The sequence below is a fragment of the Streptomyces sp. I05A-00742 genome, assembly GCF_013055795.1.
Classification (GTDB): Bacteria; Actinomycetota; Actinomycetes; order Streptomycetales; family Streptomycetaceae; genus Streptomyces.
On the sequence record NZ_JABETO010000003.1, the window covers coordinates 85,143 to 140,915 of the forward strand.

Annotated in this window: 52 protein-coding genes and 1 pseudogene (1 of these 53 cut by a window edge); 28 read left to right on the top strand and 25 right to left on the bottom strand. The window is 72.5% G+C overall.

Annotation, left to right across the window (positions count from 1 at the left end; translation table 11 throughout):
* The first annotated feature begins 162 nt into the window (after positions 1–162).
* Positions 163–468: a hypothetical protein gene (locus tag HN013_RS03795; protein ID WP_171162936.1), complete on the top strand. Its 306-nt coding sequence runs from the start codon at positions 163–165 to the stop codon at positions 466–468.
* A gap of 1,694 nt (positions 469–2,162) precedes the next feature.
* The gene (locus HN013_RS03805) at positions 2,163–2,789 is read left to right on the top strand and encodes an RICIN domain-containing protein (RefSeq protein WP_171162940.1); all 627 of its coding nucleotides are present in this window, start codon (positions 2,163–2,165) and stop codon (positions 2,787–2,789) included.
* Positions 2,790–2,819: 30 nt separating this feature from the next.
* On the opposite strand, the gene HN013_RS03810 is transcribed toward HN013_RS03805, so the two are convergent.
* Positions 2,820–3,209, bottom strand: coding sequence for a MerR family transcriptional regulator (locus HN013_RS03810; RefSeq protein WP_171162942.1), 390 nt, complete (start codon positions 3,207–3,209; stop codon positions 2,820–2,822).
* An 80-nt stretch (positions 3,210–3,289) separates the two neighbouring features.
* On the opposite strand from HN013_RS03810, the gene HN013_RS03815 reads away from it, so the two are divergent.
* The gene (locus HN013_RS03815) at positions 3,290–4,480 is read left to right on the top strand and encodes an MFS transporter (protein WP_212763930.1); all 1,191 of its coding nucleotides are present in this window, start codon (positions 3,290–3,292) and stop codon (positions 4,478–4,480) included.
* Between the two features lie 59 nt (positions 4,481–4,539).
* On the top strand, positions 4,540–5,418 hold the full coding sequence (locus HN013_RS03820; RefSeq protein WP_171162943.1) for an NADP-dependent oxidoreductase: 879 nt from the start codon (positions 4,540–4,542) through the stop codon (positions 5,416–5,418).
* Between the two features lie 76 nt (positions 5,419–5,494).
* Here HN013_RS03820 and HN013_RS03825 read toward each other — a convergent pair whose 3' ends face one another.
* Both HN013_RS03825 and HN013_RS03830 read right to left on the bottom strand, forming a co-directional pair.
* A complete protein-coding gene (locus tag HN013_RS03825; RefSeq protein WP_171162945.1) occupies positions 5,495–6,058 on the bottom strand; it encodes a 2'-5' RNA ligase family protein in 564 nt (187 codons plus the stop codon).
* Positions 6,059–6,154: 96 nt separating this feature from the next.
* Entirely contained in the window at positions 6,155–6,904 is a 750-nt protein-coding gene (locus HN013_RS03830; protein ID WP_171162947.1) for a hypothetical protein, read from the bottom strand.
* 211 nt (positions 6,905–7,115) lie between these two features.
* Here HN013_RS03830 and HN013_RS03835 point away from each other — a divergent pair, with 211 nt between their 5' ends.
* From HN013_RS03835 to HN013_RS03845, 3 genes are all read left to right on the top strand, one after another.
* A complete protein-coding gene (locus tag HN013_RS03835; protein WP_171162949.1) occupies positions 7,116–7,580 on the top strand; it encodes a hypothetical protein in 465 nt (154 codons plus the stop codon).
* 78 nt (positions 7,581–7,658) lie between these two features.
* Positions 7,659–8,255 carry a dihydrofolate reductase family protein gene (locus tag HN013_RS03840; RefSeq protein WP_171162951.1) on the top strand — a complete coding sequence of 199 codons (597 nt, stop codon included), beginning with the start codon at positions 7,659–7,661 and terminating at the stop codon, positions 8,253–8,255.
* Between the two features lie 234 nt (positions 8,256–8,489).
* On the top strand, positions 8,490–9,191 hold the full coding sequence (locus tag HN013_RS03845) for an HAD family hydrolase (RefSeq protein WP_171162953.1): 702 nt from the start codon (positions 8,490–8,492) through the stop codon (positions 9,189–9,191).
* On the opposite strand, the gene HN013_RS03850 is transcribed toward HN013_RS03845, so the two are convergent.
* Complete coding sequence (locus HN013_RS03850) at positions 9,173–9,742, bottom strand: glycoside hydrolase family 25 protein (protein WP_171162955.1); 570 nt, start codon at positions 9,740–9,742, stop codon at positions 9,173–9,175. The genes HN013_RS03845 and HN013_RS03850 overlap by 19 nt on opposite strands.
* 156 nt (positions 9,743–9,898) lie before the next feature.
* Between HN013_RS03850 and HN013_RS03855 the strand changes: the two genes are divergently transcribed.
* Together HN013_RS03855 and HN013_RS03860 are read left to right on the top strand one after the other, a co-directional pair.
* The gene (locus HN013_RS03855) at positions 9,899–10,405 is read left to right on the top strand and encodes a MarR family winged helix-turn-helix transcriptional regulator (protein WP_171162957.1); all 507 of its coding nucleotides are present in this window, start codon (positions 9,899–9,901) and stop codon (positions 10,403–10,405) included.
* A complete protein-coding gene (locus HN013_RS03860; protein WP_171162959.1) occupies positions 10,396–11,658 on the top strand; it encodes an MFS transporter in 1,263 nt (420 codons plus the stop codon). Before HN013_RS03855 ends, HN013_RS03860 begins: the two co-directional genes overlap by 10 nt.
* Here HN013_RS03860 and HN013_RS03865 read toward each other — a convergent pair.
* On the bottom strand, positions 11,540–11,905 hold the full coding sequence (locus HN013_RS03865; protein WP_171162961.1) for a WYL domain-containing protein: 366 nt from the start codon (positions 11,903–11,905) through the stop codon (positions 11,540–11,542). The two genes, HN013_RS03860 and HN013_RS03865, sit on opposite strands and share 119 nt — an antisense overlap.
* Here HN013_RS03865 and HN013_RS03870 point away from each other — a divergent pair.
* Together HN013_RS03870 and HN013_RS03875 are read left to right on the top strand one after the other, a co-directional pair.
* Positions 11,904–12,740, top strand: coding sequence for an alpha/beta fold hydrolase (locus HN013_RS03870; RefSeq protein WP_171162963.1), 837 nt, complete (start codon positions 11,904–11,906; stop codon positions 12,738–12,740). The two genes, HN013_RS03865 and HN013_RS03870, sit on opposite strands and share 2 nt — an antisense overlap.
* Positions 12,733–13,287 carry a TetR/AcrR family transcriptional regulator gene (locus tag HN013_RS03875; protein ID WP_171162966.1) on the top strand — a complete coding sequence of 185 codons (555 nt, stop codon included), beginning with the start codon at positions 12,733–12,735 and terminating at the stop codon, positions 13,285–13,287. Before HN013_RS03870 ends, HN013_RS03875 begins: the two co-directional genes overlap by 8 nt.
* A gap of 27 nt (positions 13,288–13,314) precedes the next feature.
* Here the strand turns inward: HN013_RS03875 and HN013_RS03880 are convergent, their stop codons facing one another.
* The 4 genes from HN013_RS03880 to mutA are packed head-to-tail and all read right to left on the bottom strand — an operon-like array spanning position 13,315 to position 19,527.
* Complete coding sequence (locus tag HN013_RS03880; RefSeq protein WP_171162968.1) at positions 13,315–14,415, bottom strand: M20 family metallopeptidase; 1,101 nt, start codon at positions 14,413–14,415, stop codon at positions 13,315–13,317.
* A 42-nt stretch (positions 14,416–14,457) separates the two neighbouring features.
* Positions 14,458–15,444, bottom strand: coding sequence for a methylmalonyl Co-A mutase-associated GTPase MeaB (gene meaB / locus HN013_RS03885; RefSeq protein WP_171162970.1), 987 nt, complete (start codon positions 15,442–15,444; stop codon positions 14,458–14,460).
* Positions 15,445–15,457: 13 nt separating this feature from the next.
* The gene (scpA, locus tag HN013_RS03890) at positions 15,458–17,650 is read right to left on the bottom strand and encodes a methylmalonyl-CoA mutase (protein ID WP_171162972.1); all 2,193 of its coding nucleotides are present in this window, start codon (positions 17,648–17,650) and stop codon (positions 15,458–15,460) included.
* Positions 17,650–19,527 (bottom strand): methylmalonyl-CoA mutase small subunit, encoded by a 1,878-nt coding sequence (gene mutA, locus HN013_RS03895; protein WP_171162974.1) that lies wholly within the window; start codon positions 19,525–19,527, stop codon positions 17,650–17,652. Before mutA ends, scpA begins: the two co-directional genes overlap by 1 nt.
* 309 nt (positions 19,528–19,836) lie before the next feature.
* Between mutA and HN013_RS03900 the strand changes: the two genes are divergently transcribed.
* On the top strand, positions 19,837–20,199 hold the full coding sequence (locus tag HN013_RS03900; protein ID WP_171162976.1) for a peptidase inhibitor family I36 protein: 363 nt from the start codon (positions 19,837–19,839) through the stop codon (positions 20,197–20,199).
* Between the two features lie 87 nt (positions 20,200–20,286).
* Here HN013_RS03900 and HN013_RS03905 read toward each other — a convergent pair whose 3' ends face one another.
* Positions 20,287–22,395, bottom strand: a complete 2,109-nt coding sequence (locus HN013_RS03905) for a SpoIIE family protein phosphatase (protein ID WP_171162977.1) — start codon at positions 22,393–22,395, stop codon at positions 20,287–20,289.
* Between the two features lie 144 nt (positions 22,396–22,539).
* On the opposite strand from HN013_RS03905, the gene HN013_RS03910 reads away from it, so the two are divergent.
* Together HN013_RS03910 and HN013_RS03915 are read left to right on the top strand one after the other, a co-directional pair.
* Positions 22,540–23,970, top strand: coding sequence for a lipase maturation factor family protein (locus HN013_RS03910; RefSeq protein ID WP_171162979.1), 1,431 nt, complete (start codon positions 22,540–22,542; stop codon positions 23,968–23,970).
* 18 nt (positions 23,971–23,988) lie between these two features.
* Complete coding sequence (locus HN013_RS03915; protein WP_171162982.1) at positions 23,989–24,999, top strand: PHP domain-containing protein; 1,011 nt, start codon at positions 23,989–23,991, stop codon at positions 24,997–24,999.
* 239 nt (positions 25,000–25,238) lie between these two features.
* Here the strand turns inward: HN013_RS03915 and ligD are convergent, their stop codons facing one another.
* The 3 genes from ligD to HN013_RS03930 all read right to left on the bottom strand — a co-directional run bounded on the left by ligD (position 25,239) and on the right by HN013_RS03930 (position 30,003).
* Entirely contained in the window at positions 25,239–26,144 is a 906-nt protein-coding gene (ligD, locus tag HN013_RS03920) for a non-homologous end-joining DNA ligase (protein WP_171162984.1), read from the bottom strand.
* Between the two features lie 14 nt (positions 26,145–26,158).
* Positions 26,159–27,196, bottom strand: a complete 1,038-nt coding sequence (locus HN013_RS03925) for a Ku protein (RefSeq protein WP_171162986.1) — start codon at positions 27,194–27,196, stop codon at positions 26,159–26,161.
* Between the two features lie 107 nt (positions 27,197–27,303).
* A complete protein-coding gene (locus tag HN013_RS03930; protein ID WP_171162988.1) occupies positions 27,304–30,003 on the bottom strand; it encodes an AAA family ATPase in 2,700 nt (899 codons plus the stop codon).
* A gap of 456 nt (positions 30,004–30,459) precedes the next feature.
* Here HN013_RS03930 and HN013_RS03935 point away from each other — a divergent pair, with 456 nt between their 5' ends.
* From HN013_RS03935 to HN013_RS03955, 5 genes are read left to right on the top strand one after another with little or no spacing between them, the layout of a single operon-like run.
* A complete protein-coding gene (locus HN013_RS03935; protein ID WP_171162990.1) occupies positions 30,460–31,941 on the top strand; it encodes a sensor histidine kinase KdpD in 1,482 nt (493 codons plus the stop codon).
* A 4-nt stretch (positions 31,942–31,945) separates the two neighbouring features.
* Positions 31,946–32,353: a roadblock/LC7 domain-containing protein gene (locus tag HN013_RS03940; RefSeq protein WP_171162992.1), complete on the top strand. Its 408-nt coding sequence runs from the start codon at positions 31,946–31,948 to the stop codon at positions 32,351–32,353.
* Entirely contained in the window at positions 32,350–32,712 is a 363-nt protein-coding gene (locus HN013_RS03945) for a DUF742 domain-containing protein (RefSeq protein ID WP_171162994.1), read from the top strand. The genes HN013_RS03940 and HN013_RS03945 overlap by 4 nt, the downstream gene beginning before the upstream one ends.
* Positions 32,693–33,316 carry an ATP/GTP-binding protein gene (locus HN013_RS03950; RefSeq protein ID WP_171162997.1) on the top strand — a complete coding sequence of 208 codons (624 nt, stop codon included), beginning with the start codon at positions 32,693–32,695 and terminating at the stop codon, positions 33,314–33,316. Before HN013_RS03945 ends, HN013_RS03950 begins: the two co-directional genes overlap by 20 nt.
* Entirely contained in the window at positions 33,313–34,782 is a 1,470-nt protein-coding gene (locus HN013_RS03955) for a cytochrome P450 (protein ID WP_171162998.1), read from the top strand. Before HN013_RS03950 ends, HN013_RS03955 begins: the two co-directional genes overlap by 4 nt.
* A 281-nt stretch (positions 34,783–35,063) precedes the next feature.
* Here HN013_RS03955 and HN013_RS32640 read toward each other — a convergent pair.
* Both HN013_RS32640 and HN013_RS03965 read right to left on the bottom strand, forming a co-directional pair.
* Positions 35,064–35,894, bottom strand: a pseudogene (locus tag HN013_RS32640) (terpene synthase family protein); the annotation flags it as partial.
* A 2-nt stretch (positions 35,895–35,896) separates the two neighbouring features.
* Entirely contained in the window at positions 35,897–36,805 is a 909-nt protein-coding gene (locus HN013_RS03965; RefSeq protein ID WP_171163000.1) for a class I SAM-dependent methyltransferase, read from the bottom strand.
* A gap of 562 nt (positions 36,806–37,367) precedes the next feature.
* Here HN013_RS03965 and lnt point away from each other — a divergent pair.
* The gene (gene lnt, locus HN013_RS03970; RefSeq protein ID WP_171163002.1) at positions 37,368–38,936 is read left to right on the top strand and encodes an apolipoprotein N-acyltransferase; all 1,569 of its coding nucleotides are present in this window, start codon (positions 37,368–37,370) and stop codon (positions 38,934–38,936) included.
* On the opposite strand, the gene HN013_RS03975 is transcribed toward lnt, so the two are convergent.
* The gene (locus HN013_RS03975; RefSeq protein WP_171163003.1) at positions 38,908–39,813 is read right to left on the bottom strand and encodes a Gfo/Idh/MocA family oxidoreductase; all 906 of its coding nucleotides are present in this window, start codon (positions 39,811–39,813) and stop codon (positions 38,908–38,910) included. The two genes, lnt and HN013_RS03975, sit on opposite strands and share 29 nt — an antisense overlap.
* A 120-nt stretch (positions 39,814–39,933) precedes the next feature.
* On the opposite strand from HN013_RS03975, the gene HN013_RS03980 reads away from it, so the two are divergent.
* Together HN013_RS03980 and HN013_RS03985 are read left to right on the top strand one after the other, a co-directional pair.
* Positions 39,934–40,449 (top strand): DinB family protein, encoded by a 516-nt coding sequence (locus HN013_RS03980; protein ID WP_171163005.1) that lies wholly within the window; start codon positions 39,934–39,936, stop codon positions 40,447–40,449.
* A gap of 91 nt (positions 40,450–40,540) precedes the next feature.
* Positions 40,541–41,239, top strand: a complete 699-nt coding sequence (locus HN013_RS03985; RefSeq protein WP_171163007.1) for a hypothetical protein — start codon at positions 40,541–40,543, stop codon at positions 41,237–41,239.
* A gap of 11 nt (positions 41,240–41,250) precedes the next feature.
* Here HN013_RS03985 and HN013_RS03990 read toward each other — a convergent pair whose 3' ends face one another.
* Positions 41,251–42,219 carry a YafY family protein gene (locus HN013_RS03990; protein ID WP_171163009.1) on the bottom strand — a complete coding sequence of 323 codons (969 nt, stop codon included), beginning with the start codon at positions 42,217–42,219 and terminating at the stop codon, positions 41,251–41,253.
* A gap of 113 nt (positions 42,220–42,332) precedes the next feature.
* On the opposite strand from HN013_RS03990, the gene HN013_RS03995 reads away from it, so the two are divergent.
* Positions 42,333–42,740: a DUF3224 domain-containing protein gene (locus HN013_RS03995; protein ID WP_171163011.1), complete on the top strand. Its 408-nt coding sequence runs from the start codon at positions 42,333–42,335 to the stop codon at positions 42,738–42,740.
* A gap of 51 nt (positions 42,741–42,791) precedes the next feature.
* On the opposite strand, the gene HN013_RS04000 is transcribed toward HN013_RS03995, so the two are convergent.
* From HN013_RS04000 to HN013_RS04020, 5 genes are all read right to left on the bottom strand, one after another.
* Positions 42,792–43,478 (bottom strand): uracil-DNA glycosylase, encoded by a 687-nt coding sequence (locus HN013_RS04000; RefSeq protein ID WP_171163013.1) that lies wholly within the window; start codon positions 43,476–43,478, stop codon positions 42,792–42,794.
* 132 nt (positions 43,479–43,610) lie between these two features.
* Positions 43,611–44,363: an SDR family oxidoreductase gene (locus HN013_RS04005; RefSeq protein ID WP_171163015.1), complete on the bottom strand. Its 753-nt coding sequence runs from the start codon at positions 44,361–44,363 to the stop codon at positions 43,611–43,613.
* Between the two features lie 17 nt (positions 44,364–44,380).
* A complete protein-coding gene (gene fabG / locus HN013_RS04010; RefSeq protein WP_171163016.1) occupies positions 44,381–45,142 on the bottom strand; it encodes a 3-oxoacyl-ACP reductase FabG in 762 nt (253 codons plus the stop codon).
* A gap of 155 nt (positions 45,143–45,297) precedes the next feature.
* Positions 45,298–45,702, bottom strand: coding sequence for a DUF3037 domain-containing protein (locus HN013_RS04015; protein WP_171163018.1), 405 nt, complete (start codon positions 45,700–45,702; stop codon positions 45,298–45,300).
* Positions 45,699–46,523, bottom strand: coding sequence for a HipA family kinase (locus tag HN013_RS04020; RefSeq protein ID WP_171163020.1), 825 nt, complete (start codon positions 46,521–46,523; stop codon positions 45,699–45,701). Before HN013_RS04020 ends, HN013_RS04015 begins: the two co-directional genes overlap by 4 nt.
* A gap of 547 nt (positions 46,524–47,070) precedes the next feature.
* Here HN013_RS04020 and HN013_RS04025 point away from each other — a divergent pair.
* A complete protein-coding gene (locus HN013_RS04025) occupies positions 47,071–47,427 on the top strand; it encodes a DoxX family protein (protein ID WP_171163023.1) in 357 nt (118 codons plus the stop codon).
* 52 nt (positions 47,428–47,479) lie between these two features.
* Here HN013_RS04025 and HN013_RS04030 read toward each other — a convergent pair whose 3' ends face one another.
* The gene (locus HN013_RS04030; protein WP_171163025.1) at positions 47,480–49,078 is read right to left on the bottom strand and encodes an AMP-binding protein; all 1,599 of its coding nucleotides are present in this window, start codon (positions 49,076–49,078) and stop codon (positions 47,480–47,482) included.
* A 52-nt stretch (positions 49,079–49,130) separates the two neighbouring features.
* On the bottom strand, positions 49,131–50,216 hold the full coding sequence (locus tag HN013_RS04035) for a polyprenyl synthetase family protein (RefSeq protein ID WP_171163027.1): 1,086 nt from the start codon (positions 50,214–50,216) through the stop codon (positions 49,131–49,133).
* A gap of 541 nt (positions 50,217–50,757) precedes the next feature.
* On the opposite strand from HN013_RS04035, the gene HN013_RS04040 reads away from it, so the two are divergent.
* The 4 genes from HN013_RS04040 (at position 50,758) to HN013_RS04055 (ending at position 54,824) form a co-directional block, all read left to right on the top strand.
* On the top strand, positions 50,758–51,306 hold the full coding sequence (locus tag HN013_RS04040; RefSeq protein ID WP_171163029.1) for a cupin domain-containing protein: 549 nt from the start codon (positions 50,758–50,760) through the stop codon (positions 51,304–51,306).
* 46 nt (positions 51,307–51,352) lie between these two features.
* Positions 51,353–52,504, top strand: a complete 1,152-nt coding sequence (locus HN013_RS04045; protein WP_171163030.1) for a DegT/DnrJ/EryC1/StrS aminotransferase family protein — start codon at positions 51,353–51,355, stop codon at positions 52,502–52,504.
* Positions 52,505–52,674: 170 nt separating this feature from the next.
* Complete coding sequence (locus tag HN013_RS04050; protein ID WP_171163032.1) at positions 52,675–53,799, top strand: type III polyketide synthase; 1,125 nt, start codon at positions 52,675–52,677, stop codon at positions 53,797–53,799.
* Positions 53,796–54,824, top strand: a complete 1,029-nt coding sequence (locus HN013_RS04055; RefSeq protein WP_171163034.1) for a class I SAM-dependent methyltransferase — start codon at positions 53,796–53,798, stop codon at positions 54,822–54,824. Before HN013_RS04050 ends, HN013_RS04055 begins: the two co-directional genes overlap by 4 nt.
* 90 nt (positions 54,825–54,914) lie before the next feature.
* Here HN013_RS04055 and HN013_RS04060 read toward each other — a convergent pair whose 3' ends face one another.
* Positions 54,915–55,773, bottom strand: partial view of an AfsR/SARP family transcriptional regulator gene (locus HN013_RS04060; protein ID WP_249374706.1) — the 3' portion only. It continues 200 nt past the right edge of the window; the window shows 859 of its 1,059 coding nt (coding positions 201–1,059); its start codon lies beyond the right edge, outside the window; it ends in the stop codon at positions 54,915–54,917.

Sequence of the window (55,773 nt, forward strand, 5' to 3'; positions counted from 1 at the left end):
CGACGCAACGCGATCACCCTGCCACCCTGGCTGCGGCAGGTCCGGCAAGTACTGTCCGGGCCCGGTCCCGATGTCCAGGTCCGCTTCGACGAATTCGACCACTGGAACCCGCGCGCGGATCACACCGAGGGCGACGACGACGGCGTCATCAACCTGTGGTACATGGACAGATTCTTGGGCTATCTACAAGATGAGGAACACAACCTGCTGAGGAATGGAGCCGAGTGCTACCCGATCCTGGGCTCCGAAACCGGCGTAAACTACCTGCTGGCCGCCAACTTGGGCACTCCTGACGATGCAAACATCTTCGACCTGTGCGACGAAGACATCATGGACGCGTGCCACGCGGGCACGTCGGGCACCGGTTATGTCTTCCCGGCATTCACGTCATACGCGAGCATGCTCTCGCATATCGTCGAGTGTCTCACGGAGGACGGTACGGTAATCCGGGCCCGCGGCCTTTCCTGATCCTGCTTGGCACCCCCGCACGGATCAGGTGACACGTGGACGTGGTCCGAGCCGGGGCACCTCGGGCGAGCGCCGATACGGAGGCATCCACGGACGTGCGCCGGCGGGCGGGCTGACCGGCCCTCGGCGGGTCCGGTGGACCGATGGCGAACGGGGGGCAGCGGCCGTTGCGGATCGTCCGGCGAGGTGAGGAATTGTCAAGAACTGTTAATCCCGGCTCGACTTCACGGCACTCGCGGCTTTAGTGCGAAAACCGATTCGCGAGGATTCCGCCGGTCCGTGACCGACGTCAACCGGGTGCCGCAGTAGTGAAGTACAGTCGTCGGCAACTCCAACGACCCAGCCAGGTAGGTCCACCGTGCCCAACCACCCGAACGCCGACTCACACGACACATCCAACGGCATTCTGTCCATAACGTACGACACTTTCGACTACGCGGCCCACCGCGTCACGGGATCGGCAGACGAGGCCATCGACTGGGTGAACCACTCATCGCTGCCGGAGGAGGAAAAAGCCGCGCTGCGCGTGTTCGTGGAACGATTTCCCGGAATCACCTTCTACCGCGACGACGAAGTGCTGCTCGACCATGTGGANCGACGCAACGCGATCACCCTGCCACCCTGGCTGCGGCAGGTCCGGCAAGTACTGTCCGGGCCCGGTCCCGATGTCCAGGTCCGCTTCGACGAATTCGACGAGTGGAACCCGCGTTCGGATCGCACCGACGGCGACGAAGACGGCATCATCAACCTCTGGTACATGGACAACTTCTTTGGCTATCTGCAAGACGAGGAACGCGAAATTCTGGGAATCGGGGCCGAGTGCTACCCGATCCTGGGCGCCGAAACCGGCGTAAATTACCTGCTGGCCGCCGACTTGGGCACCCCTGACGATGTCCAGATCTTCGACCTGTGCGACGAAGACGCCATGGACGCGTACAACGAGGGCACGTCGGGCACTGGTTCACTTTCCGAGGCATTCACGTCATACGCGAGCATGCTCTCGCACATCGTCGAGTGTCTTATGGAGGACGGTACGGTAATCCGGGCCCGCGGCCTTTCCTGACCTGCGTTCATGCAGCGTGGCCGTCCGCACCCGGCGAAGAGGTGAGCCCGATGACCGCGCTCATGACCCGCCCCGTCCGGGCACTCCGGCCCGCTGTGTCTGTCCGACCGGGCCCGGGAGTGTCCGCCTGCCGAGCGCATGTTCCTCCGGAACTCGAGGCCCGGAGGCTGATGTCCGGCAGAGGCGCGACGGCGGTCGGCCGCCGGCGCGGGATCTCCGTTTGGCGTGTTCCGGAGCGTTCGACGGGGGCCTCCGTCCCCGAGGATGGACTATCTGTACTGGCACTCCTGGAACGCCAGGTACGTCACCGGTGCCGACATCTGGCAGGGCAACCGCTACGGGTGGTCCTTCATCCGCCGGACACCTCTGCCGTCCTGAGGCGTGTCCGGTCCGAGGGCANGATGGACTATCTGTACTGGCACTCCTGGAACGCCAGGTACGTCACCGGTGCCGACATCTGGCAGGGCAACCGCTACGGGTGGTCCTTCATCCGCCGGACACCTCTGCCGTCCTGAGGCGTGTCCGGTCCGAGGGCAGGTGGCCGGTTCGGCGTATGGACGGCCACCGCCGCACCGACTAGGCATGGCCCCGACATGTTGCGCGCTCCTCGGAGATCCAGGAAGGATCGTCCATGCCCCGCAGACACGTCGTCATCGGTCTCGCGCTGACAACCGCGCTGCTCACCGGAGCAGGGCTTGCCGCGGCCACGGCCACCGCCACCACCCCTGCCACGCCCCGAACCCCTGAACCGGCGCACGGCGGCACCATCACCGTGACCCCGCCCCGCGCGAACCCCGACGGCGCCCGCACCCTCGGACAGGGAGTCCGGGCCGGGGTCGTCAGGATCACCAGCCTCTACGGGCCGACTCCCGGGCAGTGCCTCGACGCGGACGCCAACGCGGGCGGCAACGGCACCAAGGTGCAGGTGTGGAAGTGCAACCTCAGCGCCCAACAGGCGTGGATCTCCTGGGAGAACGGGGCGCTGGAGAGCTCCCGCTTCCGGGGCATGTGCCTCGACGCCGACACCAACGGCGGTGGCCACAACGGCACCAGGGTGCAGCTGTGGCAGTGCAACGGGTCCGCCCAGCAGCGGTGGTTCACGCTCTCGGGTGATCTCGCGATCTACAACAACCTGTACTACAGCGGCGGCGACACCGTCCTTGACCGGGACAACAACGTGCCCGGTGACGGCGCGCGGGCGCAGCTGTGGGGCAAGAACTACCAGTCCCAGCAGTGGTGGCGGGTTGATGCCGTGTGACGGACAATGCGGCGCCCGTGCGGCGGCCGGCTACGCGCCGCGCGCCGTCAGCGCCCGGCGGGTGACATCGGCCGGGGCCGCGGCGATGACGTCGTCGAGCGCGTCCATGGACGTCTGGAGGTCGGTGATGGCCAGAGCGATGCGGTCGCGCTCCTGGTAGAGGTCTCCGAGCAGGTCCGGGCAGGTGGGGACGAGACGGTCGCCGGTGTCCCGCAGGCACGGCAGGACCGTGGTGATCGTCGAGGTGTTCAGGCCGGCGGCCAGCAGGCTGCGGATGCGGCGGACGACGGCGACGTCCTCCTCCGCGTACTCCCGGTATCCGCTGGGGCGCCGCTGCGGATGGAGCAGGCCCTGCTCCTCGTAGTAGCGCAGCAGGTACACGGCAACGCCGGTCCGCCGGGACAGCTCTCCGATGCGCACAAGGACCTCCACAGTGGTCGCGCGGGCACGGTCCGCCCGGCTTGACTCTCATATCGATATGAGACTTTAGCGTCTGCGGCATGACCGTGAACAAGGGTTTCGCGACGCTTGCGGCGTTGTGCGCGAGCGTCTTCGTCGTGGGTACCTCGGAGTACCTGATCGCCGGGCTGCTCCCCCAGGTCGGAGCCGACCTGGACGTCTCCGTGGGAACGGCCGGCCAAGCGGTCACCGCGTACGCGCTCGGCGTGGTGGCCGGAGGGCCGGTCATGGCCCTGCTGACCGCGCGGCTGCCGCGCAAGGGGCTCGCCATCGGGCTGATGCTGCTGTTCGCCGCGGGCAGCGCGATCAGCGCCGCGGCGCCTTCGTTCGGCCTGCTCCTGGTGGGCCGCGTGGTGTCCTCGCTCAGCCATGCCGCCTTCCTGGCCCTGGCGCTGGTGACGGCGACCCGGGTGGTCCCGGCGGAACGGACGGGCTCGGCCATCGCCACCGTCGCCTCCGGCTTCACCGTGGCCACCCTCCTCGGGGTGCCCCTGGGCGCGCTGCTCGGGCAGGGTGCCGGATGGCGGGCTCCGTTCGCCGTGCTGACCGCTCTCGCCCTGGCGGGCACCGTGCTTCTGGCCGCGGTGCTGCCCCGGCGGGAGGCGCCGTCCACGCGGCTGCGGGACGAGATACGTGTGGTCACGCGCCGGCCGGTCGTGCTCGCCATCGCCACCACCGCGGTGGGCTTCTCCGGGGTCGCCACCGTGTTCACCTACATCGCCCCGCTGCTGACCCGCGTCTCCGGCTTCTCCGCCGCGGCGGTCTCCGGCCTGCTGCTCGCCTACGGCGCGGGCAGTTTCGCCGGCAACCTCACCGCCGGAAAGCTGACCGACAGGTCGGTGGGCGCGACCGTACGCGGGGTCTTCGGCGGGCTGACGGGGACGCTCCTCCTCATCCCGTTCGCCGTGGTGTGGCAGCCCACCGCCGTCGCCGCGGTCCTGGTGCTCGGCCTGCTCGCCACCGCGACCATCGCCCCGCTCCAGGGGCTGATCCTGCGCCACGCGGGCACCGCTCCGACCCTGGCCGTCTCCGTCAACGTGGGCGCCTTCAACCTCGGCGCCGCGGCCGGCTCGCTCATCGGCGGAGCCCTCGTCGCCGCCGGGGCCCTGCGCTGGACCGGCCTGGCGGGCGCGGTGCTGAGCCTGATCGGTCTGGCCCTCGCCCGTCTCGTCCTGCCCCGTACGCGGACGTCGGCGCCGGGCGCCGCGTCCGACGTCCCCACGGCTGCCTAATCCCCCGCCCCCTCGCCCGCACCCGATTCCCCATCCACTCACCCATAGAGGAGGTCGCGATGTACGCGATCCGGATCGCTCGCCACGGTGGGCCCGAAGCCCTGTCCGTCCAGGAGGTTCCCCCGCCCGTTCCGGGCGCCGACGAGGTGCTGATCCGCACCGTCGCCAGCAGCCTGAACCCGGTGGACTGGAAGACCCGCGCGTGGGAGGTCGGGCCCGAGCTGCCCGCCACCCTGGGGTGGGATCTGGCCGGCGTCGTCACCGCCTCCCACCACCCCGGCTACCGCCCCGGGGACCGGGTGATCGCGATGTCCGCGCAGATCGCCACCGGCCTCGGTACCTGGGCCGAACAGGTCGCCCTGCCCGCCCGGCTGCTGGCCACCGCCCCCACGACCGTTCCGCTGGCGGACGCCGCGGCACTGCCGCTGGCCGGAGTGACGGCGCTGCAGGCCCTGAACCGGGCGGCGGTCACCAGCGGGGACCACGTCCTGATCACCGGCGCGGCCGGTGCCGTGGGCGGCATCGCCGTCCAGCTCGCCCGCCACGCCGGGGCAACCGTCGACGCCCTGGTCTCGCGCCCCGGGCACCTCCAGGCGGCCCGGGACCTCGGCGCCGACCGCGCCTGGCACCGCACGGCCGACCTCCCCCGCCACACCTACACGGCGGTACTGGACACCGCGGGAACCGCCGCGGGCCCCGCCCTCGCCCCCGGCGGACGGTACGTCTCCATCGCCGACCACCCCCTGCCCGACATTCCCGGGGCCGCCATGAGCTACGTCCAGGAGAACCGGGACCACCTCGCCCACCTCGCCGCCCTCGTGGACGAGGGCGCGCTCCGGCTGCGCATCGCGCACCGCTACCCGTTCCACGAGGTCCGCGGCGCCCACGAGCGGTTCGAGGCAGGCGGCGTACTCGGCAAGATCCTGCTCACCTTCTGAACCGACCGTGCCGCGTGGTACCGCGCGGTGCCCCGGACCGGTGCCCAGTCGGCCTCGGCCCGGTCCGGGCGTCGGCTCAGGCGAGTTCCCTGCGTACGAGGATCCTGAAGTCGGTCACCGACAGCTCCTGCTGCAGGTTCAGGCCGGGGGCGACCTCCCCGGCCGACGGCAGGTCCATGGCCTTCACCTCGCCGACGGGGAGGTCCTCCCGTGCCAGGCCGAGAGTGACGTGCGGCCAGAACCCGTCCTCCGCGATCCCCAGCGGCTCTGTGATCCCGGCGTAGATCTCGCCGAGCTCGGGCGTGTGCTCGACGCCGAGCCGGATCTGTTCCTGCTTCTGGACAAGCTCGTCGTCGTAGCGGTACGACGGGTTCTTCCGCAGCTGCCAGCTTCCGTGCCGCACCTCACCGGTCAGCCGGACGACCGGGGCGGGCCACGTACGCCCGCTCACCAGCGCGGCCGCGTCGGCCAGCCGTGCCGCATCGGCGTCATGGACGAAGCCCAGCGTGATGTGGATGTGCTCGCGCTGCTGCGGTTCGACGCGCTCCTGGTGGCTTGTCTGCAGGTCGGCCAGGGCGTCGAGAAGTCCGGACGGGACATCGAGGCTGAAGAAGACGTTGACTGTCCGGTCTGCCGCCATGTGGCTTCCTCCAACAGGCTCTTGTGAGGCTCACCTCAGAGTCTCGGGCACTGAGCCGCTGTCGGCCACCGGACCTGTACTCGGAGAGCCACCTGCTCACCCCATGGAGCCGTCGATACCGGGAACGGGCCAGGACGAGAACACGGGCCGGACGCCCTTCGCCGCCTCCGCCATCGGCGAGCCCGACACCTTCGCGGTGCGCTCGACCGACTCGTACGCCCACCCCGCCAGGGACACGGCCAGGACCCTCACCCCGTTCCACCCTTGCGCCGCGGCCACCTCGTCCACCGTCGACAGCGCCTCCTCCGGGACGTCGTGCTCCGCGCCGTCGGTGAGCCTGGTCATCAGCTGGACGACCTGGCGCGCCGCGTACGGTTCCAGGGCGGCCAGCTGCAACCGGTCATGGACCCAGGCACGCTGCCGGGCCCGCTCGTCCTGCTCGGCCTCCTGCTCGTTCTCCTGCTCGTCGCCGTCGGCTTCGTCCGCGGAAGTCTGCTGTGCCGCATCCTGTGGGCCATGGTCTGCCATGACCGCCATGAGCTCGGTCTGGTAGAAGTCGACGAGTTCCTGCGCGGTGTGCCCGCTGACGCGGGCGAAGTCGTGGGCCATGCCGGTGAGCAGGTTCGCCAGCGACAAGGCCAGGGCGCGCAGGCCGTCCCCGCCGCGCTCGGCCTCGAACCCCATGATCGTGCCCAGGTTGAGCACCGGCACCACTCCGGGTTCCTCCAACTCCAGTCCGGCGCGCAGCAATTCGATCATCACGCTCATGGACTCCGGCTTGAGCGGCCGCAACCGCTTCTGCTCGGCCCGCACCATGCGCACCTGTTCCACACGGCCTTCGCTCATGACGACAGTTCCTCCTGCTTGTCGGACTCCGGTCGCACGCTACGGTCCGGGCGCGGGCCCGCGGGACGAGTTGCGGGTTTTGGTCTTCGCCCGCGGATCCGCGCGTCGGGGCATTCGCCGTTCTGTTCGCGGAACACGGGAAACAGCGGTCCGGATCACCGGAGCCGGAGCCGCCGTCGCCGCCCCCGCCGCGGTCGGTATCGTGGCCGTCATGCAGATACGCAGGGGCCGGCGGGCGCGATCCGACGACACGGTCGGGGTCACTCCCGTCGTCCCGGACAAGGAACAGAACTTCCGGGCGTGGCTGGCCGGCGACATCCCGGAGCACGTGCACGGCTACGACCGTCTGGTGGCCGGCCCCGGCCTGCTCGTCGCGACCCCCGATCCGGCCGGCCGCGTCGCCCGCTGGCCCGTGCCGCGCACGCTCGCCGTGGAGCGCGTCCGGCTGCCGCACCGGACGGATCCGCAGCTGCCCACCGGCTTCAAGGGGATGCCGGCCGACGCCCTCGTGGCGGACTGCCGCGACGGCGAGCAGCGGGTGACCATCGTCGTCGACCGGCAGCACATGCCGTGGGTCCTCGGCGCCCTGCTCCCGGCAGCGGAATCCGAACCGTCCGACGCGGGGGCCGCGGAGGAGGACCACGCGGCGGGGGCCCGGGATTCCTTGCCGGAGTGATCTTGATGGTGGATGATCACGCCTCCGAGGCGAGTGCCCCGACCGGGCGGGGCGCGACGAAAGAGGCGAGTAGGACCCATGCGCATCGTCATCAGTGAGTTCATGAGCCTGGACGGAGTCGTCCAGGCGCCGGGCGGACCCGACGAGGACACCGACGGCGGCTTCGCGCACGGCGGCTGGTCCCACCCGTTCTTCGACCCCGAGGTGGTGGGCGGCGCCTTCGACGATGCCACCGCGCGGGCCGAGGCGCTGCTCTTCGGACGCCGCACCTGGCGGACCATGGCGGCGGCCTGGCCCGGACGCGCCGGTGACCCGTTCGCCGACCGGATGAACGCCCTCCCCAAGTACGTCGTGTCCCGAACACTGCGCGACGCCGACCTGACCTGGGCCAACACCACGCGCATCCCCGGGGACGAGGCCGTCGCCCGGGTACGGGAGCTGCGGGAGGCCGAGGGCGGTGACCTGCTGGTCATGGGGAGCGCCACGCTCGCCCGGACCCTCCTGGGCGAAGGCCTGGCCGACGAGCTCCGGCTCATGGTCATGCCGGTGCTCCTCGGCGGCGGGAAGTCCCTCTTCCCCGACGACGGCGTCCTGCGCACGCTGGAGCTCGTCTCGACGGTCACCAGCACCACGGGAGTCAACGTCTGCACCTACCGCCCGGCCGCCGGGCGGTAGGCGGACGGCAGGCGGGGCAGCAACGGGCGGAGGCCGTCACCTGCCGTGACCGGCAGCGCCGCACCGCTCGCGGGCGGCGGCCACCGCCGCGCACCGGAGAGATCTGCGGGCCCGCGCTCTCCGGCCCGGTGCGCGAGGAACCGAACCCGAAGTACGACAACGTCCCTACGGTGCAGCGGGATTGGACAGCCAACCCGGCACCCCACCGCCCGGCCGCCTGGCAGACTGGCGCCCATGACAGTCAAGGGCGTGCTCTTCGACTTCTCCGGAACCCTCTTCCGCATCGAGTCCCCGACATCCTGGCTGCGCCACGCGTTCGACCGCTGCGGCCTGCGCCCGGGCGACGGCGAACTCCCGCGCCTCGCCGCCGCGTTGGCCACCGAAGGCGCTCAGCCCGGCGGGCCGTCGCCCCGCAGCGTGCCCCCGCGGCTCGCCGCGGTATGGGCCCGGCGCGACAGCAGCGCCGCGGACCACCGCGCCGCGTACGTCGGGGTGGCGCACGAAGTGCCGCTCCCCGCAATGGAGTTGTACGACGCGCTGTACGAGCGGCACATGGAGCCCGGCGCCTGGCAGCCGTACCCCGACGCCGTCGATGTCCTCACCGGGCTCCGGCGCCGGGGTATACCCACCGCCGTGGTGAGCAACATCGGCTGGGACCTGCGGCCGGTCTTCCGGGCGCACGGGCTGCACGGCCTCGTGGACGCGTACGTGCTCTCGTACGAGCACGGAGTGCAGAAACCGGACGCCCGGCTCTTCCTGACCGCGTGCCGCGCGATAGGGCGGGCACCCGAGGACGTTCTGATGGTCGGGGACAACCCCCACGCGGACGGGGGCGCCGCGGCCGTCGGCTGTACGGTGCGTCTCGTGGAACCGCGCCCGGTGGCCGAACGCCCGGACGGGCTGGTGCCGGTGCTGGCTCAGGCGGGGGCCGCCTGAGCCTCGCGGCGCGCCCAGGAGCGCAGCTCCGCACGGCTGGCGAAACGGCCGACGTTGCGGTCCAGGCCGCCGGAGATGGCGTACTGATGGAAGACCCAGGGGTGTCGCACCCCGGGCCGGCCCGCGGCGTGGTCGGGGTCGGCGATCCAGAGGCCGTCGCCGGCTCTGCTCGTCGTGTCGCGGTGGAACCAGAAGTCCCGGTTGCAGTAGAGGACGACGCGGTGGCCGGGTGCCTTCGCCCGGACGTGGTCGAGCCAGCGGTCCTCGTCCACGCAGGAGACACCGGTGTGCTCCCAGTCGAGCGCGAGGACATCGCCGGCCCGTAGCGCGATTTTTCCGAGGAAACGACTCCCCTGAGCGGACATCGAGCCCGGGGTGACGTAGTGGTAGTACCCGACCACCAGCCCGGCCCCCCGGGCCCGGTCGCGCTGCGCGACCCACTTGGGGTTGGTGTAGGACATGCCCTCGGTGACCTTGACGAAGGCGAAGTCCTGTCCGGCGACGGGGTAGTTCTCGCTCTGGTAGCTGCTGACGTCGACACCATGGATCATGATGGCTCCTTGCGTGACACGTACACGTCAGCCCCATTCCCGCTGGAGCGCGGTGTCGACCGTACGGGCGGCCACGAACCGATACCGATTCCGGGACCGCATGAGCAGACCACCGACTCTTACAAGCACTGTTATAAGCGCTGTTACAGTTGGCCCATGCCTGAACCCGACGAACAGCCGCTCGATCCCACACACCACAGCGCGTGGCGGCCCCTGCGCCGCCTCCAGGAGCGGATGGACGCCGACATCGCCCGGGTCTACGCGGAGCAGCAGATCAAGGGGCTCAAGCCGAGCTTCGTGCTGGAACTGCTCCGGCTCCACGCCCTCGGCCCGATGACCATCACCGAGCTCGCCGAGTCCGTCGGACGCACCCATTCGGCACTCAGCCAGAAGGTGGCCGCCATGCGCGCCGCCGGCTTCGTACGGACGACCGCGGGTGACGACTCCCGCAGCAAGAAGGTGACCCTCACACCCAAGGCCCGGCGCATCGCCCGTCGGCTGGCGGCGGAATGGCGGGCCACCGAGGCGGCGGTCGCCGAGATCGAGGCCGAGATCCCCTACCCCCTCAGCCGGGCCGTCGCCGACATCGAGGAAGCCCTGCGGCGCAGGAGCTTCCACGACCGCATCACCGACAGGCTCGCGCAGGACCCCCAGTGGGAGTGAGGCGCGCCCTGCTGGACGTCCGTCCGCTGCGGACGTCCCCGCCGTTCCGCAGGCTGTGGATCGGGCGGACCCTGTCCGGCTTCGGCGGCCAAATGACTCTCGTGGCTGTGATGTTCCAGGTGTGGCAAGAGACGCGGAGTACGGCCTGGACCGGCGCCGTGGGCCTGTCCCAGGCCGTTCCTGTGATCCTGCTGGGCCTCTTCGCCGGCTCCCTGGCCGACCGTGTGGACCGGCGGAAGCTCTACCTGTGCGCCACCTCCGGCCAATTCGTGTGCTCGCTGCTCCTGGCCGTGCAGGCCTTCGTCGGGCACGCCCCGATCGCGGTGGTCCTGGTGATCGTCGCCCTGGAGTCCTGCTTCGTCGCGGGCGGCGGCCCTGCGGCACGTACGTTCGTCCCGCGCCTCCTGCCCCCCGACCAGCTCGCCGCCGGGCTCGCCCTCAACCGGGTGTCCTTCCAGGGCGCCATGCTCGTGGGACCCGCGCTCGGCGGGCTGGCCCTGGGCACGACGGGCGTCGCCGGGTGCTACCTCGTCGACGCGCTCACCTTCCTCGCCGCGCTCTGCGGTGCCTTCGGCCTGCCGCCCATGCTCCCCGGGGACGCGCCCGCACGGCCGGGGGCGCGGGGGGTGCTGGACGGTCTGGCCTTTCTGGCCCGCACCCCGGTGGTCCGCGGCGCGCTCCTGGTGGATCTGGCCGCGACCGTCCTGTCGATGCCACTGAGCCTGTTCCCCCTGATCAACGCCGAGCGGTTCGGCGACGACCCCCGTACGCTGGGGCTGTTCATGACGGCCTTGGCCGCCGGAGGCGTCACGGCGTCCCTCTTCTCGGGAACGTTCACCGGACTCCCGAGGCCGGGCCTCACCATGCTCGCCGGATCGGCCACCTGGGGAGCGGCGCTCGCCCTGTTCGGCCTGTCGGCCGAGCCATGGCTCGGGCTGCTCTTCCTGACGGTCGCCGGCGCGGCCGACACCGTGTCCGTGGTGACGCGGAGCACCATCGTCCAATCGCACACGCCGAACGAACTGCTGGGCCGCGCCGGTTCGGTGGAACAGGTCATCGGCCAGGCCGGGCCCGACGTCGGCAATATGCGGGGCGGCCTCGTCGCCGATGCCACGTCAGGGGTGACGTCCCTGGTCAGTGGTGGTCTGCTGTGCGTCGCCGCCGTCGCGGCCGTCGCCACGACCACACCGGGGCTGTGGAGGTCTCCCCGGCCGACGGCCGGCTCGTGCTCGGCGAAGGCGGCCGGGGCATGAGGCGGTCGACGCGGAAGGCGGGCCGGGCGTCGCGGCCGCGGTCCCAGGCGATCAGGTACGAGTGGCGGCTGAAGCAGACCACGCCGTGCGGCTCGGCCTCGCGGCGGGACGCGCCGCCCCGGGAGCAAGGTGCGGTCCGGACGCGGCCGGAGCGGCAGGAAGGGCACGCCCGACGGCCTTGACGAACTCTGGCTAATGACATTAGCTTTTCGGCTATAAATATTAGCTGCTGCTTCGGAGACGCCATGCCCGAGTACCTGACCGTCCCCGGCGGACGGATCGCCTACGAGACCGCCGGCGAGGGCCCGCTGATCGTCCTCGCCCACGGCATGGGCGACAACAGGGACGCGTACCGCGGCCTGGCGGACCGGCTCGTGGCGGCCGGTTTCCGGGTCGTCCGTACGGATCTGCGGGGGCACGGCGGGTCGGACACCGGCTGGACGTCCTGGTCCCGTACCGACGTGGCGGGCGATCTGCTGGCCCTGGTGCGGCACTTGGGCGGGCCGGCCGTCGTCGTGGGGCACTCGTTCGCGGGAGGGGCCGCCGTGATCGCGGCGGCGGAGGAGCCCGGGCTCGTCAACGCCGTCGTCGGGATCTGCCCGTTCACCCGGGCGCAGAAGATCGACGCGGGCGCCCTGTTCTCCAACTCCCGCTACCGCAAGGGCCTGGCGCTGCTCCTGGGCGCCGGGCTCCTGCGCAGCGTCGGGCTGTGGAAGCGCTACCTCCACCACGCGTACCCCGGCGCGAGGCCCGCCGGGTTCGCCGCCCACGTCGCCGCCGTGGAGGCCGACCTGCGCAGGCCGGGCCGGATGGCCGTCGTCGGGAGGATGGGTATGTCGGCGCCGACCGACGCGGGCGCGCGGCTCGCCGCCGTCCGGTGCCGGGTGCTGATCGTGCAGGGCACGCTCGACCCGGACTGGGCCGACCCCCGGGCCGAGGGCGAGGGCATCGTGGCGGAACTGCCCGACGGGATCGGGCGGTTGGAGATGGTCGAGGGCGCGGGTCACTACCCGCACGTCCAGTACCCCGAGCGCGTCGCCGGGGCCGTGCTGGCCTTCCTCGGGGAGGCCGCCCGTGCCTAGGGCCGCGCTGTCCCCGGACGCCGTCGTCGACATCGCGCTGCGGCTCGTCGACGAGGACTCCCCCACCGCCCTCACTCTGTCCGCCGTGGCCGGCCGGGCCGGGGTCGCCACCCCGTCGCTCTACAAGCACGTGCGCAACCTCGCCGAGCTCCGCGACCTGATGTCCGCCCGGATCATGAACGACATCGCCGACCGCGTCGGCCGGGCCGTCCTCGGCCGCTCCGCGGACGAGGCGATCCGCGCCCTCATGCTCGCCTGGCGCGCCTACGCCCAGGACCACCCCCACCGCTACGCCGTGCTCGTCCACCGCCCCGCCCCCCGGACGGCTGCCGCCGGACAGCGGCTCCTCGACATCGTGTCCGCCACGCTCCGCGCCTACGGCATGGAGGACTCCGCGGCCGTCCACGCGACCCGCTGCCTCCGCGCGGCCCTCCACGGCTTCGCCGTGCTGGAGGCGGAGGGGGCCTTCGGGCTTCCGGAGAAGCTGGAGGAGAGCTACGAGCTGCTGATCCACATGGTCATCGCCGGTCTGCGGAGCCCTCGTTGAGCACTCTCGCCTCGTTGAGCGCTCCGCCTACGCCTCCCGGATCGCGTTCACCAGTCCGGTGACCAGCCGCGCCCGCTCCTCCATGGCGTCGATCAGCACGTACTCGTGGTCGGCGTGGGCCCCTCCCCCGACCGCCCCGAGGCCGTCCAGGGTCGGGACGCCCAGTGCGGCGGTGAAGTTGCCGTCGCTGCCGCCGCCGACCTCCGTGCCGTCGAGGCCGGGGAGCAACTGCCGGGCCAGGGCGAAGAGCTCGGCCGATGCCGACTCGGGCATCGGCGGACGGCCGACAGCCCCCTGGACCGTGATCAGCGCACCCTCGACGTGGGGGGTGAGGGCGGCGAAGGCGGATTCGACGCGTTCCTTCTCGTCGGCCGTCCCGACGCGGACGTCGACGACGACGGTCGCCTCCGCGGGGACGACGTTGTCGAGGGTTCCGGCGGAGGCGACGGTCGGGGTGACGGTGGTGCCGGACTCGGGGCGGTCGAGTGCGGCGATGTGCAGGACTTGGTGGGCGGCTTCGACGAGGGCGTTGACGCCGGCCGCCGGTTCGAGGCCGGCGTGCGAGGCCCGGCCGGTGATGGAGACCCGGAAGGTGCCGCAGCCCTTGCGGCCGGTCTTCAGGGCTCCGCCCTCGGCGGCGCCTTCGAGGACGAGGACGGCGCCGCAGGCGAGGGCGCGTTCCTCGATGAGGGCGCGGGAGGAGCGGGAGCCGACCTCTTCGTCGGCGGTCACCAGGATCTCGACGCCCGACAGGTCGTCGAGTGCCGCCAGGCCGTGGACGGCCTGGACCAGGCCGCCCAGCATGTCGAAGACTCCGGGGCCGGTGGCGTGCCCGCCCTCGACAGTGAACGGACGGCGGGCGAGGGTGCCGAGCGGGAACACCGTGTCGTGGTGGCCGAGGATCAGCACGCGGGGAGTGCCGCCGCCCGACCAGTGGACGTGCGGCCCGGCGTCGCTGTCGACGAGGACGGCCCGGCCGCCGAGGCGGCTCCCGATCACGGCGGCGACGGTCCTGGCCGATGCCGTCAGGGCGTCGACGTCGCGCGAGGGGGACTCGACGTCGACCAGCGTTCTGAGGTCGTCGAGCATCGCGTCGACGTTCACGGGGGCGGCCTTGCGCATCGTCATTCCGCCAGGGTAATCGGCACTCCCCCGCGGCCGGGCCCGCGCTCACCGCCCCCGGAACGTCCCCAGGATCCGCTCCGCCGCCAGCGTCGCCGTCAATGTGCCGTCGCGCAGGGCCCGTTCGACGTTCGGGGTCACCGCACGGACTCCCTCGTGGGCCCGCAGTTCGCCCAGGAGCTGGTCGCGGACCATGGACCAGGCCCACTCGACCTGCTGGTCGCTGCGCCGCCGGGCGAGTTCGCCGGTGGCGTCGAGGACCTTGCGGTGCTGCTCCAGCCGCTCCCAGAGGACGTCCAGGCCGGTGTTCTCGCGGGCGCTGCACGTCAGTACCGGCGGGTTCCAGGCGGCGTCCGGGGACCGGAGGAGGCGGAGGGCGCCGGCGAGTTCGCGGGCGGCGGACTTGGCGTCGCGTTCGTGGGGGCCGTCGGCCTTGTTGACGGCGACGAGGTCGGCGAGTTCGAGGACGCCCTTCTTGATGCCCTGGAGCTGGTCGCCGGTGCGGGCGAGGGTGAGCATCAGGAAGGTGTCGACCATGCCGGCGACGGCGGTCTCGGACTGGCCGACGCCGACGGTCTCCACGAGCACCACGTCGTAACCTGCGGCCTCCATCACCACGATGGTCTCGCGGGTCGCCCTGGCGACGCCGCCGAGCGTGCCGGCCGTGGGCGAGGGCCGGACGAAGGCGGCGGGATCGACGGCCAGGCGTTCCATGCGCGTCTTGTCGCCGAGGATGCTGCCGCCCGTGCGGGTGGAGGACGGGTCGACGGCGAGCACGGCGACCCGGTGGCCGAGGCCGGTGAGCATGGTGCCGAGGGCGTCGATGAAGGTGGACTTGCCGACGCCGGGGACGCCCGTGACGCCGATCCGCCGGCCTGCGCCCGCGTGCGGCAGCAGCTGGACCAGCATCCGCTGGGCGAGGTCCCGGTGGTCGGCGCGGGTGGACTCGACGAGGGTGATGGCGCGGGCGACCGCGGCCCGCTTCCCGTCGAGCACGCCCTTGACGACGGCGTCCAGGTCGATCGCGCGCGCCATCAGCGGACCCGGCTCACAGCTCGTGGCCGAGGACCCCGGCGAGGGTCTTCAGCAGGTCGCGGGCGGCGTCGGGGATCACCGTGCCGGGCGGGAAGACGGCGGTGGCGCCCATCTCCAGCAGCGTCGGGACGTCCTGGGGCGGGATCACTCCGCCGACGACGATCATGATGTCCTCCCGTCCCTCCTCGGCCAGTTGCTCGCGCAGCGCGGGCACGAGCGTGAGGTGGCCGGCGGCCAGCGAGGAGACGCCGACGACGTGCACGTCGGCCTCCACCGCCTGCCGGGCGACCTCGGCGGGGGTCTGGAAGAGCGGGCCGACGTCCACGTCGAAGCCCAGGTCGGCGAAGGCGGTCGCGATCACCTTCTGGCCGCGGTCGTGCCCGTCCTGGCCCATCTTGGCGACCAGGATGCGGGGGCGACGGCCCTCCTCCCGCTCGAACGCCTCGACCAGCGCGCGGGTGCGCTCCACGCCGGACGACGATCCGGCCTCCTGCCTGTACACACCGGAAATGGTACGGATGCGGCCGGCGTGCCGTCCGTACACCTTCTCCAGGGCGTCCGAGATCTCCCCGACGGTGGCCTTGGCTCGGGCGGCGTTCACCGCCAGCTCCAGCAGGTTGCCGTCGCCGCCGGCGGCCCGGGTGAGCGCGTCCAGCGCGTCCTGGCAGGCGGTCTCGTCGCGTTCGGCGCGCAGCCGTCGCAGCTTCTCGATCTGCTGGGTGCGGACGGAGGAGTTGTCGACCTTGAGGACCTCGATCTGCTCGTCGCTGTCCACCCGGTACTTGTTGACGCCGATGACCGGCTGCCGGCCCGAGTCGATACGGGCCTGCGTGCGGGCCGCGGCCTCCTCGACGCGGAGCTTGGGGATGCCCGCGTCGATGGCCTTGGCCATGCCGCCGGCCGCCTCGACCTCCTCGATGTGCCGCCAGGCGCGCCGGGCGAGGTCGTGGGTGAGCCGCTCGACGTACGCGCTGCCGCCCCACGGGTCGATCACCCGGCAGGTGCCCGACTCCTGCTGGAGCAGCAGCTGGGTGTTGCGGGCGATGCGGGCGGAGAAGTCCGTCGGCAGGGCGAGGGCCTCGTCGAGGGCGTTGGTGTGCAGCGACTGGGTGTGGCCCTGGGTGGCGGCCATGGCCTCGACGCAGGTGCGCGTGACGTTGTTGAAGACGTCCTGCGCGGTCAGCGACCAGCCGGAGGTCTGCGAATGGGTGCGCAGCGACAGCGACTTGGGGCTCTTCGGGTCGAACTGCTTGACCAGCCGGGCCCACAGCAGGCGGGCCGCCCGCATCTTGGCGATCTCCATGAAGAAGTTCATGCCGATCGCCCAGAAGAACGAGAGCCGGGGCGCGAACGCGTCGACGTCCAGCCCCGCACCGAGCCCGGCCCGCAGGTATTCGACGCCGTCGGCGAGGGTGTAGGCGAGCTCCAGGTCGGCGGTGGCGCCGGCCTCCTGGATGTGGTAGCCGGAGATGGAGATGGAGTTGTAGCGCGGCATCCGCTGCGACGTGTACGCGAAGATGTCGGAGATGATCCGCATCGAGGGCGTCGGCGGATAGATGTAGGTGTTGCGGACCATGAACTCCTTGAGGATGTCGTTCTGGATGGTCCCGGCCAGCTTCTCGGGCGGTACGCCCTGTTCCTCGGCGGCGACGATGTAGAGCGCGAGGACGGGCAGCACGGCGCCGTTCATCGTCATCGACACGCTCATCCGGTCCAGCGGGATGCCGTCGAAGAGCTGCCGCATGTCGTAGATCGAGTCGATGGCGACGCCCGCCATGCCGACGTCGCCGGTGACGCGCGGGTGGTCGCTGTCGTAGCCGCGGTGGGTGGGCAGGTCGAAGGCGACGGAGAGGCCCTTCTGGCCGGCCGCGAGGTTGCGGCGGTAGAAGGCGTTGGACTCCTCGGCGGTGGAGAAGCCGGCGTACTGCCGGATGGTCCACGGCTGGTTGACGTACATCGTCGGGTAGGGGCCGCGCAGATAGGGCGCGATGCCGGGGTACGTCCCGAGGAAGTCCAGGCCGTGCAGGTCCTCGGCGGTGTACAGGGGTTTGACGCCGATCCCTTCCGGGGTCTCCCACAGCAGGTCGTCGGCGCTCCGGCCGGTGTTCTCCTTCAGGGCCGCCCGCCACTGCCCGGCGTCGGCGGAGAGCGGCGTCCGCGGGTCCGCCGGTCCCAGGTCGATGTCGGAGAAGTCGGGGATGCGCATCACGCCACTCCCAGCTGGTCGAGGACGGAGGAGAGGAGGGCGACCGCGTCGTCGCCCGCGGCCACGAAGGCGTCGACCCCCGCCCGCCGCCAGTCGTCCCGCCGGTCCCCCGGGCGGCCCGCGAGGAACACCCGCCGCGCACCGGCGGACTTGAGGGCGGCGGCGACGGCCCCGGCCTGCTCGGCGTAGACCGCGTCGCTGGAGCAGAGGCAGGCGACGGCCGCGCCGCTGCGGCGGAACGCCTCGGCGGCATCGGACGCGTCGACGGTGACCGGGTCGTGGACGGGTTCGATGCCGCCCGCCCGGAAGAGGTTGGCCGCGAACCCGGCCCGCGCGGTGTGGGCGGCGGCGGGGCCGAGGGCGGCGAGGAAGACGCGGGGGCGGGTGCCGGTGGTGGCCGCGTGGGCGTCGGAGCGGGCGCGCAGCGCCTCGAACGCCTCGTCGCGGCGGACGCGCGGGAGGCCGCCGGCGGGCGGGACGGGCGCGGGGTCCCGTTCCACGGGCTGCTCGGCGAGGTTCGGGAACTCGCTGACGCCGGTGATGGGTTCGCGCCGGGTGGCGAGGCGCCGGGACCGGGTCTCCCAGGTGACGGCGAGGCGTTCGGCGATCAGGCCGGAGCGCAGCGCGGCCTCCTGGCCGCCAGCCCGTTCGATCTCCTGGAACCAGGCCCAGGCCGCGTGGGCGAGCTCGTCGGTGAGCCGCTCGACGTACCAGGAGCCGCCCGCCGGGTCGATGACCCGGGCGAGGTGCGACTCCTCCAGCAGGATCGACGAGGTGTTGCGGGCGATCCGGCGGGCGAAGCCGTCCGGCAGGCCGATGGCGCTGTCGAACGGCAGGACGGTGACGGCGTCCGCGCCGCCGACGCCCGCGCCGAGGCAGGCGACGGTGGTGCGCAGCATGTTCACCCAGGGGTCGCGACGGGTCATCATCACCGGTGAGGTGACGGCGTGCTGGCGCTGGGCCCGGGCGGCCGGGGACGCGCCGCTGACCTCGGTGACGCGGGCCCACAGGCGGCGGGCGGCGCGCAGGGTGGCGATGGTGAGGAACTGGTCGGCGGTGGCCGCCAGGCGGAACTCCAGCTGGCCGCAGGCCGCGTCGATGTCCAGTCCCGCGGCGGTGAGGGCGCGGAGGTAGGCGACGCCGGTGGCGAGGGAGCAGCCGAGTTCCTGGGCGGCGGACGCGCCCGCCTCGTGGTGAGGCAGGGCGTCGACGACGAGGGCGCGCAGGCCGGGGAAGTCACGGGCGCAGCGGACCGCCAGGTCGGTGCCGGGGTCGGCGGGGGCGGTGCCGGTGCGGGCCAGGGTGCCCAGGGGGTCGGCGCCGAGGTTGCCGGGCGACAGGGGTGCCGTGCCGGGCCGGACGCCGCGCTCCTCGTACACGCGCAGCAGGGCCCGGCCGGCGGCCTCGGACTCGGGTCCCGCGTGGAGGACGACGGGGGCGAGGTCGAGGTAGACGCCGTCCAGGGCGGTGCCGAGTCCGTCGGCCGGGATGCCGGAGGGGCCGACGGTGAGCCAGAGGGAGGTGACGCCGTTCTCCAGGTCGGCCAGGACGGCCTCGTTGGCGCGGCGGGGGTCGGGGTCGGCGTACGCCTGGCGTACGTCCCAGCCGGTGACCGCGGTTCCCTCGGGCCGGCCGCCGCGGACGAACGGCGGGAAGCCGGGCAGGCCGGGATCCGTTGTGGTGTCGTCGGACGTGTAGAGGGGGCGGGTGCGCAGCCCGTCCTGGAGGGCGGTGGCGAGCGCGTCCTCCGCCGCCGTCCCGGCGGCTTCCGTACCCGTCTTGCGCAGTACGCCCTCGACGAGGCGCTGCCACTGCTCGCGGGTCGCGTCCGGGAATTCGGCGGCCAGGGAGAAGCCTTCTTCGGGCAGGACCGTCATGGGGGGAAGGCTAGGGGGTCGGGCGCGCCCGGCAGCAGAGGATGCGGCTGTGACCTTGGCCTCTTCGCGGCATATGGGTGCCGGGCGGCCTCCGGTCGTACGCGGGCGCGTGGGGACGGAAGCGGAGGGGCGGTAACCAGCGGGTTCCGTGGGCAGGATGGGGCCGGAGTGACCAGTGATCACTCCATACGGTTCAATGAGTGTGGACATGTCAGTCGGGGGACGGCTTGTTCCGCTTGTGTCGTGCCTGTTCGTGAAAGCGACGTCAAGGCGTCAGCCGTCGCCCCTTTCCGAACAAGGAGAAGCACCATGCGTCGCAGTGTTCTCAAGGCCCGGATAACCCGCTCCGCGGGCGTCGCCCTCGCGGCCGGCGTCATCGGCATGGGCGTCATGACGACCCCCGCCCAGGCCGCGGCCGGCAGTTGTTACCGGGACTCCATCTGCGTCTGGTCGAAGGAGAACTTCAAGGGCCGGTACGGCCGCGTCGAGGCGCAGGCCCGCCACTGCACCAGCAGCCGCTCGGTGGGCGCCCGTTCGATCAACAACAACACCCGGTTCATGCTGAACATGTACTCCAAGACCAACTGCAAGGGCCGGGTCTTCTCGCTCAACTGGGGCACGAAGATGAAGGACGGCTTCCCCTTCCCCGTCAAGAGCTTCAAGACCATGTGACGACGTGACACCCCTTCATGGGCTGCCGGCCCCCACGCGGTAGCCCCGTCACGGACCCCCGCGGTCCCGTCCGGCGCGGCCCTCCCGTCACCGGGGGCCGCGCCGCGGCGCCCCCGGCTGCGGCGGGGACTCGGGCGCCGGGCCGAGGCCGAACTCGCACCAGACGGATTTGCCGCTGCCCCGGGACTCCACCCCCCAGGCGTCCGCCAGCCGGTCCACCAGTAGCAGCCCCCGGCCGGAGACGCCCGACTCGCCCGGTTCGCGCCGGCGCGGCAGGGCGCTGGACTTGTCCTCGACCTCCACACGCAGCCGGCGCTCCCGCGCGGGAACCATCCGGATGGTCACCACGGCCGCGCCGTCGGTGTGGAGCAGCGCGTTGGTCGCCAGCTCGTCGGCCACCAGCTCGATGTCGTCGGCCCGTTCGCGCACGCCCCAGGCCCGGACCGCGGTACGGATCATATGGCGGGCGGCGGACAGCGCCTCGGGGTCCGAGGGGGCGATGTGCTGCTGGAGGCGTCCGCCCGGGCGGGACGGGGCGCCCTGCCGGCGCAGCAGGAGGATGGCCATGTCGTCCTCGCCCACACGTCCCTCGACCACGTCGCACAGCCGGTCCGCGAGGTCGTGCAGATCGTCGGGCCCCTCCTCGACCAGCCCGCAGAGCAGCCGGATGCCCTCGTCGAGGTCCGAACCGGGCTGTTCCACCAGGCCGTCGGTGAACATCATCAGCGTCTCGCCCGGTTCGAGCTGCACCGTGGTCACCGGGTGGTCGAGCCGCCCGAACTCCGCGGAGAGGCCCAGCGGCAGCCCGCCGGCGACGGGCAGCCGGCGGCAGGTGCCGTCCGCGTGCCGGAGCAGCGGGTCGATGTGCCCGGCGCGGACCATGTGCACCGCCCCGGTGGTCAGGTCGGCCTCGGCGTAGGAGCAGGTGGCGAAGCGGTCGGTGTCCAGTTCGTGGAGGAACGCCGAGGCCCGGGCCATGACGGTGGCCGGGGAATGCCCCTCGGCCGCGTAGGCGCGCAGGACGATGCGCAGTTGGCCCATGACGGCCGAGGCGTGGGTGTCGTGCCCCTGGACGTCGCCGATGACCGCCCCGACCCGGCCGCCGGGCAGCGGGATCACGTCGTACCAGTCGCCGCCGATGTCCCGGCCCATACGGGCGGACCGGTAGCGGACGGCGATCTGGGCGCCGGGCACGTCGGGAATGCGCCGGGGCAGCATGGCCTGCTGCAGTCCCTCGGCCAGGTCGTGCTCCTGGTCGAAGAGCATGGCGCGGGCGATGCTCTGGGCGAGGCTGCTGCTCAGCGCGATGAAGAGGTTGCGCTCCTGCTGGGTGAAGCCGCGCGCGTCCCGGTAGAGGAGGCCGAGCGCGCCGATGGGCTTGGCCTGGGCGATCAGCGGCAGATAGGCGGCCGAGGCGATGCCGATGCCCTTGATGCGCTCCCACAGCCAGGGGTAGCAGCGGGCCCACTCCTCGCGGGACTCGATGAAGCGGGGGGTCAGCGTGCGGATGACCTCGCTCATCGGGAAGTTGTCGTCGATCCGGGTGTAGCGGGTGCCCGGGATGAAGTGCTCGGACGGGCCCTCGGCGACCAGGTGGACCCGGCCGGAGTCGATCAGGCCGAGGACCAGGAGGTCGGAGCCGAGGTGCTCCACGGCCCGGGCGTCCTTGAAGAAGTCGATGACGTCCTGGACGGTCCTGGCGTGGGCGAGGGCCGCGGTGATGGTCTCCACGACGGTGGTCTGGTGGCGGCGGTCGCCGTTCGGCTCGCCCGGCCGTTCGGCCTGCCGGAGCTCCCGGGTGGCGTCCCGGAGGATGCCGATGATCCGGCGGGGCCGGCCGTCGGCGTCCCGTTCGATGTGCCCCTGGGCGTACGTCCAGCGCAGCCCCTCGGGGCACCGCACCCGGTGGTACGCGCCGTAGCCCTCGCTGCCGTCCTTCAGGGCCCGCGCCACCAGCGCGTCGAGCCGGGCGGCGTCGGACCGGGGCACCCGGCCCGCGAGGTCGCTGATCTTCCCGTGGAAGTCGTCCGGCGGCATGCCGAAGAGCTCCAGGGCGATCGGGTCGAGGTGGAGCCGCCCGCTGACGAGATCCCAGTCGAAGGTGCCGACGCGGTTGAGGGCGAGGCTCAGCTCCGGGCGGGCGGGCCAGTCGTCCGGCAGCGCTCCGGAGGCAGGCGTCGCTCCCCGATCAACCATAGATTCACTCTGCCACCTTTTGCCCGTTTCTTCGATGTGACTGCACGGTCGGGAGGGGTGTGCGAGGTCCCCTTGCCGGGGGTGCATGAACCGCGGGGAAAGGGGGACACGTCGGTCCGCGGGGATCCGAGGAGTGCGACGGCCATGGAGTGGTTCACGGCATCCGGGTACTGGCTGAGCCGGCTGGTCCTCCAGCGCTCGCTCGCCGCTCTCTACCTGGTCGCCTTCGCCTCCGCCGCCCTCCAGTTCCGGGCCCTCATCGGGGAGCGCGGCATGCTGCCCGTCCCCCGCTTCCTGGCGTACGTCCCGGCGCGCGGGGCCCCCAGCCTGTTCCGGCTCCACTACTCCGACCGCTTCTTCGCCGCCTGCGCCTGGGGCGGGGCGCTGCTGTCCGCCGCGGTGGTGGCCGGTGCGGCCGACCTGGTGCCGCTGTGGGCCGCGATGCTGATGTGGGCGGCGCTGTGGGGGCTCTATCTGTCGATCGTCAACGTCGGCCAGACGTGGTACGGCTTCGGCTGGGAGTCCCTGCTGCTGGAGGCCGGGTTCCTGGCGGTGTTCCTGGGCAACGCGCGGACGGACCCCCCGGTCCTGGTGCTGTTCCTGTTCCGCTGGCTGCTCTTCCGGGTCGAGTTCGGCGCCGGGCTGATCAAGATGCGCGGCGACCGCTGCTGGCGCGACCTGACCTGCCTGTACTACCACCACGAGACCCAGCCCATGCCGGGCCCGCTGAGCTGGTTCTTCCACCGGCTCCCCCGGCCGCTGCACCGGGTGGAGACCGCCGCCAACCACGTCGCCCAGCTCGTGGTGCCCTTCGGGCTCTTCGCCCCGCAGCCGGTGGCGAGCGTCGCCGCGGGGCTGGTCATCGTCACCCAGCTCTGGCTGGTCGCCTCGGGCAACTTCGCCTGGCTCAACTGGGTGACCATCGTCCTCGCCTTCGCCGCCGTCGACGGCGACGCCATGGCCGAGCTGTTCTCCCTGCCCCGCCACTCCCCCGCCCCCGCGGCCCCCGTCTGGTACGAGGTCCTGGTCCTCGCGGTGACCGTCCTCGTCGCCGTGCTCAGCTGGTGGCCGGTGCGCAACCTGCTCTCCCGGAGCCAGCGCATGAACATGTCCTTCAACCCCTTCCACCTGGTCAACACCTACGGCGCCTTCGGCAGCGTCAACCGGAGCCGCTACGAGGTGGTCGTCGAGGGCACCTCGGACACCACGCTCGGCCCGGGGACCGAGTGGAAGGAGTACGGCTTCAAGGGCAAGCCGGGCGACCCACGCCGCCTCCCCCGGCAGTTCGCCCCCTGGCATCTGCGGCTCGACTGGCTGATGTGGTTCGCCGGGATCTCCCCCGCCTACGCCAGTGACTGGTTCGGACCGTTCGTCGAACGCCTGCTCCTCGGCGACCGCGACACCCTGCGGCTGCTGCGCCACAACCCCTTCCCCCACGCCCCGCCCGCCCACGTCCGCGCCCGGCTCTACCTCTACCGCTTCACCACCTGGCGCGAACTGCGCGACTCCGGGGCCTGGTGGCACCGGACGCTCGTCCGCGAATACCTGCCGCCGGCCGCCCTGCGACGGATCTGAACCCCGGAGGGACACGTCATGGACCCCGTGGAGGCCCTGGAACGCATCGCCTTCCTCCTCGAACGCGACCGCGCCCCCACCTACCGCGTCCAGGCCTTCCGCACGGCCGCCGACGTGATCTCCGCGATGCCCGCGGACGAGGTGCGCCGCCGCTCCGAGTCCGGAACGCTCACCGACCGCAAGGGCATCGGCCCGAAGACGGCCGGCGTCGTCGCCGAGGCCCTGCGCGGCGAGCTGCCCGGCTACCTCGCCCGGCTGGAGGAGGAGGCAGGCCGGCCCCTCACCTCGGGCGGCGAAACCCTGCGGGCCGCCCTGCGCGGCGACTGCCACCTGCACTCCGACTGGTCCGACGGCGGCAGCCCCATCGACGTCATGGCCCGCGCGGCACGCGACCTCGGCCACGAGTGGGCCGTCCTCACCGACCACTCCCCCCGGCTCACCATCGCCCGCGGGCTCTCCCCCGAGCGGCTGCGGCAGCAGCTCGACGTCGTCGCCGAGGTCAACGACCGGCTCGGCGACGGCTTCCGGCTCCTCACCGGCATCGAGTGCGACATCCTCCCCGACGGCTCCCTCGACCAGGAGGACGAGCTGCTCGACCGGCTCGACGTCGTCGTGGCCTCCGTCCACTCCAAGCTGCGGATGGACGCCGACAGCATGACCCGGCGGCTCGTCGCCGCGGTGGCCAATCCGCTGGTCGACGTCCTCGGCCACTGCACCGGGCGGCTCGTCGGCGGCAAGCGGCCCGAGTCCGTCTTCGACGCGGAGCTCGTCTTCACCGCCTGCGCGCGCTTCGGCACCGCCGTCGAGATCAACAGCCGGCCGGACCGGCTGGATCCGCCTCGGCGGCTCGTCCGGCTGGCGCTGGAGACGGGGGTGCTGTTCTCCATCGACAGCGATGCGCATGCGCCGGGGCAGTTGGACTGGCAGGTGCTGGGGTGTGCTCGGGCGGAGGAGTGCGGGGTGCCGGTGGAGCGGGTGATCACTGCGTGGGGGCTTGATGAGTTGCTGGGGTGGGTGCGGGGGAAGTGAGCCCCGGGCCCTCCCCCAGAGGGGGCACCCCCATTTCACCGTTTCTGCAGGGGCTGCGCCCCCGCACCCTCCTGAGCGCGCCTGCGGCGCGCGGCCTCAATCGCCGGCCGGGCTGGATTTCGCGCCCGGGCGCACACTTCAGCCCGTCCGGCGTTTGAGGACAACCGCGCGCAGCGCGGTTTCAGGGGGCTGGGGGCTTGCCCCCAGGAATCGGCGAAGGGGAGGGACCGGGGCACCCCTCACAACACCCTCCCCCGCACCCCCTCCCGCACCAACGCCCCCAACAAATCCCCCAACTCCCCCACCCTCCCCACCACATCCTCCGGCGTGAACGCCAAATCCCCCGGCTCCCTGCAAGCCCCCACCTCATCCCACGTCACAGGAGCGGCCACCCCGGGCCGCTCCTCCAGCAACCGCACCGTGTACGGCGCAGCAGTCGTCTTGGCGCTCGCGTTCTGGGACCAGTCGATGAGCACCTTCCCCCGCCGCTCCAGCTTGGCCATCGACACGACGACCAGCCCGGGATGCTCGCCCATCATCCGCGCGGCGAGCGCCTTCGCGTAGGCGCTGACCTCGCGGCCGGGGGCGGGGTGGATGGGGGCGTAGAGGTGGAGCCCCTTGGAGCCGGAGACGACGGGGGAGGCGGTGAGGCCGTCGTCGTCGAGGAGCTGGCGGAGGCGTTCGGCGACGCGGCAGCAGACGACGAGGTCGGTGCCGGGGCCGGGGTCGAGGTCGAGGACGAGGCGGTCGTGGGCGTCGCGTCCGGCGGCGGCCGTCCACTGGGGGACGTGCACCTCGTAGGCGCCGAGGTTCGCCATCGCGACGAGTGCGGCGATCGAGTCGATCACCACCTGCTCGGTGGTCCCGTCGCGGTGCGTGACGGTGGCGCGGGGCACCCAGTCGGGCGCCCCGGGGGGCGGGTTCTTGGCGACCCAGCTCTCGCCGGCCGGTCCCTCGGGGGCCCGGACGAAGGACGCGGGACGGCCGCTGATGTGCGGCAGCATCATGGGGGCGACCTGGGCGTAGTAGTGCAGGACCTGGGCCTTGGTGTGGCCGGAGGCGGGGAAGAGCACCCGTTCGAGGTGCGAGAGGGACAGGCGGTGGCCCTCGATCTCCACCGTCTGACGGCCGGGTGCGGCGGGCACGGCGGCGCCGTCCCTCAGGACGCCCTCTTCTTGCGCCGGCCGCCGCCGGACGGTGCCGCCGAGAGCGCCTTCACCAGCTCCTCGCGGCTCATCGAGGAACGGCCGGGGACGCCGGCCTCGGTGGCCCGCTGGTAGAGCTCGCTCTTGCTGAGCCCGTCCAGCTCGGCGGCGGCGGACTTCTTCGCGGCCTGCCGCGTGCGCCGCTTCTCGGCCGCCTCCTTCAACTGGACGGGCGGCGTCGGCTCCGGCGGCGCGGCGGCCGCCCGGCCGGTGCCGGTCCTGGCCTTGTCGATGCTGGCCTGCAACGCGCCCATGAGGTCGATGACATTGGTCGACCGCGGCGCCGGCTCGCTCTTCTCCACGGTCCCGCCGGCCCGCTTCGCCTGGACGAGTTCGAGGACCTTCTCCTGGAAGGTGTCGTGGTAGGTCTCCGGGTCCCAGTCCACGCTCAGCGCCTCGACGAGCTGGACCGCGGTGGCCAGTTCCCGCTCGGCGACCTTCTCCTTCTGCGGGAGCGTGCCGATCTCGGTGCGGGGGTCGCGGATCTCGTCGGCCCAGTGGAGGGTGTGCAGGGTCAGGATGTCGCCCTCGGCCTTCACGGCGACCAGGTATTCGCGGTTGCGCATCACGAAGGTGGCGATCCCGGCCCGGCGCGACCGGGACAGCGCCTCGTGCAGCAGGGCGTAGACCTTGGCGTACTCCTTGCTCTTCGGGCCCAGGTAGTACGTCTTGTCGAAGAAGATCGGGTCGATCGTGTCCAGGTCGACGAAGCCGCTGATCTCCAGGGCCTTGGACCGGCCGGGGGCGATCTCGTCCAGCTCGCCGGGTTCGACGACGACGTAGTCGTCCCCCATGTCGTACCCCTTGACGATCTCCGCGAGCGGCACCTCCTCGCCCGTGCGCTCGTTCACCCGCTTGTTGCGGACCCGGTCGGAGGTGCCGCGCTGGAGCTGGTTGAAGCGGATGGTGTGGCTCTCGGTCGCCGAGAACATCTGGACCGGCAGAGCCACCAGCCCGAAGGTGAGGGCACCGCTCCACACCGCATGCGCCATGACGTCCTCCACCTCGTGGTTTCTTCCATGGCACCCCGGTGGGGCGGAGATCGCATCCCGGCGCCCGGCGGGGGCACATCCCGCCGGGCCCGGACAGCCCGTACGGCTCAGTCCGTGCCGGGCGCCTCCCCGAGGGCGGTGAGCTCGGCGCGGGCGGTGCCGGCGAGCTCGTCCGCGCCGCACTCCCCGGCCAGCCGCAGGCCCTCGCGGAGCGGCGCCCCGGCCTCGCCGCCGCGGCCCGCCCGGTGCAGCGCGGTGCCCTGGTCGACCAGGGCGCGGGCGTACTCGTAGCGGCACGGGGACCGGACCAGGTGCTGGACGGCCTGCTCCAGCCGGGGCAGTGCCTCGGCCGGGCCGACGAGGGACGCGGACCGGCGCAGGGCCTCCCCGATGGCCGTGTCGGTGCCGAACCGCATGGCGTACCGGAGGGACCGGTCGGCGAGCTCCTTGGCCCGTTCCGGGTCCTCGGCCGCCACGGCGGTGGCCAGGTCGAGCGACCAGGGCGCCCACATCACGTTGTGCCTGCCGCGCTCCTCCAGGCGGTGGCCCGCCGCCTCCAGCTCGGCGATCGCCTCCTTGGTGCGGCCGAGGGCGAGCAGCAGCCGGCCCACCACGCAGGCGGCGTCCGGCATGACCATGGCGGGCGGGTAGGGCGGTCCGAACGAGTACTTCTCGGCCACGGCCTGGGCCTCCACGACGTCCCCCTTGGCCAGCAGGGTGTCGATCAGCAGACAGCTGCCGTCCCACTGGATGGGCACACCGGGCCCCAGCCGGTCGGCGAGCTTGAGGCCGTCGCGGAGGAAGCTCTCGGCGCGCCGCAGATCGCCGCGCCTGCGGTGGACGAGGCCGAGGAACTCGTGGGCGAAGGCGAGGTGTCCACCGCGCCAGCCGGAGATCTCGAACTCCCGGACCGCCTCGCCGAAGAGCTCCTCGGCCCGGTCCAGCCGGTCGCTGAAGGCGTAGGTGATGCCGATGATGCTGGGCAGTTCGAAGCCCCACTCGGTGTTGGTCCAGCCCATGCCGTCGGCGAGCCGCCCGTCCACCAGGACGCGGTCGGCCAGCTCGATGACCTGGAGCACGTCCTCGCCCTGGATCATGGCGTCGAAGGCCCGCAGGGCGAGCAGGGCCCGCTCCGCGTTGTCCCGTCCGCTGAGCCGCTCGGTCAGGCCGGCGATCTCCCGGGACCGGGTGTGGGCGCCCTCCTCCTCCAGCTGGATGCCCTTCCAGAGGAAGTGGGCGGCCTGGAGGCGCATCCGGCCGGGGCCGTCGGGCGTGTGGACGGCGTGCTCGGCCACCACTTCGGCGGCCTCGGTGAGCTGGCTGTTGTGCGCGTACGCCTGGGAGAGCCGGTAGGTGGCGTCGACGCGCAGGTCCTTGGGCAGGCCGGAGAGCGAGAGGGCCGACCGCAGGTGGTTGATGGTGGTCGGCGGCGAGGTCAGCAGGGCGGAGCAGCCGAGCTCGTAGAGCACCTCCGCCCGGTCCTCCTCCGGGGGCGGCTCGGCCAGGGCGCGTTCGAGACAGCGCTGCGCCGCCTCGGGGGCGCCGACGGCCAGGTGCTCGCGGGCGGCCTCGCGCAGCTGCCGGACGAGGTCGGGGTCGCCGTCCGGGTGGACCTCCAGGAGGTGGCGCGAGGCGGCGGCCGGGCCGTGGCCCGCGTTGGTGACCGCCCAAGCGGCGAGCCCGTGCATGGCCGTGCGGGCGGCGTCCGGGATGGCCCGGTAGACGGCGGTGGCGATGAGCGGGTGGACGAACTCCAGGTCGGTGACGCCCGTGAGGATGCGGGCCTCGCGCAGCCGGTCGGCGCAGACGGCGCCCTCGGCCGGGCTCATTCCGGCCAGCATGGCCGCCACCCGGACCGGGATCTCCGTGCCGAGCACCGACGCGCCCCAGGCGAACCGGGTGGTCGCGTTGCCCAGCCGCTCCAGCCGGGCGACCAGGCCGCTGCCGCGGGCGGCGGCGCCGAGTTCGCGCAGCAGGGCGGCGGACTCCTCCATCGGGCGCAGGCTGCGGTCCCGGGCCTTGGCGACGAGCTCGACGGCCTCGTAGGGGTTGCCGCCGGTGACGGCCCAGACCTCGCGGCAGAACGGGTCGTCGGCGTCCCGGCCCATGGCGGTGCGCACCAGCTCGGCCACCGCGCCCGGGGTCAGCGGGTGCAGGGTGACCGGGCGGTTGCCGCGGCCCTTGACCAGGTCGGCGAACGCCGGTGAGTGGGCGGGCAGTTCCTCCGGCCGGTAGGCGACGGCCAGCAGGATGGGCAGGTCGGTCAGCCGGACGGCGAAGGACGTCAGCCAGGCGAGCGACGCCGCGTCGGCCCAGTGCGCGTCGTCGACGATCAGGAGCAGCCGCTCCTTCGTCAGCGCGAACTGCGTGACCAGCCAGTCGAGTCCGTCGCGGACGCCCTGGGGGTCGGCCTGCGGGCCGACCGGCGGCGCGATGCCGAGCGCGGGGCCCGCGATGTCGTACCACTCGCCGAGCATCTCCCGCCGCTGCCGCTCCTCCATGGGCGCCAGGGCGGGTTGCAGCAACTGCCGTACGACGTGGAAGGGGACGGACTGGGCCTGCTCGCCGCCGCGGGCGGAGAGCACGGTGCAGCCGCCCCGGTCGACGGCCAGCCGGCGCATCTCGCCGAGCAGCGCCGTCTTGCCGACCCCGGCCTCGCCGCTGAACAGCAGGAGCCCGCCGGCCGCGGGGCCGTTCCCGTCCGTCTCCCCGCACAGGGCCGCCATGGCCCGCTCCGCGACGGCCACCTCCTGGTCGCGCTCGAACAGGGCGGTGTACGGGCGCCGTTCGTGCTCTTGCCGCGTCATGACGTGTCTCCCGTATGAGTGTGGTGGAGCGAGCCTAGCCGGACGTCCGGACGCCGGGGGAAGGGTTCGTCGGACGGACCACCCGAGAGCATGATCCGCCGATCATCCCGAACGCATTTTCAGGCCACTCAAAAATGTTTTCGAAAATGCGACCCCGGGGCCATTGTGATGCCTTTCGAATTCGCTCGTCAGCCCTTTCCGCGAATATGACAACTTCGCGCCGCAAGACCGCGCGACAGGCTACGCTCCATTCCCGCAGCGGTCGTGGCGACTGCGGCACGCTGCCGCCGACCGCCGCGCCGACGCGACCGGAGAACCCCGGCGAACCCGGGGAGACGCCGGGGAATCCGGGAACCTCGGCCCTGTCCCCACCCCCATGTCGGGCACCGGCGGCGACACCTCCCCAGAAGTCCCACGTCGTCTCCCGACTCATTCCCCCAAGCCCCGAGGAACTCGATGGTTGGTACTGGATCGTCACCTCAAGTCAGGCGGCCCGCCTCCTCCCTCATATGGCTGGTCCCCCCTGTAGTGCTGGCGGTCTGCACCGCCACCGCTGCCCTGCTGGCCCCACTTGAGGTCCGTACCCCGACGGCCTGGTGCGGTACGGCGGCGACCGTGGCGGTCGCCCTCACCTCGTCGGAAGCGGCCCGCCGTGGCCGCGTGATCAACTCCCTGCGCCGCCGGTGCGCGGAACAGGAGGCCGTTCTCCGGCACCAGCTCGCCCAACAGGAGTCGTCCACCGCGCGGTTGGCCAGTGATCTGCTGCCGAGGGCGGTGCGGCTGCTGCAGGTCGGCGCCGCCGCCGACGAGGTGGTGCGCGAGGTCGCGCCGTCCCCCTCGGACAACTCGCCGTTCGCCGCCGAACACCGCGCGGTCATCCGCTTCGTGGTGGACGCGGTCCAGGCGGAGGAGGGCCTGCGCGACTCGGCCCACCGGGCGTTCGTCAACATCGCGCGACGCGTGCAGGCGATCGTCCACCAACAGGCCACCGACCTCCGGGAGATGGAGGACCGGCACGGCAACACCCCCGAGGTCTTCAGCGACCTGCTGCACCTCGACCACGGGACCGCCCTGATCGGCCGGCTCGCGGACAGCATCGCCGTCCTCGGCGGCTCCCGCCCCGGCCGCCAGTGGAAGAACCCGGTGCCGCTGTACAACGTGCTGCGCGGCGCCATGTCCCGGATCATGGACTACCGCCGGGTCGACCTGCACTCCGTCGCCGACGTCGCCATCACTGGACCGGGCGTCGAGCCGGTCATCCACGCCGCCGCGGAACTGCTCGACAACGCCACCCGTTACTCCCCGCCCGAGACCCGGGTGCACCTGACGGCCGTCGAGATCCAGTCCGGCGTCGCCATCGAGATCGAGGACGCCGGCGTCGGCCTCACCGACGAGACCCGGCGGCGCACCGACGCGGTGCTGGAGCTCGCGGACCGCGGCTTCGACCTCAACGACCTGGGCGAGACCCCCCGCCTGGGCCTGGCCGTCGTCAGCCGGCTCGCGAAGAACTACGGCTTCCGGGTGTCGTTGCGGCCCTCGGCGTACGGCGGCGTGCGCGCCGTGCTGATCGTCCCCACCGATCTGGTGACCGCCAGCGCCACCCCCGGCGGCGAGATCGCCCGGGCCGCCACGCTGCCGCCCCCCAAGGTCCGCAAGAAGCCCGGCCGTCCGCTGCCCGACCCGCCGCCGCTGATGGAGACCCCGGCCGCCGATACGCAGACCGCCAACGGGCTCCCGCAGCGCCGGCGGCGCGCCCTGGGCATGGCCGCCCGCGCGGCGGCGGTCGCCCCCGCCGAGCCCGCGCCGCGGCCGGCGCCGGAGTCCGAGCCCACCCAGCCGGGCATGTGGCTGGCAGCCTTCACCAACGCCCTCAAGGGCGACGCTCCGGAGGGCGACCGGGGACAGAACAGTGATCACCCGTCAGACGAGAAAGAGTAGCCAAGTGACGCAGCAGCGGTTCAACATGGACTGGATGCTCAAGGATCTGGCATCCAGCGTGCCCCAGACCCGGCACGTGATCGTGCTGTCCTCGGACGGTCTGCGCATGGCTCAGCACGGCACGGACACCGACGCCGCGGACCGCCTGGCCGCCGCCTGCGCCGGACTGCAGAGCCTCTCCACCGCGGTGGCGGCCGAATTCCCGCACGGCAACGGGCAGATGCACCTGGTGGTGATCGAGGTCGACGGCGGCTTCTTCTACCTCATGGCGGCCGGAGCCGGTGCCTACCTGGCGGTGCTCGCCGACGACGACGTCGACGCCGGGCTGATGGGACAGCGGATGCGCGACCTGGTGGCCCGGATCGGGGAACACCTCACCAGTCCCCCGCGCGTCACCGGGCCGGTGGCATGAGCAAACCCGAAAGGGCGTGGGATCCCGGCAATCCGGACCGGTTGTACATCGTCACCAAGGGCTGCGGCGACGCGAAGACGGGGGTCACCAGGCTGGACCTGGTGACTCTGATCGTCGCCCGTACGGAGACCGACCCCGGTCTCCAGCCCGAGCACGAAACGATCGTACGCATGTGCGACTATCCGCTGTCCGTCGCCGAGATATCCGCTTACCTCACGCTGCCCGTCAGCACGGTGACCATTCTGCTCACGGACCTGCTCACCCGCGGTCATGTGGAAGCCAGACCACCGGTCCCCGTCGCTGCCCTTCCTGACGTAAGCCTCCTGGAGGCGGTGATGCATGGACTACAAAACCTCTGACCCCCACGCCGGTCCCCGGAGGGAGGACATCCTCCCGGCCACCGCCGCGGCCGCGGTGAAGGTCGTGATCGTGGGCGGATTCGGGGTGGGCAAGACCACCCTGGTCGGCGCGGTGAGCGAGATCAGACCGCTGACCACCGAGGAGACGATGACCCAGGCCGGCGTCGGCGTGGACGACATCGCGGGGATCGAGCACAAGAACGAGACCACCGTGGCCATGGACTTCGGCCGCATCAGCATCAACGAACAACTGGTGCTGTACCTGTTCGGCACGCCTGGGCAGGAGCGCTTCTGGTTTCTCTGGGACGGCCTCTTCGAGGGCGCCCTGGGCGCGGTGGTCCTCCTCGACACCCGTCGTCTGGAGGTCAGTTACGAAGTGGTGGGGATCCTGGAGGAGCGCGGTGTGCCGTTCGTGGTCGCCGTCAACACCTTCCCCGGCGCCCCCGTCCATCCCGTCCCGGAACTGCGGGCGGCGATGGACCTCCCCGAGTCCGTACCGATCTTCACCTGCGACGCCCGCAGCCGCGCCTCCTGCCGGGACGCCCTGATGACGCTCATGCGGTACCTGTACAGCCTCGCACACACCACCCCGGAGCCACAGTGACCCCTCCCGACGAGCACACCCGCGCCGACTCCGCGCAGCCGGCGCCGCCGCCGCGGTGCCCGGCCCACGCCTACGGGGACGGTGGTGTCGCCCGGTTGTACGGACCGGCCGCCGAGGCCGATCCCATGGGACTGTACGAGCAGTTGCGCGAGCGGCACGGTGCCGTGGCGCCCGTCCTGCTCAGCGGGGACGTCCCGGCCTGGCTGATCCTCGGCTACCGGGAGAACCTGGACGTCACCCGTACTCCGTCGCGGTTCTCCCGCGACTCGCGGATCTGGCGGGCGATGCGCGAGGGCCGGATCGGCCAGGAGCATCCGCTGGCCCCCATCGCCACCTGGCAGCCGATCTGTTCCATGGCCGACGGGCAGGCGCACGAGCGGTGGCGCGGCGCCATCAACGACTCCATCGCCCGGTTCGACCGGCGGGGCGTCCGCCGGTACATCACCCGGTTCGCCAACGAACTGATCGACGAGTTCTGCGCGTCGGGCGGCGCCGACCTGGTGCACGCCTTCGCGGAACCGCTGCCCATGATGGTGATGACCCAGCTCCTCGGCATGCACGAGGAGTACAGCCCCGAACTGGTGCAGGCCGCCCGGGACATGATCAAGGGCACCGAGACCGCGGTCCGCAGCAACGCCTTCGTCCAGGAGGCGCTGCACCGGACGGTGGCCCGCAAGCACGCCGAGCCGGGGCCCGACTTCACCAGCTGGCTGCTGGAGCACCCCGCCAAGCTGTCCGACGAGGAGGTCCAGCAGCACCTGCGGCTGGTGCTCATCGCCGCCTTCGAGACCACGGCGAACCTGATCGCCAACACCCTGCGGATGGTGCTGACCGACCCCCGGTGCCGCGCCAACCTGGCCGGCGGTCATATGACGCTGCCCGACGCGGTCGAGCAGACCCTGTGGGACGAACCGCCGTTCACCACGATCCTCGGCCGCTGGGCGACCCAGGACACCGAGCTCGCCGGGCACAAGATCAAGGCCGGGGACGCCCTCGTCCTGGGCCTGGCCGCGGCCAACGTGGACACGGCGATCCGGCCCGACCCCACGACCCCCGTCCACGGCAACCGCTCGCACCTGGCCTTCAGCGGTGGCGCCCATGAGTGCCCCGGCCAGGACATCGGCCGGGCCATCGCGGACACGGGCATCGACGCGCTGATGACCCGGCTCCCCGACGTCCGGCTCGCGGTGGCCGAGACCGAACTGCGCTGGGTCTCCGCGCTGATGTCCCGTCATCTGGTGGAGCTTCCGGTGGCGTTCACGGCGGCGGCTCCGCAGCCGGCCGCCCCTCCCGAGCCGGCGGACGCGCCGTCGGAGCGGGAGGGGGCCGACGCACCCGCCGAGGGTCAGAGCCCGGCCACCGACCGCCCGACGCGTATCCCGGGCCCGCCGGCCGCGGCCTCCTCCGCCGGACGGCCGCGCCGGTCCTGGTGGGGGTCGTTGGTCCGGTGGTTCCGCGGTGAGTGAGTCAGGGCGTCGAGCTGGTCCCACCACCAGGCGGCGGACGGTATGGGCAGCGGGCCGGTCGCCGGGTCGCTGGGCGTCTCCCGCCAGGTGATGCCGTAGGTCGCCCCCGGTACCGGAAGGTCGTACCGGTTCCGGGGGCTGGCGTAGCGGGGGGCCGCGTTCATCCACCGGATGCAGCCGGCGATGTAGTGGCCCAGCGCTTCGAGGTAGCGGGTCAGATCGGGGCCCGCGTCGCGGGCGATCCGCTCGCGCAGGGTCAGGAACAGGGTCATGGCACGGTCCCTTATGGCGAGGGCTTCCGTGAGCGCCTGTTCATGGGAGGTGCCGTTGTGGTGGGCGAGGACGTTGACGATGTTCTGGTCCGTGGTCTCGTGGTCGTCCTCCTTGGCGTAGGAGAAGAGGTCGTTGTCACAGCTGACGACGAACCCGGCGGCCTCGGTGAGGGCCTGGACGGGCGCGGCGGCCAGGTCGGCATCGGGGACCTCGAAGCCGTTGGCGATCTCGCTCCAGGCGAGCGAGAAGCGGGTGCCGTTGATCGAGGGCCGCAGGGCGACGTAGTCGGAGAGCGTGGGCATGACCCGGCGTTCGATATTGCTGACCTGCCAGGAGGCGCCGAACAGCCAGTCGCGCAGCCCCTCGGCCACCCGGCGGAGCTGGACCGGGGTGGCCCGGGCGCGGGTCCGGGCCGCGAGGTCCTCCAGGGCGATGTCGAAGGGCGAGCTGCCGAGCATGGCGGAGCCGGGCGCCTCCAGACAGCGGGAGATCCGGGCGTTCAGGTCGACGATGTGCGCGGTGTTGATGTCCGCGGCACCGGTGTCGTGCCAGAGGTCGTCGAGCGCGAAGGCCCAGTGGTTCCACTCGATGAACAGCAGCAGCGGCTCGTCGCTCCCGTGGGGGATCATCCGGCAGCTGAAGTCGGCGCTGTGGGTGGCGATGTTCCAGGCGCGGTCCGTGGCGTCGCGGAAGATGCCGGTGCCGTCCAGCCAGTCGATCGCGCGCCGTTCGAGCTCGTCGCGCCGCGGGTGGAGGGCGGGCGCGATCGGGCAGTAGAAGGGGGGCAGCCGCCAGCCGATCGCCGAGGCGCGCGGCGGGGCGCCGTGGGGTACGACCATGCTCAGTTGCCCTCCATCCGGAAGAGCAGCAGCCGGGTCTCGACGGCGTGATCGCGCCAGGCCCGGAAGAGCTTCCCGTGGGTGAGTGCGGATTCGTGCAGCCGGTCCACCGTGAACGGGGACGCCTCGCCCGTCCGGTGCGCCCGGTCCAGCTCGGCGGTGGTCCAGGCCATGGACTGGACCCAGAACTCCGCGACCCGGTCGGTGATGTCCTCGTCCTGCTCCAGCTCGAAGCCGGCCGCGCGGGCGGCCGAGATGTACTCGGCGAGGGTGCCCAGCCGGGTCTTGTAGTAGCTGTCGATGAACGAGGTCCACTCGGGCCGGCACAGGAAGTGCTCCTGGATGCCGAACCAGCCGCCGGGGCGCAGCGCCTTGGCGACGACGGTGAAGAGCCGTTCGCGGTCCATGTAACCGGAGCTCTCGATGGCCACGGCCGCGTCGTAGGTGGACTCCTCGCACTGGTCGTGGATGTCGCCGAGGACCGGGGTGACCAGGTCCTCGACGCCGGCCTCGCGGACGAGGTCGGCCATCACGGGGACGTGCTTGGCGGTGACGGTGATCGCGGTGACGGAGCTGCCGTACTCCTGGGCCCAGTAGATGGACCCGCCGCCGATGCCGCAGCCGATGTCGAAGAGCTGGTGCGGCGGGTTCTCCGGTACTCCCCACAGGCGGGCGGCGTGGTCGAGCGCGGTCTCCTGCGACGCCCGGAGGCGGTTGCGGAGGACGCGCTGCGAGACCGTTGTGTTGGGGTGGACTCCGGGTTCGAACATGCCCACGTGGAAATGGATCCGGGGGCCGGGGCCGTACTTGTGCAGGATTTCCGCGGTTTTCCTGGAGTAGTACGACGGTACCTGGGCCTCATCACTCACCGCATCCGAAGCTGCGGTCACCTCGGCGACAAGGTTGTCCATGGGATCCCTCCGGGACGTCAACGATCGGTGGACGGATGGAAGGGGAGTCGGGCTGCGGAAGGTCCCCGCCCCCGGCGACGACTGGATTGCCGTTCGATCACATGCGCGAGTCACGCCGCCCCCCAGCAACAAGCGACCAGCATTCCTGTCCAGTTTTGCCCGGTACCTGCCCAGGGCGGCTCGGCAATAACCCGTGATACGTACCGACGTGCGCCTTTCTGACGCGGCAGGTCAGGATCGTTTCGTTTCGCTTTGGACCGTATCGAGCGGTTCCTGCATTCCCCAGCGACTGGAAAGGCTGAAAATTGCACGCTGTTGTCGGGGTTTTGGCCTCGCCAGGGACCGATATCCGGACGCCCGGCAGATGGCCGGATCACGCTCGTGCGTATGGTGTGCAGGCGAGCGAAGGGGGCGCTTGCATTTGTGAGGATGCGCCCTTTCACGGCGACCCCCGGTTTCCGGGACGTCCCGGTGTGTCGCTGCCGCCCCACGGTTCGGCCCGCCGCGCACCACGCGCACACTGGTGTCCGAGCGGAACCCGGCCCTGACGAGGGAGAGCGTGATGACGGTGGTGACTGTGGCGTCGCAGAAACGGGAGCCCGGACCGTTTTCCGCCGCGCGGTGGCGGGCGCCGGCCGCGGTCGCCGCCGGCGCACTCCCGGCCCTCGCCTTCCCCGAACCGTCGTGGTGGTGGTTCGCCCATGTCGCCCTCGTCCCCTGGCTGCTCCTGGTGCGCTCGGCCCGCTCACCGCGCCGGGCCGCGCTGGAGGCGTGGCTGGGCGGCGCCGGCTTCCTGCTCGCCGTCCACCACTGGCTGCTGCCCAGCCTGCACGTCTTCATCCTGTTGCTCGCGGCGCTGCTGGGGCTGCTGTGGGTGCCCTGGGGACTGCTGGTGCACCGGCTGCTGGGCGGGCGGCCCGGGCCCGGCCGGGTCGCGGCGGCGCTAGTCCTCGTCCCCTCGGGCTGGCTGCTCGCCGAACTCGTCCGGTCCTGGGAGTACCTGGGCGGCCCCTGGGGGCTGCTCGGCGCGAGCCAGTGGCAGGTCCCACCGGCCCTGCGGCTGGCCTCGGTCGGGGGCGTCTGGCTCGTCGGGCTGCTGGTGGTCGCCGTCAACACCGCGCTGACCGCGGTGCTCGCCCTGCCCCGCGCCCGCCTCGTCGGGCTCGCGGGCCTCGTCGGCTGCGCCGCGGTCACGGCGGGCGTGTGGTGGTGGGCGCCGGTGCCCCGGGCGGCCGGGACGGTACGGATCGCGATCGTCCAGCCCGGCGTGGTCGACGGCCCGGGGAGCGTACGGGACCGCCTGGACCGCGAGGAGGCCCTCACCCGGACACTGGCCGGACGCGGGGTGGACCTGGTGGTGTGGGGCGAGAGCAGCGTCGGCACCGATCTCGGCGGCGATCCCGCGCTGCGCGCCCGGCTGGCCGCACTGTCCCGCACCGTCGGCGCCGACCTGCTGGTCAATGTGGACGCGCGCCGCTCCGACCGGCCCGGGATCTTCAAGAGCTCCGTATTGATCGGCCCGGACGGCCCCACGGGCGGCCGCTACGACAAGATGCGGCTGGTCCCCTTCGGCGAGTACGTGCCCGCCCGCTCCCTGCTGGGCTGGGCCACCTCCGTGGGCAAGGCGGCCACCGAGGACCGCAGGCGCGGCGAGCGGCAGGTGGTGCTGCCGCTGCCGTCCGGCCGCGGCGCGGGGCTCCGGATCGGGCCGCTGGTGTGCTTCGAGTCGGCGTTCCCCGACATGAGCCGGAAGCTGGCCGCCGACGGAGCCCAGGTGCTCGTCGCCCAGTCGTCGACCTCGACGTTCCAGCACAGCTGGGCGCCCGAGCAGCACGCCTCGCTGGCCGCACTGCGGGCCGCCGAGACCTGGCGGCCGATGGTGCACGCCACGCTGACCGGCACGAGCACGGTCGCCGACGCGCGCGGCCGTATGATCGGGCGCCCGCTGGGGACCGACACCAGCGCGGCCGCTGTCCGCGACGTCCCGCTGGCGAGCGGCACCAGCCCCTACGTACGGTACGGGGACTGGGCGGTGTACGCGGCCCTGGCGGCCCTGGCGCTGTACTGCGCTGTCGAGAGCGCCCTGTTCGTCCGGCGCAGGGTCAAGGCGTCCGCGCCGTCACCTCGTTGACGATCCGCTCGCACAACGCGTGGGTGCGCAGGGCGTCCTCGGCGTCGAGGGTCTTCCCCGCCCGGACCGCGTCGAGGAACGCCAGGACGCACTGCTCGATGCCGCGCTGCCGGGCGACGGACACCCAGTCGCCGCGGCGGCGCACGGCCCGCCGCCCCTGGTGGTCCACGACCTCCGCGAGGTCGAGCACCTGCCGCTTCCCGTCCTGCCCGGAGACCTCCAGGATCTCCTCGGTCGAGCCGTTCCTGCGGTTCATCACGCCGAGCGCGGTGAACCCGTCGCCCGCGAGCCGGAGGACGACGTGCTCGACGAGGCCGTCGGCCACCCGCGCCCGGACGTCCACGTCGTCGATCTCCCCCGGTGCCAGGAACCGCAGGGTGTCCACGACGTGGATGAAGTCGTCGAAGACCATGGACCGGACGTCCTCGGCGAGGCCCACCCGGTTCTTCTGGAGCAGGATCAGGTCGCGCGGGTGGGCGAGGCAGTCCGCGTAGTCGGGCGCGTGACGGCGGTTGAAGCCGACGCTCAGCGACACGCCCCGGTCCCGGGCCAGGCGGACCAGCCGCTCGCAGTCCGCCAGGTCGCGGGCGAGCGGCTTGTCCACGAAGACCGGGACGTCCGCCTCCAGCAGCCGGCCGACGAGCTCGGGGTGGACCGCGGTGGGGGCGTGCACGAGCACGGCGTCGGGGCCGGCGGCGAGCAGGGAGTCCAGACCGGTGTGGCGCTGTGCCTCCGGTATCCGGTAGGCGTCCCCGACTCGGGCCAGGGTGGCCGGTGTTCGCGTCTGGAAGTGCAGCTCCAGACCGGGCTGGGCGCCGAGCACCGGCAGGTACGCCTTCTGCGCGATGTCACCGAGTCCGATACAACCGACCTTCACAGGGCCTCCTCGAATACGTCCGTCCGAGCAGCATACGGGGGAGATCCGAAGCGCCCTCCGGGGCGCCCGGTGCGGACAGCACCTGGCGCGCCGCGCCCCGTCACGGCGAGGATGACCGCCATGACCGACCTCGCGCGGCAGAAGCCGCCCCACGTCGCCGACGAGCCCACGGCCCTGGGGGCGTTCCTCGACTTCCAGCGGGCCACCCTGGAGGAGAAGTGCGCGGGGCTGGACGACGCCCAGCTGCGCTCGGCGTCCGTGGCGCCGTCCACCCTGACGCTCCTGGGACTCGTCCGGCACCTGGCCGACGTCGAACGCCACTGGTTCCGGCGGGTGCTGAACGGCGAGGACGTCCCGCCCCGCTACTACGACGACGAGAACCCGGAGGGCGACTTCGAGTTCTCCGCGGAGGACACCTGGGAGGAGGCCTTCGCCGCCTGGCGGGAGGAGGTCGCGGTGGCGCGCGCGGCGGTCCGGGGGCGGGCGATGGACTCGTTGAGCACGGGGAAGCACCATCGCAGCGGGGATCCGGTCGATGTGCGGTGGCTCCACCTGCACATGATCGAGGAGTACGCCCGGCACAACGGGCACGCGGACCTCATCCGTGAGCGCATCGACGGAGCGACCGGAGTGTGACGGTCTCCAGGGGCGCGTGAGGACGGCCGTCGCTCCGCGTCACCCCTGAGGGGAGTTCCCAACTCCCGGTGGCCCCGGCATCGTTGGGTGGATGTCTCGTCTGCCCACGGCCGCGGTCCTGGTGGCGGTGGCCCTGTCGGCCACCGCAGGCTGCGTCTCCCTGTCCGGTCACCCGCCCCGGCACGGACCGTCCCGCGACGCCGGCCAGGAGCTCCGCCAGGGCCGCGACCGCGAATCCCTCGTCCGCACGGGCTCGGATCCGACGGCTCCGGACAGACCTGGCTCCCGGGCCCCGGGTACGGCGTCCGGCTCGCCCGGGGCCGCGCCGACGCAGCCCGGGGCGGAACGGCCGGAGTCCCCTGAGCGGGACGGGGACGTGCCGGTCCCCGGGCGGGAGCGGGCGAACGCCCCCGGCGCCGCGGCGTCCGAGGACGCCGACGACCCGGATTTCGCCCCTGAGCACCGGCGCTCCTCCCCCACCGCCCGGGAGCGGACGGAGGACCACCGTTCCGAGGCGCCAGCGCCTCCGGCCGCTCCTCCGGCACCCCCGCCGTCGGCTCCGCACCGGGCGCCGCCCTCCCCGCCGCGCTCCGCCGACCCTCCCCCGCAGCGCCCCAGCGAACCGGAACGCCCCCGGCCGGCCCCGGCCCCGGCTCCCGAACAGCACCGGCCCGCGCCGGCGCCACCGCCCCGGGCCCGGCCCGGCACGTGCGCGATGGGCGAGCAGTACGGGCGGTGGAAGCAGGGCAGCGACGCGTCGCGCATCTGCCGCCAGGTATACGGCGGTTGACGCCGGAGGGTTCAGCGGGCGGCGTACCGGGCGGCGAGGCCCGCCGCCGCGGCGGCGACCGCGGCGCGCAGTTCGGGCGGTGCCAGCACCTCGGCCTCCTCGCCGAGGCCGAGGACGTCGTGGACCGCGACGGGCAGGGCCTCGACCGGCAGCGTGACCTCCACCCGGCCCTCGGCGTCCGGCGCACCGGCCCCGTCCACGGCCCGCGCGCCGGCGGTGCCGAACTTGGCGGGCAGCAGCCGGAGTCCGCTCGGCGTGACGCGCAGCCGGGCCTCGCCCTGGTGACGCATGGCTTCCAGCCGCCGGGACGTCTCCGCCCAGGTGGCGGCCAGGTCGAAGTCCCGCGGACGCTCGAAGCGGCCGGGCAGCGCCTCGGCGGCGAGGATCCGGCCGACCCGGTAGGTACGGGTGTCGGTCCCCGCGCGGGCGACGAGGTACCAGATGCCCCCTTTGAGGACGAGGCCCAGCGGGTGCAGCTCCCGGTGCACGTCACCCTTCCAGCGGCGGTAGTGGACGCGCAGCACGCGCTGCTGCCAGACGGCGTCGGCGACGGCCGCGAGGTGCGGCACCGGTTCGGCGTCGCGGAACCAGGCGGGGGCGTCAAGGTGGAAGCGTTCCTGGACGCGGCGGGAGCGCTCCCCGAGCCCGGCCGGAAGGGCTGCCTCCAGTTTGAGCCGGGCCGCGGCGAGGTCGGCGCCCAGCCCCAGTTCGGCCGCGGCGCCGGGCACGGCGGCGAGGAACAGGGAGCCTGCCTCGTCCTCGGTGAGGCCGGTCAGCCGGGTCCGGTAGCCGTCGACCAGCCGGTAGCCGCCCGCCGGGCCGCGGTCGGCGTGGACGGGGACGCCGGCGGCGCCCAGGGCCTCGATGTCCCGGTAGACCGTGCGGACCGACACCTCCAGTTCCGCGGCCAGTTCGGGCGCTGTCATCCGGCCCCGGTTCTGGAGCAGGAGGAGCAGCGAGAGGAGGCGGTCGGCGCGCATCCCCGCATCCTTCCACCGCCGGTTCCCGTACCTGACAGGAGGTGTCAGGTACGGGCGGCAGGCTGGTCGCGAGCCGCCCGGACCGTCCGGCGGCGCGACCGGGAGGAACCCGTATGACCACGCACTCCGACTCCTCGTTCACCTCCGCCGACTGGGAGGAGCACGAGCTCGGCCGGACGGAGGGCGGCGCCCGCCTCGCTCGGGCGACCGTGCGCAACACCTACACCGGCGTCATCGAGGCGGCCGGCACCGACTGCGCCTACACCGTCGTCTACGCGCCGGACGAGACCGGCGTCTTCTCCGGCTACCAGCGGTTCGAGGGCACGGTGGGGGGCCGTAAGGGCGGCTTCGTCCTGCGGGAGTCGGGCACCTTCGACGAACGGGGCACGGTGCACTGCTCGTTCGAGGTGGTGGCCGGCTCCGGCAGCGGTGAGCTGACCGGACTGACCGGCAGCGGCGGCTACACGGCGGAGCACGGGCTCAAGGCCGTTCCGTACCGTTTCGACCACGTCGTCGGCTGACGGGGCACGGGCTCCGGCCGTCGGGTCCCCCGCCCCGACGGCCGCGACCCGTCAGACCTCCAGGTCGGGGATCTGCCAGTCGATCGGCTCGTGCCCCTGGGCCGCGACGGCCTCGTTGATCTGGCCGAAGGGGCGGCTGCCGAAGAACCGCTTGGCCGACAGCGGCGACGGGTGGGCGCCCTTGACGACGACGTGCCGGGACTCGTCGATCAGGGGGAGCTTCTTCTGCGCGTAGTTGCCCCACAGCACGAAGACCGCCGGGTCGGGCCGCTCGGCGACGGAGCGGATCACGGCGTCCGTGAACTTCTCCCAGCCCTTGCCCTTGTGGGAGTTGGGCTCCCCGCCGCGGACCGTCAGCACCGCGTTGAGCAGCAGGACGCCCTGCCGGGCCCAGGGCATCAGGTAGCCGTTGTCGGGCACGTCGTACCCGAGCTCCTCCCGCATCTCCTTGTAGATGTTGCGCAGGGAGGGCGGCGTCTTGACACCGGGGCGGACCGAGAAGCACAGGCCGTGCCCCTGGCCGGCGCCGTGGTAGGGGTCCTGGCCGAGGATGAGGACCTTGACCCGGTCGTAGGGGGTGGCGTCCAGGGCGGCGAACACCTCGCCGCGCGGCGGGTACACCGGCGCCTTGGCCCGCTCGTCCTCGACGAAGTCGGTCAGCTCTTTGAAGTAGGGCTTCTCCAGTTCCTCGCCGAGAACGGCACGCCAGGATTCGGGCAGCACGTCGGTGACCGTCACGTCAGCAACCTCCGGGGTCGTTTCTTGATCTCGTGCAAGAACCTACCGGTGACCACTGACAACGCCTCCCGCGCGGGGTGGCGGGCGCCCCCGGACCCCGGCGTCGCGGCCCCGGACCCCGGCGTTGAGGCCTCAGACCCCGGCGTTGAGAAAGAGGCCGCCGTCCACGACGAGGGTCTGCCCGGTGATCCAGCCCGCCGCGTCGGACAGCAGGAACGCCACCGCGCCCGCCACGTCCTCCGGGGCGCCCAGCCGGCCGAGCGGGTAGGAGGCGGTGGCCTCCGACTCGCGTCCCTCGTAGAGGGCGGCGGCGAACTTCGTCTTCACCACCGCGGGGGCGACGGTGTTGACGCGCACCCCGGGGGCCATCTCGTGCGCGAGCTGGAGCGAGAGGTTGGCCATGGCGGCCTTGCTCATGCCGTAGGCACCGACGAAGGGTGCCGCGGCGAGCCCGGCGATGGAGCTGATGTTGACGATCGCCCCGCCGTTCTCCTTCTGCCACGCCCGCCACGTCTGCTGGGCGAAGCCGAGGGCCGAGACGACATTGGTCTCGAAGACCTTGCGGGCGACGGCGGGATCGGTCTCGGTGATCGGACCGAACACCGGGTTGGTCCCCGCGTTGTTGACGAGGTGGTCGACGCGGCCGAAGGCCTCCATCGCGCGCTCGACGGCGGCGGCCTGATGGGCATCGTCGTGCGCCTTGCCGGGCACGCCGAGCGCCCGGTCCGCGCCCAGCCGCTCGACGGCCGCCTTGAGGGCGTCCTCGTTGCGGCCGGTGATGACGACCCGGTCGCCCCGGGCCACGAGGGCCTCCGCGACGGCGTAGCCGATGCCGCGGCTGGCGCCGGTGATCAGCGCCACGCGGCCGGTGTCCTGGGTGCTCATGGCTGCCTGTTCCCCGTTCAGTCGAGCGGTCCGCCGGCCACGTACAGGACCTGGCCGGAGACGAAGCCGGCCTGCTCGCCGGTGAAGAAGGCGATCGCGTTCGCGATGTCCTCCGGCTGCCCCACGCGCCCCACCGGGATCTCCCCGGCCGCGGCGGCCTGGAGGTCGTCGAACCCGATGCCGATCCGGGCGGCCGTGGCCGCGGTCATGTCGGTGGCGATGAACCCGGGGGCGACGGCGTTGACGGTGACGCCGAACTTGCCGAGCTCCTTGGCGAGCGTCTTGGTGAAGCCCTGCAGACCGGCCTTGGCCGCCGAGTAGTTGGCCTGGCCGCGGTTGCCGAGGGCGGAGCTGCTGGAGAGGTTGACGATGCGGCCCCAGCCGGCGTCCACCATGTGCTTCTGGCAGGCGCGCGCCATCAGGAACGCGCCGCGCAGGTGCACGTTCATGACGGTGTCCCAGTCGCTCTCGCTCATCTTGAACAGCAGGTTGTCGCGGAGCACCCCGGCGTTGTTGACGAGCACGGACGGCGCGCCGAGCTCCGCGGCCACCCGTGTGACGGCGGCGGCCACCTGGTCGGCGTCGGAGACGTCGCAGCCGACGGCGAGCGCCTCGCCGCCGGCCCGGGTGATCTGCCCGACGGTGTCCGCGCAGGCCGCCTCGTCGAGGTCGAGGACGGCGACGGCGCGGCCTTCCGCCGCGAGGCGCAGGGCTGTCGCGGCGCCGATGCCACGGGCGGCGCCCGTGACGACGGCCACCCGCCGTTCGGTGGTCAGCATGGGGTCTCTCCTCACCTCGGGCGGCGCGCCCGGCCGGTGCGAGCGGGCCGGGCAGCCCCTCGGACGGCGGGTGAGCAACCGCTCAGTAGCTTCGGCCGATCAGACGCTAGAAGCCCCGCCACCGGCTGTCAACGGCCCCGGAGCGCGGCTCCGGCTCATCTGACCAGCAGATCGAGCAGGCGTTCAGGCTCGGCCCGCGGATCGAGCGTCAGCCCGGTGTGCACAGGGCCCGGCTGGACAACCGTACTGCGCGGCGCGATCAGCCAGCGGAACCGGCGTCCGGCGTCGTCGCGGGCGGCCTGCCCGGCCCGGTCCCCGCCGGCGCAGACGCCCTCGACGGCGTGCAGCGCCGCCCTGACCCCGGCCACGTCCGCGGCCGGGTCGAGGGCCAGCAGCCGGTCCTCGTCCAGGTGGACGCGGGCCTCGACGAACGACCGCGCCTGGCAGTAGACGACGACACCGGCGTTGATCTGTTCCCCGCGCTCGACGCGGGGCACGACACGCAGCAGCGCGTACTCGAAGACGTCGCGTTCCTTGGCGTCCTTCATGCGGTCCGTCATTTCCCGGCCTTCCTGTCCAGCCTGACCCGCACCCACTCGGGCGCCTGCGAGGGCTTGTCGGCACTGCGTTCGCCGAGTGTGATCCGGTCGCCGATGCCGGCCGCCCGCGCGAGCAGCACCTCGACGTACGCCCGGCGCACCGCGTCCGGTCCGTCGAAGCCGGGCTCGTCCTCCAGCCAGACGTCGGGAACGTCGGCGACGACCCCGGTCAGCAGTTCCTCGGTGACCCGCGGGGCGAGCTCGGCCGCGGCGCCGGCGAGGTCGGGATCGAAGGTGGCCAGGACATGGTCCGAGGCGTCGTACCCCTTGCCCGCGGCGGCCGTCGCGGACGGCCAGTTGTGGTGCCAGATCATGGTCGCCCCGTGGTCGATGAGCCACAGGGCGCCGTGCCACACCAGCAGGTTGGGGTTGCGCCAGGACCGGTCGACGTTGCCCACCAGGGCGTCGAACCACACCACGCGCCCGGCCTCGGCCGCGTCGGTCTCGAAGGCGAGCGGGTCGAAGCCGAGGGCGCCGGGGAGGTAGTCCATCCCCAGGTTGAGCCCGCCGCTGGACTTCAGCAGCCCCTGCACCTCCGGATCCGGCTCGCCCCGGCCGATGACCGGGTCGAGCCGGATGCTCACCAGGTCCGGGACGCGCAGGCCGAGCGCGCGGGCGAGCTGTCCGCAGATCACCTCGGCGACGAGGGTCTTGCGGCCCTGGCCCGCGCCGGTGAACTTCATGACGTACGTCCCGAGATCGTCGGCCTCGACGATGCCCGGGAGCGAGCCGCCCTCCCGCAGGGGAGTGACGTAGCGGGTGGCTGTTACCTCTGGCAGCATGATCCCAGGCTCCGCAATTCTTTCACCTTGCAATCCATGGTCGGACCCCAATGGTCGCTGGAGAGGGCACCGCCCGCGACCAGCCCCGGGGAGAAGTGATCATAGTAACCGAGCGTGACGGCTCGGGTGGCGTCGCGACGAGGGGAATCGCGGCAGGGGTCCCCGGAACGGTTCCGGCACCTCTTCGCCCACGGGGTCCGTGGTCGACGCCGCGTACCGCCCCGGCGCGGCAGGGCGGTTGCGCCCGAATCGCGCGGGACGGCCCACCGGCCCGGGACAATATCGCCAGGGCCGATTCCGCAGGTCGGTCACGAAGCGATATACGTCCGAGGAGTAGCGCGAAAGGCCAGTTCCCCGCACCGGGGCGACATGTACGATCACAGCGCACGGAAAGCACCCCAACCCTCAACAGCGCTATCGCGTCGCGGGGTTGCGCAGCGGCCACCAGGCGTTCGGGCCGCCGGCACACCCGGCGGCCGGCCGGGCCAGGAAACGGCATCCCACACCGGGACGCCCAGCGACATCGTCTCCACAGAGCGGAGAGAACGTGTTCATCGCCTTCGTCACGGTCACCATCCTCGGCGTGGTCTTCAACGGTGCCGCCGCCGTCACCTACCTGATCGGCCATGAATACCCCAAGACCCAGGCGGACATGAAGGGCATACCCCGGAAGTACGTACCGGTGCTGGGCGCGTTGCTGGCCGCGGGCACCCTGGGGCTGCTGGCCGGGCTCGCCGTGCCGATTCTGGGAACGCTCGCCGCCTGCGGCCTCATCCTCTACTTCATCGGCGCGATCATCGCCCATGTGCGGGTGGGCTCCCGGGACATCGTGGGAGGGATCGTGTTCCTGGCCACCGCGGTGGCCGTGCTGGTCCTGGGCCTGGCCGACCACGGCGTCTCGTAGTCCGCGCGGCGCCGAGGGCGGCCGCCGAGGTTCCCGGGTGCGGGGGCCGGCGCTACAGGCCGGCCTCCAGGCGGCGGGAGAGTTCGACCCGGCGGGTCTTCAGCGTGGCGGTGCGCGGCAGTTCGGCCAGCGGGATCTGGACGGGATCCGCCAGCAGCGGGTACGCGGCCGTGGCTGCGCGCCAGCGGTCCGGGTCCAGCGGCTCGTCGCGGTGGGTACAGACGACCGGGACCGCCTTGCCCCCCGGGCCCGGCACCACGACGACCTCGGCCAGCTCCGCCAGCTCGTCCAGGACGATGTCCTCGATCTCCAGGCTGCTGCCCACCCCGGGGATCGCGTCGAACTCGCGGTCGAGCATGTGCAGGCAGCCGAACGAGGTGCGGTAGCCGACGTCCCCGGTACGCCACCAGCCGTCGCGCAGGTTGGCGTCGTAGCGCTCCTGCTCGCCGTGGTAGGTCTTCGCCAGGCCGTCCCAGCGGACCTCGATGAAGCCGGGATTCCGCTGCGAGGGCCGCCTGCCGTCCCGGCTCACCAGCCTGACCCGGGCGCTGCCGGGCAGGGGATAGCCCACGCAGCGGCCGTCCATCCGGTGGACGAACCGGCGGTAGTAGGGCCGGCCGGCCGCGGGGCCGACCTCGCTCTGCCCGTAGATCTGGAAGAACTGCGCCCGCCGGTCGGAGGCGTGCAGCAGCCGGCGGACCGTCCTCGGGTGGATCGCGTCGAAGGTGCTGCTGAAGTACTTCACCGACGCGAACGGGCGGCGTGCGTCGTCGGCCAGATCCTCCCAGGCCAGGAAGGAGTTGGGGAGCGCCTCGATCAGCCAGGGGCGGTGCTCGGCGAAGAACGCGGCGACGGCGTCCGGGGCGCTGTCGTTCACCAGCAGCGCCGGCATCCCCTGGAGGAGGCAGAGCGACATCGCCGCGAATGTCCGGGAGTGGCCGAAGGGGATGTGGATGGCGACGGTCCCCCGCTTTCTCATCAGCCCCAGGAGGAACAACTGCGGGCGCAGCCGGGACCGCATCGTCCGCGGCGTGTGCACGACCAGCTTGGGCAGTCCCGTGGTGCCGGAGGTGTGCGTGATCATGGCCGGCTCGTCCGGGCCGCGCAGCACCGGCCGCACCGGCACCGAGCCGTCCAGCCCGGCGAGCGCGACCGCGCCCGGGCCGGCGTCGCCCACACCGATCACGCCCCGGGTCAGCACCGCCAGGTCCACACCGTCCTCCGTGAGAGAGCGGAGCTTGGGCCCGTCGGTGACCAGGTGCGGCCGCTCCAGCCGGGCCAGCAACGCGGCGACGGCCTCGGAGTCCAGGTGCTGCGAGAGCATGACCGGGACCGCGCCGACGCGCTCCACCGCCGACCCGAGCAGCCAGAGGTCGAAGTTGGGGGCCTTGCAGATCACCACATGGTTGCCGGGGCGCACCCCGGCGACGGCGAGCCGGTTCGCGATGTCCGCCACGAAGTCGGCGAGTTGACGGACCGTCAGTCGGCGCCCGGCGTCCGGCAGGACGTCGAGGTCGTGGTCGAGGACGAGCGGCATGGCGCCGCGGACGCGCGCGGCTCTCTCCGGTACGACACCGAGATGGAGGCCGTACTTGTGGATCGGCCCACGGGCCGATCCACGATCCGGCTTGTACGACAACAGGCTTCCCACGAGATCTCCCTTTGCGTCCGACCGGGCGGGGGTACGGGGTGCGGTTACGGCATCAGCGGTCGCGGTAGGCGACCATGCCGGCCAGTTCCTCCAGGCGCAGGCGCCAGCGGTGCGGCAGGCCGGCGTCCGCCAGGGCCGCACGGGCGTCGGCCACCAGGGCGTCGATCCGCTCCTCGACCTCCGCGCGCACTCCGGAGGCGAGCAGAGCGGCGCGGAGTCCGGCCGGGTTCCGGCCGGCGCGGCGGCTCTCCCCGACCAGCCGGGCGACCCGCGGATCCTTGGCCGCGGCCAGCGCGACCAGCAGGGTCATCTTGTGCCCGCCGATGTCCAGGCCGGTCGGCTTGCCGGTCACCGTCGCGTCACCGAACGCGTCGAGCAGGTCGTCCCGCAGCTGGAACGCCTCGCCGGCCGCGACCCCGTAGGCCTCGAAGGCCGCGTCCAGCCCCGGGTGTCCGGCGATGGCCGCGCCGAGGGCGAGGGGACGGTGGATGGTGTAGCGGCCGGACTTGCAGACGGCGACCCAGCGGGCCAGCTCCGGATCCGGATCCGTCTCGGCGGCCAGGGCGATGTCCAGCTGCTGGCCGACGATCATCTCCGTGACCAGCTCGTGCCACACCCGCGCCGCCGGGCCGGCGAGCCCGCCCGCGAGCCGGTTCGCGTAGCTGAGCGCCAGGTCCCCGGCGAGGATGGCGACTCCCTCCCCGTACCGGCGGGACTCCCCCGCCCAGCCGCGTCGCGCGTGAAGGTCCGCGTACGCGGCGTGGGCGGTCGGGACGCCGCGCCGGATGGGCGAGTTGTCCATGATGTCGTCGTGGAGGAGCGCGAACGCGTGCAGCAGCTCCAGCGCCGCCGCCGCGTCGACGACCATGTTCTCGTCGGTCACAGCCTCGTCCGCGGTGGCGCCGGCCGCCAGGTAGCCGGTGACGCAGAACAGGGGACGCAGCCGCTTGCCTCCCGCCGCGACCAGCTCCGCGACGGCCGCCACCGGCACGGCCACCCGGGCGTCCACGGCACTCCAGCGCGCCTCCTCGGCACTCAGCAACCGCTCGATCCGCCGGTCGACGCGATCCAGGAGCCTGCCGCAGGCCTCCTGGTCGACGGCACCGCGCTCCGGCACCGCCTCCGCACTTCCTGCCATCGTCGACTGCTCCGACGGCCCCGGCCGCTCTGAACACTCCAGCTGTTCCGGCACTCCCACTCCCCTGCCTCTGGTCGGCTCCTCAAGTTCAACCGGCTCACCCGCCTCACGGAGCCCACGTCTCCCGGCCGCCCCGATTCCTGCCGCTCCGGCGGCAGTTCGGACGTCACGTTCCTGGTGGCCGTTGTCTCCCTCGGGCCCCGGCGCTCGGCGAGCGGAACTCGGGTAGGGCCGACGGCAGATCTCGTATGCCCGGAAACGGCGTCCTCCCGCCGGATTCCGCGTTCCGTACGAACGCGGCCGTCCCGACGGTGACCGGCGGACCGTGAAGCGCATCCTTGACGCCGTCCCTTGCCGGGGAATACGCGGCGAGTTGGCCCCGGCTTGGCGGCAAGCAAGCACCAATTCCATGACCCGGTGGCCCCCAAGTCACCGCTGACACTCTCACTGCGGAGGCGGCCGGCCCCCCTGTCCCCCAGAATTCCGCCGCCGCGCGGCCGCTCCGGCCGCGCCGGCATTCCACCCGAGAGAGCGACACCACATGAGCGGTCTCATCGTCCCGCCCGGCCACGGGCGGACACTCGTCACCAAAGCGCAGGACGTGACCTTCAAGGTCACGGCCGCGGACGGCTCCTCCTCGTCCGTGTTCGAGGTGGTCGTGCCACCGGGGTTCGACGTCGGCGCGCACACCCACAGCCATTCCCAGGAGTTCTTCTACATTCTGGAAGGGGAGTTGGAGCTCTTCGCGTTCGAGCCCGTCGAGCGGACCCGGGACACCTGGCACGACTGGGAGTCACCGAGCGGCGACCGCGCCTTCCGGGCGGTCACGGGCAGCTGCATGTTCGTGCCGCCGGGCACCCCGCACGCCTTCCGCAACCGCACGGACGAACCGGCCCGCATGCTCTTCCAGAGCTCCCCCTCGCCGGACCACGAGCGCTACTTCGAGGAGATCGTCGAGATCTTCGCCGCCGGCCGGTCGGTGGACTCCGAGGCCGTGGAGCGGATGCGCGAGCGCCACGACGTCCAGCAGATCACCCCGCTCCGCTACACCCCGCCCGCCCCGGACCCGGCCGGACGGGCCACGGCGTGACCGGTGCACGACCCGACCAGGGACGAAGAGTTGAGGACGGCCTCTGATGACTGTGACGACCACGGACAGCATCCCGCTCGTGCACGCGAGCCTGGGCGAGCGGGAACTCGCCGCCGTCGCCGAGGTGTTCGCCTCGGGCTGGCCGGCCGGCCAGGGCCCGCGGGGCAAGGCGCTCGAAGCGCAGCTGACGCGGCACTACGGCGTCGGTGACGCGGTCGCGCTGAGCAACTGCGGCGCGGCGCTCCACCTGGCCATGCTGGCGCTCGGCGTCGAGCCCGGCGACGAGGTGATCGTCGCCGACTACACCTTCCCCGCCCCGGCCCACGCGGTGCGCTACGTCGGCGCGACCCCCGTCTTCGCGGACGTGCGCGGCGACACCGGCACCGTCGACCCGCGGGCGGTGGCGGATCTGATCGGCCCGCGCACGGTGGGCGTGATCGCGGTGGACACCGTCGGGCTGCCCGCCGACTACACCGAACTGATGGCCGTCGCCGGCCGCCACGGCCTGTTCGTCGTCGAGGACGCCGCCTGCGCGGTCGGCGCCTCCTACCAGGGGCGCCCGGCGGGCGCGCTGGCGCCGGTGGCCTGCCTCTCCTTCCACGGCCGCAAGGGCGCCAGCAGCGGTGAGGGCGGGGCGCTGCTCGCCGCCGACCCGGTGATCGGGGCGGACGCCCGGCTGCGGTCGTCGTTCGGCATCGGGAGCATCTACGACCAGGCGCGGATGGCCGGCCTGCCGATCCCCTCGTTCACCGACATCGGCTACAACTACAAGCTCTCCGACATCGCCGCCGCGATCCTCCAGGTGCAGTTGGAGCGGGTCGGCGAACTCCTGGAACGCCGGAGCGCGATCGCGGCCTCGTACGCGGAGCTACTGGCCGACGAGGAGTTGCTCACGGTGCCGTCCGTGCCCGGGGACCGCACCCACGCCTGGCAGTCCTACCTGGTGACCCTCGACCCGCGCGTGGACCGCTCCGGGCTCGCCGCCGCGCTGCGCGCCCGGGGCATCGGCTGCGGGCACGGCACCTGGGCCTGCCATCTCCAGCCGGTGTACGACGCCGCGCGGCGCTGTCCGGTCTCGGCGGATCTCTTCCACCGCAACCTGGCCATACCCATGCACGCCGAACTCCGCCCGGACCAGGTCGAACGCGTCGTGGACGTGCTGCGGGCCGAGCTGCGGAACAATCTGCGCACGGGCTGACCGACGTGCCGGAGAGCGGCGCCGACACCCTGCCGGCCGGCCCGGGCCCCGGCGGCAAGTCGGCGCCAAGGAGCGGGCAAGCCCGGCGTACGACATTGACACCCTGATAGCAGAAGACAGCGGAAAAAAGCAGAGAATTGTCTTCACTTTCCGAGAGGCAGACGCCGGACATGCCCATCCTGTGCAAACCCGCGGTGCGCGTACCGGATTACACCATCACCATGGAGCAGACCCTGGATTTCGCCGGAAAAGCCCATGCGGGAAAGCCGCAACTGCCGCTCGCACTCCGTCTGATAGAGAACACCGGAGTGCGGAAGCGACATCTGGTGCAGCCCATCGAGAAGACCCTGGACCATCCGGGCTTCGAGGAACGCAACCGCGTCTACGAGACCGAATCGAAAAAGCGCTGCCCCGACGCCGTCGAAGAGGCCCTGGCGAACGCCCTACTGCGGGCCGAGGACATCGACGCCATCATCTATGTGTCGTGCACCGGATTTATGATGCCCTCGCTCACCGCATGGCTGATCAACACCATGGGATTCCGTTACGACACCCGCCAGTTGCCCATCGCCCAGCTGGGCTGCGCGGCGGGCGGGGCGGCGATCAACCGCGCCCATGACTTCTGCGCGGCCCACCCCGACAGCAACGTACTGATCGTCTCGTGCGAGTTCTGCTCGCTGTGCTACCAGCCCGACGCCGACGACATCGGCTCGCTGCTGTCCGACGGGCTGTTCGGCGACGCGGTCGCGGCGGCCGTGGTGCGCGGCCGGGGCGGCCCCGGCGTCACCGGTGTCCAGCTGCGGCGCAACGCCTCGTACCTCATCCCGAACACCGAGGAGTGGATCTCGTACGCCGTCCGCGCCACCGGGTTCCACTTCCAGCTCGACCGCCGGGTGCCGGGCACCATGGAGCCGCTCGCCCCGGTGCTGCGCGACCTCGCCGCGGGCAACGGCTGGGACGCGGCGGACCTCGACTTCTACATCATCCACGCCGGCGGGCCCCGGATCCTGGACGACCTCGCCCGGTACCTCGGGGTCGAGCGCACGGTCTTCCGGCACAGCTGGGGGACGCTGACCGAGTACGGGAACATCGCCAGCGCCGTGGTCCTCGACGCGCTGCGCAGACGGTTCGAGGAGGGGCCGCTGCCCATGGACGCCACCGGCGTGATCGCCGGCTTCGGCCCCGGGATCACCGCGGAGATGGCCCTGGGCACCTGGGTCGACGGCACGGCCCACCGCGGGGAGCGCCCGGCCGCCGAGGCCGCGCCGCGCCCGTACGCGGGGAGGACCGCATGAGCGGCACCGGCACGGACACCACCGTCGGCGCGCAGGCCGGACCCACGTCGGACCGGATCATGCGGATGATCAACGGCTACTGGGCCACCGGAGTGCTGGGCACGGCGGCGACGTTCGACCTGTTCACGCATCTGGAGGACGGCGCCGCCACGCCGGAGGCGCTGGCCGGGCGGGCCGGGATCGCGCCGCGCGGCGCGCAGGCGCTCCTGGACGGTCTGGTCGCGCTGGGCCTGGTCGAGGTGGCGGGGGGCCGCTACCGCAACACCCCGGAGGCGGCCGCCTTTCTCGTGGCGGGCCGGCCGGCGTCGCTGGCCGGGTTCGCCCGCCTCAAGATGGGCCACCTGGGCTCGCTGGCCGCACTGCCCGACGTCGTACGCGCCGGAGGGCCTGTGGCGGACGCGGTGGTGGAGATCGCCGACAACCCGCACTGGGAGAACCTCGTCCAGGCCATCGCCGCGCAGTCCGTGCCCGTGGCGCACATCGCCGCCGAGGCGCTGGGGCTGGCCGGCGCGGGGAAGATCTCGATCCTCGACATCGGCGGCGGTTCGGGGGTCTGCTCGGCCGTCTGGCTCGGACTCAACCCCGACGCCCGCGCCACCCAGATCGACTGGGCGCCGGTCAACGCGATCGCCCGGCGGCTGCTGGCCGAACAGGGCGTGGGCGACCGGGTCGACCACGTCGACGGCGACTTCCACACCGTCGACTTCGGCGCGGGCGACCACGACGTCGTCATGTACTCCAACATCGCCCACCAGGAAGGGCCCGAGGACAACCAGGCGGTCTTCACCCGGATACGCGGGGCGCTGCGGCCCGGCGGCACGCTCGTCGTCTCCGACTACATCACCGACGACGACCGCAGCGGCCCGCCCTTCGCCCTGACCTTCGCCGGGGAGATGCTCCTCAAGAGCCGGCACGGCTCCACCTGGCGGCGCCGCGACTATCAAAGGTGGCTCACCGCCGCCGGGTTCGAGGACATCCGTTTCCTGGACACCCCGTCCCCCACCACCCTCGTGCTCGCCCGCTGACGGTGGAGCCTCCGGTGCGGCGGCCCGGTCGGGGACCGCCACGCCGGAGGCCTTTCCGGCGACGGGATGGCGCCGGGCGGCGGGAGAGCGCTAGGAGCGCTCCAGTTCCGGTGCCTGGCGCAGGATCTCCAGTTCCAGGTGCTGGAGCGCGGGGCTGGGCGAGATGCCCAGGTCCTCCACCATCTTCTTCTGGTGGGCCCGCAGCACCGACAGCGCGTCGGCCTGCCGGCCCGCCCGGTACAGCGCGAGGGTCAGCAGTTCGCAGCCGTACTCGCGCAGCGGATGGGCCTGGGTGAAGGCCACCAGTTCGGGCACCGCCATCTCGTGGTTGCCCACCGCGATCAGGGTGGCGCAGCGGCTCTCGATCACCGACAGGCGCAGTTCCTCCAGGCGTACGGCCTCGGGGGCGACATGCGGGGCCGCTGCCATCTCCGCGTAGGCCTCGCCCCGCCACAGGGCCAGGCCCGCCTCGAACGCGTACAGCGCCCGCTGTGGATCGCCCCGGTCCAGCGCCTGCCAGCCGGCGGTGGCGCTCTCCCAGAAGCGGTGGGCGTCGACTTCGACGGCCCGGCTGTTGAGCAGGTAGCCGCGCCCGCGTGTGCACAGCACCGTCGCCGGGGTGCGCGGCGCCCGGTGCGGTTCCAGGGCGCGCCGCAGATTGGCGATGTACGCGTGCAGCGAAGTGATCGCCGACTGCGGCGGCCGGCCGTCCCACAGCGCCTCCACCAGGACGTCGACCGAGACCGGCTGGCCCACCTGGCTCACCAGCAGCACGAGCGCCGCACGCTGCTTGGGCGCGCCGAGGTCCACCCACCGGCCGCCGACGGCCGCCTCGACCGGGCCGAGTACCCGGAACTCCACCTCGGCGTCCGTCGCGGGACGGTGCGGTGGCCCGGCCGCGGCGGTGTCCGGGACGCGGTCGTCGCGGCGGCGGGTGATGTCGAGGTCC

Coding starts and splice junctions, on each gene's coding strand:
- HN013_RS03795 (WP_171162936.1), top strand. CDS start 163: ATGGACAGATTCTTGGGCTATCTACAAGATGAGGAACACAACCTGCTG.
- HN013_RS03805 (WP_171162940.1), top strand. CDS start 2,163: ATGCCCCGCAGACACGTCGTCATCGGTCTCGCGCTGACAACCGCGCTG.
- HN013_RS03815 (WP_212763930.1), top strand. CDS start 3,290: ATGACCGTGAACAAGGGTTTCGCGACGCTTGCGGCGTTGTGCGCGAGC.
- HN013_RS03820 (WP_171162943.1), top strand. CDS start 4,540: ATGTACGCGATCCGGATCGCTCGCCACGGTGGGCCCGAAGCCCTGTCC.
- HN013_RS03825 (WP_171162945.1), bottom strand. CDS start 6,058: ATGGCGGCAGACCGGACAGTCAACGTCTTCTTCAGCCTCGATGTCCCG.
- HN013_RS03830 (WP_171162947.1), bottom strand. CDS start 6,904: ATGAGCGAAGGCCGTGTGGAACAGGTGCGCATGGTGCGGGCCGAGCAG.
- HN013_RS03835 (WP_171162949.1), top strand. CDS start 7,116: ATGCAGATACGCAGGGGCCGGCGGGCGCGATCCGACGACACGGTCGGG.
- HN013_RS03840 (WP_171162951.1), top strand. CDS start 7,659: ATGCGCATCGTCATCAGTGAGTTCATGAGCCTGGACGGAGTCGTCCAG.
- HN013_RS03845 (WP_171162953.1), top strand. CDS start 8,490: ATGACAGTCAAGGGCGTGCTCTTCGACTTCTCCGGAACCCTCTTCCGC.
- HN013_RS03850 (WP_171162955.1), bottom strand. CDS start 9,742: ATGATCCATGGTGTCGACGTCAGCAGCTACCAGAGCGAGAACTACCCC.
- HN013_RS03855 (WP_171162957.1), top strand. CDS start 9,899: ATGCCTGAACCCGACGAACAGCCGCTCGATCCCACACACCACAGCGCG.
- HN013_RS03870 (WP_171162963.1), top strand. CDS start 11,904: ATGCCCGAGTACCTGACCGTCCCCGGCGGACGGATCGCCTACGAGACC.
- HN013_RS03865 (WP_171162961.1), bottom strand. CDS start 11,905: ATGGCGTCTCCGAAGCAGCAGCTAATATTTATAGCCGAAAAGCTAATG.
- HN013_RS03880 (WP_171162968.1), bottom strand. CDS start 14,415: ATGACGATGCGCAAGGCCGCCCCCGTGAACGTCGACGCGATGCTCGAC.
- meaB (WP_171162970.1), bottom strand. CDS start 15,444: ATGGCGCGCGCGATCGACCTGGACGCCGTCGTCAAGGGCGTGCTCGAC.
- scpA (WP_171162972.1), bottom strand. CDS start 17,650: ATGCGCATCCCCGACTTCTCCGACATCGACCTGGGACCGGCGGACCCG.
- mutA (WP_171162974.1), bottom strand. CDS start 19,527: ATGACGGTCCTGCCCGAAGAAGGCTTCTCCCTGGCCGCCGAATTCCCG.
- HN013_RS03900 (WP_171162976.1), top strand. CDS start 19,837: ATGCGTCGCAGTGTTCTCAAGGCCCGGATAACCCGCTCCGCGGGCGTC.
- HN013_RS03905 (WP_171162977.1), bottom strand. CDS start 22,395: ATGGTTGATCGGGGAGCGACGCCTGCCTCCGGAGCGCTGCCGGACGAC.
- HN013_RS03910 (WP_171162979.1), top strand. CDS start 22,540: ATGGAGTGGTTCACGGCATCCGGGTACTGGCTGAGCCGGCTGGTCCTC.
- HN013_RS03915 (WP_171162982.1), top strand. CDS start 23,989: ATGGACCCCGTGGAGGCCCTGGAACGCATCGCCTTCCTCCTCGAACGC.
- HN013_RS03925 (WP_171162986.1), bottom strand. CDS start 27,196: ATGGCGCATGCGGTGTGGAGCGGTGCCCTCACCTTCGGGCTGGTGGCT.
- HN013_RS03930 (WP_171162988.1), bottom strand. CDS start 30,003: ATGACGCGGCAAGAGCACGAACGGCGCCCGTACACCGCCCTGTTCGAG.
- HN013_RS03935 (WP_171162990.1), top strand. CDS start 30,460: ATGGTTGGTACTGGATCGTCACCTCAAGTCAGGCGGCCCGCCTCCTCC.
- HN013_RS03945 (WP_171162994.1), top strand. CDS start 32,350: ATGAGCAAACCCGAAAGGGCGTGGGATCCCGGCAATCCGGACCGGTTG.
- HN013_RS03950 (WP_171162997.1), top strand. CDS start 32,693: ATGGACTACAAAACCTCTGACCCCCACGCCGGTCCCCGGAGGGAGGAC.
- HN013_RS03965 (WP_171163000.1), bottom strand. CDS start 36,805: ATGGACAACCTTGTCGCCGAGGTGACCGCAGCTTCGGATGCGGTGAGT.
- lnt (WP_171163002.1), top strand. CDS start 37,368: ATGACGGTGGTGACTGTGGCGTCGCAGAAACGGGAGCCCGGACCGTTT.
- HN013_RS03980 (WP_171163005.1), top strand. CDS start 39,934: ATGACCGACCTCGCGCGGCAGAAGCCGCCCCACGTCGCCGACGAGCCC.
- HN013_RS03985 (WP_171163007.1), top strand. CDS start 40,541: ATGTCTCGTCTGCCCACGGCCGCGGTCCTGGTGGCGGTGGCCCTGTCG.
- HN013_RS03990 (WP_171163009.1), bottom strand. CDS start 42,219: ATGCGCGCCGACCGCCTCCTCTCGCTGCTCCTCCTGCTCCAGAACCGG.
- HN013_RS03995 (WP_171163011.1), top strand. CDS start 42,333: ATGACCACGCACTCCGACTCCTCGTTCACCTCCGCCGACTGGGAGGAG.
- HN013_RS04005 (WP_171163015.1), bottom strand. CDS start 44,363: ATGAGCACCCAGGACACCGGCCGCGTGGCGCTGATCACCGGCGCCAGC.
- fabG (WP_171163016.1), bottom strand. CDS start 45,142: ATGCTGACCACCGAACGGCGGGTGGCCGTCGTCACGGGCGCCGCCCGT.
- HN013_RS04015 (WP_171163018.1), bottom strand. CDS start 45,702: ATGACGGACCGCATGAAGGACGCCAAGGAACGCGACGTCTTCGAGTAC.
- HN013_RS04020 (WP_171163020.1), bottom strand. CDS start 46,523: ATGCTGCCAGAGGTAACAGCCACCCGCTACGTCACTCCCCTGCGGGAG.
- HN013_RS04035 (WP_171163027.1), bottom strand. CDS start 50,216: ATGGCAGGAAGTGCGGAGGCGGTGCCGGAGCGCGGTGCCGTCGACCAG.
- HN013_RS04040 (WP_171163029.1), top strand. CDS start 50,758: ATGAGCGGTCTCATCGTCCCGCCCGGCCACGGGCGGACACTCGTCACC.
- HN013_RS04045 (WP_171163030.1), top strand. CDS start 51,353: ATGACTGTGACGACCACGGACAGCATCCCGCTCGTGCACGCGAGCCTG.
- HN013_RS04050 (WP_171163032.1), top strand. CDS start 52,675: ATGCCCATCCTGTGCAAACCCGCGGTGCGCGTACCGGATTACACCATC.
- HN013_RS04055 (WP_171163034.1), top strand. CDS start 53,796: ATGAGCGGCACCGGCACGGACACCACCGTCGGCGCGCAGGCCGGACCC.